Source organism: Natronococcus pandeyae (assembly GCF_008122205.1).
Classification (GTDB): domain Archaea; phylum Halobacteriota; class Halobacteria; order Halobacteriales; family Natrialbaceae; genus Natronococcus; species Natronococcus pandeyae.
In genome coordinates, this window is sequence record NZ_PHNJ01000006.1 from 1 (window position 1) to 55854 (window position 55854).

The following is a 55854-nucleotide window of genomic DNA, read 5'->3' on the forward strand; positions in this document are numbered from 1 at the left end:
TACACCTCCGGATGCCCGAAGAACCAGAACAGGTGGGCCCACAGCAGGCCCGAGCCCTGGTCCGTCGCGAAGTACTGCGTCAAAAGGATCCGATCGGAGATCTGCAACAGGAGTGCGGCCAGCAACGCGGCGAACGCAAAGAGCATCATCCAGACCGTCAGCAGCCACGACCAGGTGAACATCGGCATGTTCCACAGGCCGAGCCCCTCCGCTCGCGAGCGGTGAATCGTCGTAATAAAGTTCACCGTCCCGAGCGTGATCGACAGCACGAACAGTATCAGTCCGAGGACTGCTCCGTTGCCGCCGGTAGTCGCCTCCAGTGCGGGCGTATACATCGGCACGTTCAGCGGGGCATACATCGTCCATCCGCCGGCGAAAGAACTCCCCTGGAAGTACGAAATAATAAACAAAACGCCAGAGAACAGGTAGAACCAGTAGCTCAGGGCGTTCAGCCGGGGGAACGCGAGATCCTTCGCCCCGATCTGGAGGGGAACGAAGTAGTTCGCGAACCCGGCCGCGAACGGCGAGAGGAACCAGAACACCATCAGGAGGCCGTGCGTGGACACCGCCTGGTTGAACTGGTTGTTCGTGAGCAGCCCCGTTCCGCCGCTCTCCCACAGGTGAGCGCGAAACACCAGCGCTACGACGCCACCCAGAACGAGGAAGAACAGTGCTGTTACCAGGTAGAGGATCCCGATATCCTTGTGGTTAGTCGTCACCAGCCAGCGCTTGAGGCTCGTCTGCGGCGGAAGATCACTCATCGGGTCTCACCCCCCAGAACGGCCACGTCGTTCGACGTGGCGACCCACCCTCCGACCGACGCTCGAGTGCTTGCGCTCCGACGACCGGGCTGTGACGAGGCGCCAGTCGAGGAAATCGAAACGAGGACCATGAGCAAGGGAACGCTCTCGACCGTTGCCCGTATGAAGCTATCCACTTGCGATTGCAGGCTGGGGGAGCTATACAGCCCTCTCACCGTCTGGTTCGGAATTTTGCAGTGGTGTCGGGCACTGTTCCCCGCTAGTTCGACGGTGACCGAAATGCCCTGACCGTGTGATACTCGAGCGACGTGGCGTCGCACTCGAGTTCGATCCATCCACGCTCGGCGAAGATGCGACCCCAGTCGCGGACGTACAGCGGGACGCCGTCGACGTACCGCGTTTCGCGGATGGTCGATCCTGGGTGGTGCAGGTCCGCAGACGAGTCGCCGTCGTCCACACTCGTCTCTGCAGGCGATGCGCTGCCACCCTCGCTTCCAGCGTCGGTCTCCGCCGTGACGAGAAGGGTCTCCGTCAGGCGGATCAGTTCGTCGAACACCCACTCTGCGTCGGGGTGGAGGTGCTGTAACGTCTCGACCGAGTAGACGACGTCGAACCGATCGTCGGTGACGTCGCGGACGACGTCCTCGAGAGGAGCACGATAGAACGTCCCGGCCTCCGCGAGGTCGGGGTAGGTGCGCTCCATCACGTCGAAGGCCTCGTCGTTGATATCGACGCCGTACAGGTTCTCGTAGCCGTGCTCCTGGAGGTGTGCCAGGTGACGGCCGGAACTACAGCCGAGTTCTAACACGTCGGCGTCGGGACTGACGACGCGATCCAGCGTTTCCCGAATCAGTTCGCTCGTCTCGTTCGGCCCGTAGTAGGCGTAGTACGCCGGCGAGTACGCGCCCGTTCGCGTCGCCCACCGGTCGTGTACTTCGTTCCCGTCCATGGTCGTCGGAATCCACCGATTCGTGCCGCCGCTCGGAGGACCGATCGGGACGTCGGAGGCCACCTCCCGCGCGCTACAGTCGCGTGAGGTTCTTCGCTCGGGGCCCCTTGTCCGCCTGCTCGATCTCGAACTCTACCTCCTGGCCCTCCTCGAGGTCCTCGCCGCCGACGTCCTCCATGTGGAAGAAGACGTCGTCGTCGGTTTCCTCGGTCTCGATGAAGCCGTAGCCGCCTGTGTCGTTGAAGAACGCAACCGTTCCGGTTGGCATCAACGGTATTCCAGCACTTGGGCATATATATCCGTGGGTAGCGAGTGCCGTGGTACTATTCCCCTAGCGGTTTCGACTCCAACCGCCACTCGAGTCGCGTCTGAGGGACCGTTTTACGTCCCCGCCGACGAATAGTGAACGTATGTCACGGGAACGAATCGCCCACGGGGAAGGCGCTATCTACGAGTTCAGTCCCGATCTCGAGGCGGCCACGAGCGTCGAGTCCGGAGCCGAACTGACGATCGAGACGAGAGACAGCCTGGACGGCACGATCCGGACGGAATCGGACGTGCTCGACTCCATCCCCTCGGAGGTCAACGCCGCGACGGGACCGATCGCGGTCGAGGGAGCCCAGCCGGGCGACGTGTTGCGGGTCGAGATCGAAGCGATCCGTCTCGCCGAAGCGCAGGGGCGTGTGATCACTATCGGGGGGTTCGGACTGCTCGACGGCGACGACGTGATCGAAGCGCCACGGACCCGACTGACGCCGGTCGAGGACGGAACGATCGCCTTCGGGGATCTCGACGTTCCCATCGAACCCGTCATCGGTACGATCGGTGTCGCACCCGAATCGGGGTCGTATACGACACTCGTTCCCCACGATCACGGCGGGAACCTCGACACGACGGACATGACCGCCGGCACCGTCGCGTACTTCCCGGTCTTTCAGGAAGGGGCACTGCTCGCGATGGGTGATTGCAAGGCTGCGATGGCCGACGGCGAGATGTGTGGGACGGGTGCAGAGATCGCCACCGAGATCGACGTCACGCTCGAGGTGGTCTCTGATCCCGAGACAGAACTCGAGCGGCCGCTGCTCGAGACAGCCGACGCCTGGAAGACCGTCGCCAGCGCGGAGACCCTCGAGGAGGCTTGCGAACTGGCGAACCGGGACGCGATCGAACTCCTGGCGGCCGAGCACGGGTTCGACCGGACCGACGCCTACATGTTCTCGAGTCTGGTCGGCGGCCTCGAGATCAGTCAGGTCGTCGACCCGCTCGTGACGGTCCGGAACGCGGTTCCGAAGGCGTACCTCACCTCGCCGTTCTGAACGAGGTCGGAACACGGTTCCGGACGTTTTACAGGGTGTGCGTAAACGAGTCGAGTAGCTCTTCGGGTCGTCGAGGGACGTCGAAATCTCGCCTCAGGACGACGATGTCGTCCGCAGGAGCGTACGTTATTACGCCGTGATCGGCGAGTCGCGGAAGATGGTTGTGAACCAGCGAGACCTCGATTCGACGGATCACCGTTCGATCGACGTCGTCGATCGAAGCGTCCCGATTCCGCGTCGCGATGTCGCGGACCAGTTCGTCGACGGTGGTCGGTTCGCCCGGCTCGAGACGTGAGAGTAGATACCGCCGGTCGGGAGCCGAGAGAAGCCGATACGCCGTCTCCGAACTCAGTGAAGGGGCTCTCGTATCGGACATGCGGCCGAACTTAGAAGTCGATCGTTTCAACCGTGATGCCTAACGAGTGTGGTGATTACCGGTCCGGTCAGCGCAGCGGACTGTGCTACCAGCCCACCGATCCGCTCGATGCTCGTCACAGCGGACCGATGACGGACGTCATCTCCGCGCTTTGGCGTGACTGTAGACGAACTCTCGCACCAGTTTCCCCGCGAGCGCCGCGGCCTGGCCGTCGTCTCTGTCGTTGACCTCGACGACGTCGAAGCCAGTGACGGCGGGTGCGAGCGTCCGGACGACGTCGCGCATCTCGCGGGGCTCGAGACCGAACGGTTCCGTCGTTCCGGTCCCCGGTGCGTAGGCGGGATCGGCGCCGTCGATGTCGACGCTACAGTAGACGTCGCGCTCGAGGAGCGCTTCGTCTGGCTCCCAGTCGGCAACGTCCTCGGGTGAGACGACAGTCACGTCGTCGGCGGCGGCCCGCTCCCACTCCTCCTCGCTGCCGGTCCGCGCGCCGAGGACGATCGCCTCCTCGACGGAGTCGACCTCCTCGAGGATGCGTCGCGTCACGCAGGCGTGTGAGAGCGAGTTCCCGTCGTACTCGTCGCGGAGGTCGAGGTGGGCGTCGAGCGTCAGGACGACCTCCGGTTCGACGGCGCGTGCGCCGGCGAGCGAGACGGTGTGCTCGCCACCCAGTAGCAGGGGGACGGCGTCGTCCCAGACGACGTCGCGAAGGGTCCCCTCGAGCCACTCGAGGTACTCCTCGACGTCGTCCCAGGCCCGGACGTCGCCGTGGTCGACGACCCCGAGTGCCGAAAAGTGCTGGTCCGTCCGGTGGTCGTAATCGTCGAACGTCTCGGCAAAATGGCGGATGCGCCGGGGGCCGAAGCGGGTTCCCGGCTGAAAGGTCGTCGAGGCGTCCAGGGGCGCACCGACGACCACGAAGTTCGCGCCTTCACGGTCGGGCGTTCGCCCTCCCGTGTCGGTGCTGCCGTCGCGGTCGGACTGTGCCGCCGCGTCGGTCCACTCGCGTTCGTCCGTCGCCCCGGGAAACATTAGATAATCTTTCGCTGGTCTTCCATCTCGAGGAACTCGATGTTCTCGTCGGGCGAGACGTCCTTGTCCTCGGGAACGCGCATCGTGATCGTCTCGTACGTTTCCAGGTCCATGACCTGCATGTCGTTTCCGTCGACGGAGACGATCTGTCCCTGCTTGCGCTCGATGATCGGGACCCAGATCTTCGCGTCGACCGGCTGCGAGAGCGAGCGCTTCTTGTCGTCGAAGACACCGCGAGCCTCGATCCGGGCCTTGGCGCTGCCGTGTTTGCCCGGCTTCGCCGTCGAGTAGGAGTCGATCTTACATGCCGTTTCTTCGATGAGTACGTAGCTGCCTTCCTGGAGGTCGCGAACCTCTTGCTGCTGTTTCGCCATGTCCCGGGGTAATCAACCGATCGGCATAAACCGTTTGGAATGGACGCTCTTCCGGGTGGAGTCCGCTACCATGCCTCGATCGTCGTCCGGTGAGGCGAACGAGTTCCGTGGGGCGTTCAGAAAGCCCGCGGGACGTTCAGAAAGTTCCTCGGTGGTCGGGGACGAACGGGTCGACGATGCGAACCGGTCTCCTCGTCGCGCTGGCCGTCGTCACCCTCGCCGGCATCGTGCTTCTCGTCCACTACGGGCTCTCCTCATCGAATCGACACCCGCTGATGGACGAACTCGACGAGCGACTCGCGGAGGCGCTGGCGCCCGGAACGGGATCGCACCTCGAGCGGCCGCCGACGGTCCGTCGACTCGCAGTCTCCACGGAACGTGGCGGTGAACCGGTCTTCGTCCCGGTCGTCCGGGTTGAGTTCGGTACGACCGACGCCCCGGGAATGCGGATCGTCTTCGAGTACGTTGCGGACGTCCTCGAGGCGATCCATCCCGTCCTCGAGGCGCGTGGCGAACGCGTCGCACACTACGACGTGGAGTTTCGCTTCGGCCCCGACGGCCTGCTCGTCGACGGCGAGTGTCGCCGCGTCTCGGTGCCGACGGAACTGGCCGACGAGTTGCTCGAGAACGACCGCTATCGAGCGTTCGACCTCTGGCAAGACGTCAAACGCGGCGACGGCGACGAGACGGCGACGACGCTGTGGGGAGTGTGTCGGTCCGGATCGCGGTTCGACACCGGACGTCGATCGGGCGCCGATTCTCCGGAACTCGAGTGATGTCGAGTCGGTCGCCGATTCGCTCGGTCTCGAACGATGTCGGGTGGGTGAATTAACAGAAAAGCTATTACGCGGCAGTTGGCACCGTTGATATCACTCATGCTTACCAGACGCGCTGTCCTCGCGACCGGCGGAAGCGCACTGCTCGCCGGCTGTAGCGCGTTCGAGACGATGTCTGGGACGACGGGATCCTGGCCACAGCAGGGATACGACGGCGCTCGGACCGGCTATCCAGCGAATCGGGAGGGGCCGGAGACGCCCCTGACGACCAGCTGGACCGCCGACTACCCTCGCTACGGCGGTACCCCGACGTCACCCGTTCTCGCCGACGGATCGGTCTACATCGCCTACACGGACGGTCCACCACCGATCGAGGACGGCGAACGGACCGTTTTCGTCGCCGCGTTCGACCACGAGACGGGAGATCAGCAGTGGAGGACGGGAGTGACGACGAGTCGGGAGAGCAGCGGTACGGAGTTCCACGCCGACTCGCTCGCCATCGCAGGCGACACGATACTGGTACAGACTGCGAACGGACTCCACGCGGTCGGAACCGGCGGCGATCGACGGTGGCGGTTCGACAACGTCGGCGACGGCCATCTCAGTATCAGGGCCATCAGTCCGAGTTTCGACGACGACGCCGTCTACGTCGGTCACTACAGACAATCGCGGGACGAGTACGAGTCGGTGTTCTACGCCGTCGACCGCGCAGACGGGACCGAACGCTGGCGCCACGAGTTCGAGGACTGGGAAAGCCGCAGCGTCTACTCCTCGGCCATCGTCGACGGCATCGTCTATCTCGCGGCGTACGACGACGGCGTCAAGGCACTCGACGCGGACGACGGCTCCGAGCGATGGCGTTCGGCGATCCCGGTCAACAGCACGCCGACCGTCGTGGATGGAACCGTCTTCGTCGGAACGGACCGGGACGACGAAAGCGGCGTCGTCGCACTCGAGGCCGACACCGGCGAGAGTCGCTGGTCTCGCGAGGACGCCGGGCAGTCGTGGGCGCCGCGCCACCTCGCGGCGACCCCTGACGCCATCTACTACCCCGAACACGACCGCCTCGTCGCTCGAGATACCGAGACGGGGGACCCGCTCTGGGCGGACGACGCCGGTCGCCCGGAGGCGGACGGGGAGTTCATCGGCGGCGGCACGCCGGCAGTCGTCGGTGATCGCATCTACGCGGGCGGGTCGGGCGTCTACGTGATCGATCGAGAGACCGGTGACGTCCTCGAGCGATACGAACTGACCGCCGGAACGGTCCGGAACTCGGTCGCAGTGACCGACGGCTGGCTGTACGCGAACACGAACGGTCGGACGCTGTACGGGCTCACCGACTGCGAAACGGAACTGTTCGGACGCTGTCTTCGGTAAGCGAACGCGCGCCCCGTTCCTTTATCTGAGCAACCACCTGTCGGAACTCAGAACGTAACAAAAAAGACTATAACTCGACGTATTGACACTTGTCCACTACTGATGCCCTCCAGACGCGCCGTCCTTGCGGCCTGTGGGACCGCAGCGCTCGCCGGCTGTTCGACGCTCCGAGACGAGCCGACAATAACCGGCTCGTGGCCCCAGCGGGGGTACGATCGGGGCAGAACCGGCTCCGTCGTCGGCCAGTTCGACGGTCCCGAACCGCCACTGACCGACGGCTGGACGCGATCGCTGCCCGACGGCCGCGGATCCGAAACGTCCCCGATTCTCGCGGACGGGACGCTCTACGTGGGGGATACGGACGGCCCCCCGCCCGGGACGGCGGGCGAGCGAACCGTCACGATCGACGCCCTGGATCCGGGAACGGGCGAGCACCGCTGGAGCGCGACCGCGACGACGACTCGAGAGGACCGCGGAACGTACTACCACGCGGACTCGCTGGCGTTCGCCCGAGAGGCGGAACTGGTGCTGATCCAGACCTCGAACGGACTCTGCGCGGTCGGTACCGACGGCACCGAGCGGTGGTGTTTCGACAACGTCGGTGACGGCCAGCTCAGCTATCAGCCGGTCGCGCCGGCCATCGACGACGACACCGCCTACGTCGGGCGGTATCGACAGCTCGCGACGCACGATATCGAACCGGTGTTCTACGCGGTCGCCCTCGCAGACGGCACCGAGCGCTGGCGCCACGAATTTTCGGAGTGGCGGGGTCGTCTCGTCTACTCGCCCGCGGTTGTCGACGACATCGTCTACCTCGCGGAGCCTCGGGAGGGAATCAAGGCGCTCGACGCGAGCGACGGCACCGAACTGTGGCGCGAGTCGGTCCCCGTCGACGGTGCGCCGACGGTCGCGAACGGGGCCGTCTACGTGACGACCGCCGACTACGACACGGAGGAACTCGGCGCGAGAGCGCTCGAGACCGACACCGGGGCCGTCCGCTGGTCGGTGACGGACGACCTCGAGGACGCGTGGGCACCGCGCCATCTCGCAGTAACCGACGAGACGGTCTACTACCCGACATTCAGGCGACTCGTCGCCCGAGACGCGGAAACAGGAGCGCGGCGCTGGGAGGAGATCGACGACCAGGCCCCGGTAGGGGTAGGCCGGATCGGGAGCGGAGCCCCGGCCGTGGTCGGCGACCGGATCTACGCCGCCGGCTCCGACGTGTTCGTGATCGACCGCTCCGACGGGTCGGTTCTCGGTCGGTACGAGACCGGCCGGGATACCAAGAGTTCCGTCGCCGTCGCGGACGGCTGGCTCTACGTGAACACGGGGTCGACGCTGTACGGACTGACGACCTGCGAGACCGAGGTGTTCGGACGCTGTCTCCGGCAGGGGTAGCTCAGCGCTCGAGCACTCGCTCGATTCGTTCCAGCCCCTCCTCGAGTTCCTCGGTCGGGAGCCCGAACCCGATCCGGAACCGGTCCGGGTGGCCGAAGAACTCGCCGGGCGCGAGGACGACGCCCTCCTCGAGGACCGCGCGGCAGAACTCTTTGCCCGTCTCGAAGCCGTCGGGAATCGTTACGAAGCCGTTGACGCCGACGGGGTCGTACCACTCGAGGCCATGTTTTTCGAAAAACGCCTGCACCCGGTCGTGGTGGTCGGCGACGAGATTGCGGTTCTCCGCGAGGATCTCGTCTTCCTGGGCCAGCGCCTGTTTCGCGACGTGCTGGCCGAAGATCGAGGGCGAGATCGTGGTGTAATCCTTCCAGTTCCAGGCCGTCTCGAGCAGGTCGGCGTCCCCGACGAGCCAGCCCAAGCGCAGCCCCGCGAGTCCGTAGGCTTTCGACAGGCTGGCGGTCGAGAGCCCGTGTGGCCCCAGGCTCGCAACCGGCGGGAGGGGATCTTCGGCCAGCAGGCGGTACACCTCGTCACAGAGCAGGTAGGCATCCTCGTCCGCCGCGAGGTCGTACAGGGCTTCGACCTTCTCGAGCGGGTGGTACCGCCCGGTCGGGTTGTTCGGGTTGTTGAGCACGATCAGCTCCGTCTCGGGCCGGATCGCGTCGGCGACCGCGTCGACCGAGAGCTTCCAGGAGGGTGGCTCGAGCGAGACGGTCGTGACCTCGCCGACGCTGTCGGGAACGGCCTGCAGCGCCTGGTAGGTCGGGGTGACGACGACTGCGTGCGCGTCCCGGTCCTGGAGCGTCGAGAGGAACGCCAGGAAGTTCGCCTCCTGGGTGCCGCAGGTGCACAGCACCTCGTCGGCCTCGCGATCGTACCGGTCCGCGAGCGTCGCGCGAAGGTCGGGATCGCCGTTCGTCGGGATCACGTAGCCGAGTTCGCCGGGATCCGTGTCGAAACGGTCCGTCGAGAGGCTCCGGACGCCGCTCTCTGCAAGCATGATGTCGGCCTCGTGTTCGTACTCGGCGAACCAGCGCTCGAGGCCGAAGGTGTCGATCTGCATGCGGACCCGTTAGCGGTAGGTCGTAATACCGGTTGTTCATCCGGAAATGAGGTGACAAATTCGATGGGGGATCGGGAACGACGGTCCGCTCCAGCCGATCCAAGAGGACCCGTATAGCGGATGGCTCCATACTTGCAGCAAGTGACGCCCTGTTGCCGGCTGCATTTCTGTCAGTGATTGCACATATTTCAGGAGATAACTATCTGACTTCTCACATAATAGCGTTCTCTGTGGGAGGCGACGCGAACTCATGACCTACGAACCCAAGCAGATCGACGGCATAACACGCAGAACAGTACTGAAAGCCAGTGGGGCCGGAGCAGGAATGCCCGGCGTGAGTGCTCCCGCAACCGGCAGCAAAGGAGATGGAAACGTTGCTACTGAGAAGAATGACGAGATGACCGATGACTCCGCCCGTGAACCTGAGGACGAGGTTGTTTCCCAGACCACGGATGTCGCCGGACAGGGAGAGGACGGTCCGGTCGTGGCCGAAGATGGGGCGACGATCTGGCGCACCTCCAACGAGATCCTGATAGACCTTTCGATGCCAACGCCAGAACCCGGCGAGTACACCTACCCGAGCGAACCCGCCGAACGGGAAGGCGAGTGGTGGACCGACGAGGTCGGAGAAATTGAAGCGTTCACGCTGTGGGCGTTCATTTTTAACAATCCAGAAGACTGCGAAAACGGCTGTGACAGTGGCGATCTCGGCGAGCCAGCGGGCGGCGGCGTCTTCGGCGTCTCGGGAGCCGTCTCTGACGGCGGTGACCTCACGTTGAATGGATTCGTCTCGACGGATACCAGGCTGTACGAGGAGGACGGCGAACCGATGGGGGTGCCACTCGAACGGCCACGTGAAGCGGAGGTCCATCTGGCAGTGGCTCCCCATGGCGCGTTCGATCCCGACATGATGCCCGAGATCCTCCAAACTCCGGCGGCAACGGTGGACGAATGGTGGGTCGCGCTGTTCGATCCACCCGCCTGAGATTTCTTTCGTGTTCTCACGACGGAGTATACGTCGCTATTCTGCTGACCCCTCCTTCCATAGTCAGCAGCCAGATTATATCATATTTTGTATGTATCGATGACTGCTTGTTCAGTCCGATACGGCTCACCGCTGCGAGGAGCCGTCAGGACCACCGGAAGCCGAGCGGGGCGGCCGGCGGCTCGAGCGGACTCTCGGGCAACTCCCCCGCGATTTCGGGCTCGTTGTACGCCCCTGGCGCCACGTCGTTCGGCGAATCGGGGTAGTAAAGTGATGCGAGGGCCTGGAGCTGTCCCCGACCGACACCGAGTTCGAACTGGCCGCCGCCGTACAGCCGGATGCCGCGCTCCCGACAGTAGAAAATCGTCTCGAGCAGCGACTCGAGCGAGCCGAAGCGTGACGGTTTGATGTTCAGCCACTTCGGCTCCCACGGCAGCGCCTCGACGTCAGCCAGCCCGTGGATCGGGGCGTCCCAGGAGACCCGGTCACGGAGGTCGGGATCGTCGAACAGCACCTCGGTCTCCGCCTCGAGCGCGGGATCCTCGATCACGGCGTCGGGAAAGCCCTCGAGCACCAGTTTGTACAGTTCGGGATCGGCTTCGACGTCGACCTCGGTACCGTGATACTGGCCTTTCAGATCGAGGATGCGAACCGCGTCGGTCGCCGCGAGCGCCTCGACCAGCCGGGCGTCCCACTCGGGGGTCGGATCGAGCTTGAACTCGAGTTCGGGGACGGCCTCGAGCAGGTCGTCGACGCGGTCGGTCGAGGGGTCGTCGCCGAGGCGGGTGCTGGCGACGAAGCGGACGGGTTCGTACCGCTCGCCGAGCGCCGAGGCCAGGTCGGTCCCGGCCTGCCGGAGCGCGAGGTCGAGCGCCGCGCTCTCGAGCCCCCACCGCCGGTAGTTGCGGAAGACCTCGCGGTCGGGTGCGCCGGCAGGAAAGAGGTCGGCGTCCTCGAGCCGGCTCGAGAAGGAGTCGATCGTGTACTCGCCGGTCAGGTTGGGCAGCCCGCTCTCTGCGAGCGCGTCGTGTTCGTCGGTCTCATAGGTGACGTCCTCGCCTCGTCCCACGCGGCCGTCGGGACCCTCGAGCGCGAACTCGGTGGTAACGCGGGTAAAGTCGCTCGAGGTGTCGCGCTCGAGGCGAGTCGTCGAAATCGACTCGGCCGTCAGCGGCAGGTCGGCGATCCGATCATACTCCATACCCGACTCATCGAGGGCCAGCGAAATGAACGTTCGAGTCGCCGAACCCTGCCGACCTCCCGTTCTTGGGAATGTAATCGGTTTACACCAAATATCGCCTGAATAGTCGACCGAGACGGAACTCCCGAAGATGATCGAAGGATGTTGGACGATTTACCGTTAATCTATAATTCCGGAATTTGTCTAAAAATTAGTTATTTATCTATACAGTTCGTACACCCAACAAGATGGGCACAGGGGGTGGAGGAGAGCGGTGTCGTCCGGAGCAGTCGACCATCTGGCTCGATCCGGGCGAGCTCTCGACAGCGGACGAATTGGCGACGAAGAACGGAGACGAAGGTTCGCCCCTCCAGAACGACCGCATCGACGTAGAGTTCGAGTGGTTCCAGCTCTGTCACGCCTGCGGTGAGCGGAAGTGGTTTCGCGCGATGATCTGTGACGACTGCCGAAGGCGACACGGGATTTCCCGGTGGTAGCTGACCCGGACGACCGGTCGAGCGCTACTCCTCGCGCCGGCGCTGGCGGAGGTTCTGTCGGGTGAACTGCGGCTTCGCCTGCAGCGAGCGCGGCTCGCGGAACGAGCGGTAGAGTTGCACCAGAACGACTGCCGAGAACACCGCGGCGACGACCGACGCCTCGGGAGCCTCGAGGGCGTACAGCACGCCCATCGAGAACAGCGACATCGTCAGCAACATGCCGTAGACCAGTCGCCGTGCGAGCTGGTCGAAGACACCCTCCGAGTCCTCGACGCCGATGCGGACGTAGAGGTTGTCCCGCTCGAGTCGATCCAGCGTGCGCTCGGTCTTCGGCGCGATCCGGGTCAGCGACTCCCCGGAGCGGCGGATCTGGTCGCCCGTCTCCGCTACATACTGCCGGATGGACTCCTCGCGGTAGCCCTGCTCGGTCAGGTAGTCGGTCGCGGTCGCGATGAAGTCGAAGTCCTCGTCCAGCGTGACGCAGACGCCCTCGACGACGGTCGCGACCCGCAGGACGAGTGCGAGATTCTTCGGCAGCCGGAACGGGAACTCGTAGATCGAGTCCTCGATCTGGCCGACGATCTGCTGGACGCGGTACTGTTCGATGTCCTGACCGCGGGCGTCCTGGATCGCCAGCTCCATCACCTCGGCCATCACCGCCCGGTCGGCCTCGGGACTCAGCGTGCCGATCTCGATGAGCGCGTCCAGAATCGCGTCGATGTCCTGGTTGGCGACCGCGATGTAGAACTCGACGATCTTCCCCTGGACGAACTCGTCGACCCGGCCCGACATGCCGAAGTCGTAGAAGATGATCGCGCCGTCGTCGGTCACGGCGAGGTTTCCGGGGTGGGGATCCGCGTGAAAGACCCCGTCGTCGACGATCATCTGGAGGTACGACCGCTGGAGGTTCTCCGCGACCCGACTCCGGTCGATCCCCTTGCGGTCGAGCGCGGCGACGTCGTTGATCTTCGTTCCGGGAATGTACTCCATCGTGAGCACGCGAGGGCCCGAGTGGCTCTCGACGACGGACGGAATCACGAATCGGTCGTCGTCCGCGAAGTTCTCGCGGATCTCGGTCAGCATGGCCGCCTCGCGCACGTAGTCCATCTCCTCGCGGATCGTCTTCGCGAACTCGTCGGCGAGGTTCTCGAGCGAGAACGACCGGGATTCGTCGACGAAGTACAGCAGGATCGGCAGCGACCACCGGACGACCCGCAGGTCGGCCTCGACCAGGTCCTCGATGTTCGGGCGGCGGATCTTCACGGCGACGGGCTGTCCGTCGACCCGGGCGCGGTACACCTGTCCGAGGCTCGCCCCGCTGATCGCGTCGGTATCGAACTCGTCGAAGTGGTCCTCGACCGGCCCGAGTTCGTCCTCGAGCACCGTTTTCGCCTCGGGCCAGGCGGCCGGCGGCACCTCGTCTTGCAGCGCCGCGAGTTCGTCGATGTACTCCGGCGGTAACACGTCGGGTCGCGTCGACAGGAGTTGGCCGAGTTTGATGAACGTCGGTCCGAGCGTCAGCAACGACTCGAGCAGGGCCCCGGCGCGGTGGCGCCGGGTCGCCGGATCGACCTGTCGTGGTCGACCGAACAGCAGGTATCGGCGTCGGTCACGCGCGTAGGCCAGCAACAGCGGGAGAAACTGCCACGCGACGACGAAGAACCGCCGATACGCGCGGAGGGATACCAGTCTCGGTCACCTCGTGTTATCCGGATCGACGACATCGATCGTCGTTTCGCCGTTGCCCGACCGTTTGGGGAGGGTCAACTCGAGGACGCCGCGTTCGACCGACGCCTCCGCATCGTCCTCGACCGCGTCGTCGGGGAGCGGCAGATCGACGTCGAGGAGGAGCGGTCTGTTCTCCTCGATGTATCGGTACTCGTCCTCGGCGTCCTTCTGTCGGCGCGCGTCGATGACGATGCGTCCGTCCGCGACCGTAACGTCGGTCGAGTCGGCCGTGACGCCCGGGACGTCGAGGACGAGGAGGTACGCGTCCTCGCTCTCGAGCAGATCGAAGAAGACGTCCTCGGAGAGGTCCTGCAACGCGTCGCGGAGCGCTGACATGGCCGTGGGTTCGAACGCGGGTACGAAAAACCCCGCGGTAGCGGCCGATCCCGGAGCGATTACAACGACCGTCCCGACGGCGTCCCGTACCCTTTTGAGTCCCGCCGACCCGAGTCAGGGTATGGAAGGAGCCGACCGCGAGCGCAAGGACGCGGGGTTCAAGGTACGGACGCCCGTCGACGAGGCGCGCCGGATTCTCGAGACGGCCGTCCTCGACGACGAAGCGAGCGATCCACGGACGGGTAGCGAAACGGTAGCGCTCGAGCGCGCCGACGGGCGGGTCCTCGCGGCACCCGTCACGGCCGCTCGAAACGTGCCCCACTACCAGCGGGCAGCGATGGACGGCTACGCCGTCCGGGCCGCGGACACCTTCGGTGCGAGCGACCGCTCTCCCGAAGTGCTCCGCATCGGTGATCGGGACGACGCCGTCGGCCCCGACACGGCCGTCCGGGTCCACACGGGAAGCGCGCTCCCCGACGGCGCCGACGCCGTCGTGATGATCGAACACGTCGAGGAACTCGGGGACCTCGGCGAACTCGAGGTCGGGGACGCGGTGGCGGAGGGCGAGAACGTCGCCCCCGTCGGCGAGGACGTCGAGGAGGGCCAGCAGCTCTACGACGCGGGTCACCGCCTTCGCCCCTCCGATCTCGGCCTGCTGCGGTCGGTCGGCTACGCGCGCCTCGAGGTCGCCCAGCGGCCGACCGTCGGCGTGGTCCCGACCGGCGAGGAACTCGTCGAGGGCGATCCCGACCCCGGCGAGGTCATCGAGACCAACGGGCTCACCGTCTCCCGGATGGTCGACCGCTGGGGCGGGAGATCGACCTACCGCGACGTCGTCACTGACGACGCCGAGTCGCTGCGGGTCGCCATCCAGCGCGACCTCACGAAGGACGTCGTCGTCACGACCGGGGGCTCCTCCGTGGGCGAACGCGACCTGCTACCCGAAGTGATCGACGACCTCGGCGAAGTGCTCGTCCACGGCGTCGGGCTCAAACCCGGCCACCCGGTCTGTCTCGGCGTCGTCGAAGACACGCCCGTCCTCGCGCTGCCGGGCTACCCCGTCGCCTGTATCGTCAACGCCGTCCAGTTCCTCCGACCGACCCTGCGCTGGCTCGAGGGAACGACACCAGATCCCCATCCGACCACGCCGGCCGTCCTCGAGCGCAAGATTCCGAGCGAACCCGGCACGCGAACGTTCGCGCGGGTGCAACTCGAGGAGCGCGACCCGGACGAGGACGGACCCGACTTCGCAGCGATTCCGACGCGGGCCAGCGGCTCCGGCGTGCTCTCGAGCGTCGCGCTGGCCGACGGCTGGGTCGTCGTCGACGACGAGCGCGAGGGGATCCCCGAAGACGAGACGGTCGCCGTCGAGAACTGGGAAGCCCACCCCTGACGCCGATCGGGCGTCCCGATCTGCGATTCGCCGCTATCGTTCCCACTCCGGTTCCCGCTCGCGTGACTCTGCGTCGCTCGAGCGTGCCGGAGACGGGACGTCTCCGCTCGGAGAGTCGCTGGTAAACGCGTCCTCGAGGACGCCTTCGACCCCGACGAGGCGATCGAGCCGTCGTTCGAACTCGTCGTCGTCGATCTCCCCCGCGGCGTAGCGTCGTTTGAGTTCCTCGATTGCGTCGTCCTCCTGCTCGGCCGTTATCGACGTCGTTTCCGCGGGCTCTTCGAACACCAGGTCGGCGATCTCTTCGCCCCAGAACAGGAACAGCGGCACCAGCAGGAGAAACCCGACGACTGCGATCGCCCCGGAGAGCGCCTCGAGGCCGACGATACCGGCGAGGCTCACGAGTACGACCGTGACAACTCCGATCAGGAGCCAGAGTTCCTCGGCGACGAACTCCCGTGCGTCGAACCCCATACATCACTCTTGGTAGCGAAACCCAAAGTAGCTCCGCTGTCAGCGCCCGTTACTCGAGACGGTCACGCCGCCACCGTTTCGCGTACCGGTAGGCGGTCGTCAGGACGAGCGCGTTCGTCGCGAGACTCGAGCACAGCAGGAACAGGTTTCGCCGTTCGGACCACTCGATCCGTTCGCTCTCCTCGGCGGCCAGGACGGCCACGAGCTGTGCGACGGCCGTCGCGGTCCAGCTGGCGAACGCGAGGGCCACCAACGGACGGCTGAATCGGGACATAGGCTGGATTCGTCTCGGTCGGACAAGTCAGTTCCACTTACCGTAGCGCGAGTCGAACCGCGTCCGCGAGCGCGTTCACGCGGGCTACGTGCTCGTAGGAGCCGTCGCGAACGCCGTTCGTGACGTACGAGAACGCGACGTCCGCCTCGGGGTCGGCCCAGCCGACGCTGCTTCCCAGGCCTGCGTGACCGAAGACGCGCTCGGGACTGAGCGTGCCGTAGGGCGCGACCGTCGTTCCGCCCTTCCAGAACCCGAGCGCGAACCGCGCCTCCCGCGAGAGCGTGCCGTCGGACTCCGTCTCGGCCTGAACGGCCGTCATCTCGTCGACGGTTTCTTCGGAGAGAATCCGAGCGCCCTCGAGTTCGCCGCCGTTCGCCAGACAGGCGTAAAAGCGGGCCATGTCTCGAGCGGTGCCGATCCCGTTCGCGGCGGGGATCACGGCCCGGTGGATCGCTTCGGTGTTGAACGGCGCCGCGACGACGGTGTGGTCGCCCAGCCCCTCGCCGGGGTCGCGACAGCGGTCGAACTCGTCGAAGGCGACGAGCGTGGCGACGTCGTCCCGTTCGTGCTCGCGGAGGCCGATTCCGGTATCGGCCATGCCGAGCGGGTCGAAGACGCGCTCGGCGGCGACCTCGTCGATCCGCGCCCCGGACACCCGGCGGACGAGTTCGCCGACGAGCCAGCCGAACGTGAGCGCGTGGTAGGCCGGCTGTTCGCCCGGCGGGGAGACCGGCTCCATCTCCTCGAGGTGGTCGACGACGGTGGTCCAGTCGGTCCAGAGATCGGGTCGGTCGTCGATCTCCCCCCGCGGGAGACCGGCCGTGTGGCTGAGCACCTGCCGGACGGTGATCTCAGCCTTCGTCGTTCCGTCGTCGGCGAACCCGGGCCAGTGGTCGACCACTCGGTCGTCGTAGGCGATTTTTCCGTCGTCCACGAGCGCGTGTAGCGCGACTGCCGCGTACGGTTTCGTACACGAAAACAGGAGGTGGCGCGTCGTCGGCGTCGTCTCCCTGCCGTCGGGACCGGTCGTCCCACCCGCGAGATCGATCACGCACTCGCCGTCGACGAAGACGGCCAGCTGGGCGCCGTGGTGCAAGCCGACCTCGAGATGGCGGTCGAAGAGCGCGGCGATTCGATCGCGATCTCCTTCGACAACGTGTGACATGTGTCATGCAACTGGTGGCGGTATTGTAATCGTTCCCCTCGAGATCAGCGACCGACGCCGATCGACCGACGTTTTTAGCCCCGGCCCGCCAACTGCCGATATGGACCGCAAGGAATTTCGCGATCTGGCGTCCCCCGAGGAGGCACGCGAGGCGATTCACTCGCTCTCACTCGAGGGCGGCGTCGACCGCGTCTCGCTGTCGGAGGCCCGCGGCCGGGTACTCGTCGCACGACTGGACGCCGAACTCGACGTTCCGGGGTTCGACCGGGCGAGCCTCGACGGCTACGCGCTTCGCGCACGGGACACGTTCGGCGCCGACGAGGCGGATCCCGCCACACTCGAGGTGACGGACGAGGTCCACGCCGGGGAGAAACCCGACGTGAACGTCGGCGAGGGTGAAGCGGTCGAGATCTCTACCGGCGCGGTGATGCCCTCGGGTGCGGACGCGATGGTTCCGGTCGAGCGGACGGATACGGCGGACGGCGACGTGCTGGTCCGCACCTCCGTCGCCCCCGGCGACAACGTCATGTTCGCCGGAGCAGATGTCGCCGCCGGCGAACGGGCGCTCGGCCCGGGAACGCGGATCACGCCCCGGGATATCGGCTTGCTCTCCGCGCTCGGGATCGACGACGTGCCGGTCAGGGCGAACCCGAAAGTCGGCATCGTCTCGACCGGCGACGAACTCGTTCGACCCGGCGAGGACGTCGATAGCGAGCGCGGCGAGATCTACGACGTCAACAGCTACACGATCGCCGCGGGTGTCGAGGACGCCGGCGGCGAGGCTGTGCTCTACCCCCACGCCGGCGACGAGCAGGCCGAGATGGAGCGCATCCTCCGGGAGGCAGCCGAGGAGTGCGACCTCGTGCTCTCCTCCGGATCGACCAGCGCGAGCGCGGTCGACGTCATCTACCGCGTCATCGAGGAACAGGGTGAACTGCTGCTCCACGGCGTCGGCGTCAAGCCGGGGAAGCCGATGCTCGTCGGTCGACTCGAGGACTCCGCCTACGTCGGCCTGCCGGGCTACCCGGTCTCCGCGATGATGGTCTTCCGCACGTTCGTCGCGCCCGCGATCCGGGAAGCGGCCGGCCTCCCCGAAACCGAGACCGCGACGGTCGGAGGCCGGATGGCCAGACAGGAGCGCTACGGCGAGGGTCGAATGCGACTCATGCCCGTGGGCGTCGTAACCGACGGCGACGGCGAGACGCTCGTCTACCCCGTCGACAAGGGCAGCGGTGCGACGACCAGCCTCGCCGAGGCCGACGGCGTCGTCGAGGTCGACGCCGAGACCGACTACCTCGAGACCGGCGAGTCCGTCACGGTCTCGCTGTTCTCCCCGGACGTCCGGCCACCGACGCTGCTCGGCGTCGGTGAGGACGACCCGACGCTGAACCGGCTGCTCGACGGCCTCGAGAACCCGCGCTACCTCTCGGTTGGCTCCCGGCCCGGTCTGCGACGCCTTCGGGAGGGCGTTCCAGACGTCGCCGTCGTCGCGGGACCGCTCGATCGGGATACTGACGCCGACGAACTCGGCGGCTGGGAACGCGAGTGGGGGCTGCTCACCCGCCCCGGCAACCCCGACCGGATCGAGGGGCTCGCCGACCTGGTCGACGACGACCTCCGGTTCGTCAACCGGACGACCGACTCCGGACTGCGCTCGAGTCTCGGAAACGCGGTCGTCGACCTCGCGGACGACCGCGGCGTCGAGCGCCGCGACATCGTCGATTCGATCGAGGGGTTCGATCTCGGCCTGCGCGCCCACGAGAGCCCCGCACGAAAGGTTATCGCGGACGAGGCCGACGCCGCGCTCGGTCTCCGAGAGACCGCCGACCGCCTCGACCTCGCGTTCGTCTCACTCGGCAGCCAGCCGGTACGTGTCTTCGCGAACCCGGACCGCCGGAAAAAGCGTGGTGTCCGCGAACTCGAGGCCGCACTCGAGGAGCGTCCGGACGCGAGTTAGCGAGAGAGACTGTCAGGAGCGCCTGAACAGCGGTTTTTACGCTACGTGGTGTACGAAACCCAATGTCGACCATAGCCGAGTTTCGGGTTCCGGCTGCAGACACGACACTCGCGGTGACGTTCGATCGTCTTCCCGACGCGACGATCGAACTCGAGTCGGCTGTCTCGCGGACGCAGCCCTGTCTCTGGGTTGCTGACGTCGATCAGACGGCCGTAGACGCGGCTTTCAGCGGTGATCCGTCCGTCGAGAGGTACGATCTGCTCGTCGAAGCGGGTGACCGACTGCTGTACGACGTGGCGTTTACCGACGAGACGGAGACGCTGTGTGACAAACTGGTCGTCGACGGCGGGTCTCTGCTCGAGGCCTGGGCCACGAACGGCTGGTGGCAGGCACGAGTGCGGTACCAGGACCGCGAAACGCTCTGTGACGTCCACGATCGGCTCGTCGAACAGGGAGTCAGCGTCGACCTTCGGCGGGTGACCGACGTCACGACGGCCGCTCCGTCGGATACACGACTCACGCCCGAACAGAAAGAAGCGCTCGAGGCCGCCCTCGAGCGGGGCTACTTCGAGATCCCGCGAGAGATCTCGATGGAGGAACTCGCCGCCGAACTCGGGATCTCTCACCAGGCGCTCTCCGAGCGGTTGCGCCGCGCCTACGAGACGCTCGTCAACGAGGAGATACAGCCGGTGGGTGAACAGTCGTGACCGAAAGCGGCGACGACCCACCTCCCGGCTTCGTTTCCGTTACCGCTCGTCCGTCGACTGCATACACGTCACGCTCGCGTCCCTGTTCACGGCCGTCACGACGATCTCCCCTTCCCTGTGGACCGTCACGTCGTGCTCGAAATACGAAAACGACAGCTGTAGATCCGATCTGTCGCTCGACGAACGGAAGAGCGCGTCGAGCGCGTCCGGATCGACGGAGTCGTACAGCGGCGGTAACTCGTCAGCGGGGACGTTGGCGAGTGCTGCAACGGTGGTGATGATCGCATGAGACGGTTCCTCCGACGGCTCGATTCGTGTCTGGTGATTCGAACACATAGTAGATCCATCGAAACGCGACGTAGCGCCACGCGGGGCCTCGACAGTAACTGTCTACACCTGAGACGGGATATATCTCCGCGCGGGATAGCCAACCCGGCCCGATCGGCGTGAGTTGACTATTCAACCCGGCTGGACGAATCGCGCTCGAGGACCGACTCGAACAGCGTCCGCTGAATGCGTCGCATGTGCTGGTAGAACCCTTGCGAAGAGATGTCGAGGGCCTCGGCGACCTCGTCTCCCGTACAGTGGCGCGGCGACTCGAAGTAGCCCGCGTGGTACGCCGTCCGCAGGACCTGTAGCTGGCGGTCGGTCAACCGCTCGCGAAACGCCGCTGCCGGTGAGCCGGGGACGGCCGGCTGTGACTGTTGCTCACGCCTGGCCAGAAGTTTCAGTTCGGGGTAGCGGTCAGCGATCAGGTCGGGAACGAGGCGTCCGTTCATCGGTTCCGGTTCGGAGACGACGAGCGTGGCGTCGGTCGGCGTCGCCGTGATCGACTCGAGTACCGCGCCGTGATTCGCCAGCGCGGCACCGACGAACGGCCGGCTGAACACGAGGTCGAGCAGGTAAGTGTCGGCGGTTTCGTGGACGACCTCACCCGACTCGATCGTCACCGAGTCATCGACGGCGTCCGAAACGCGGTCGCGGGACGCGCCGGTCACAGTCGCGGCGGCCAGCACGCGGTCGTCGGCTTTCACGACGAGGTCCTCGACCTCGAACGTCCGGTCGGCGTGGGCAGCCAGTTGCACGAACGGGAAGTTCGAGGCCGCGAGTTCGAGTTCGAGCGTTCGCCGCTCTCGGGCGCGGAACGCGGCTTCCTGTTCGACCATGGTGATCCGTTGCCCGACGAGGGTGCCCAGTTCGTCAAGGATCGCCGACACCGACTGGGTGAACACCGTCGGGCGCGTCGCGTACACCGTCAGGACGCCGTAGGAGAGATCGGCGTCGGCGATCGGCACGCTTGCAACAGATCGGAAACCGCGACCGACCGCCTCGCGACGCCACTCGTCGGTGTGGAGGTCGTCCGCGATTGCAGGGACGACGCAGGTCTCGCCCGAGCTGATGGCCGTCGTCGTGGGACCGGAAACGCCGGCTGCCAGAACGTCAGTCAGGTACTCCTGTCCCGATCCCGCCCAGCAGTGCGGGCTAACCGTCTCTGCGTCCGGGTCGACGTCTCCGATCCACGCGAACGCGAACGGATCGAGCGCCGTCACCGACTCGCAGAGTTGTGTCTCGACCTCGTCGCGGGTCGATCCGTCGACGACGGCCCGTAGAACCCGCTGGACGAGCGCGTTGACGGTTCGGAGTCGCTCGAGTTCCTCGCGTTTGGTCTCGAGTCGTTCGTCCTTGGTCGCTTCTGCGAACGCGACGTGAACCGCAGACGCGAGGATTCGCGTGACCCGCAACTGATCTCCGGTAAGTCCGTCGGGCCGTTCTGTCGCGACTGCCAGCACGCCCGCGTCGGTCACAGGAACGAACGTTAGCCGTCGCACGTCGGAGTCCGGAACGACGGAGCCGTCGACGTCTCGTTGCGTGCACTCGTGAGAGACGAAGGTTTCCCACGCTTGCCCGCAAAACTGCGTCAAATCACCGACGTCATCGGTAGCGTGGTGGTCGATCGCCGCGAGCACGAGCTCCTGTTTACCCGGCTCGTAGCGCCAGAACGCCGCCAGCGGAGCGTCAATTGCCCGTCGAGCCGCCCCGGCCGCGACCGACGGAATCTCGTCGGTCTCGACCTCGTGAAGCTGCTGGGTCGCCTCGGAGAGGGTCGTGATTCCGCGCTCCTGCTGCCGGTTCTCGCTGACCGCCGTGGCCTTCTCGTGGTGGGCCTCGAGTTTTGCACCGATTTCGTCTCGCGAGTCGGCGCTCCCGTCGTCGGGGTGGTAGTACGCGTTGGTTCCGAGAGCGTCCCGGTAGCCGAGCAACGGGTGGTGTCGAACGATCCCCTCCGTGACCGTCGGCGAGAGCTTCGTCCGGTCGTACTGACAGAGACCGACGAACGGCAGTCTGGGATAGAGTTCGTTGACGGTGTCTTCGTACGCGAGCAGCTCGTCCGGATCGACGCCTTGCTCGAGAAATCCAGTCGCCTCGGCCGTGAGACGAATCCCGTCGTACCGGTCCTCGTCGACGTTCGTGACGAGCGCCTCGATGTCGGCGAGTACCTCCTCGGCCTCGAAATCGTCCCCGGTTCGATAGATCTCGGTCAGATCGACCAGCGAGAGCGCGCCGGAGTCGCGAGCCTCGTCGACGTCGATTCCGCCGGCACGCATCGCCTCGACGATCCCTGCTTTCGAGTTCTGGGAGACGGCGTAGATGACTCGTTCGCCCCGATCGAGGCCGCGCTTGACGAACGGGACGGCGACGGCGAACTGCTCTGACTGCGTCTCGTACAGGAGCGCAAAGTGATCGTGGTGCTCGTCGTCCGCTTCGAGTTCCCGAAGTGAGAGCGTGGGAGAAGACGGAGCAGCCATCGTATACCGCACCTGCACACGCGGTCGTTTAAACGTTATACCCCGCAGTGTTGGAACGTGACGAAACGAGAGAACGGTCGCTCGCGGGAACGCACCCCATGGAATCGCCGGTAGGCTGGCAGAATCGAGCCGCTGGGCCGGTCAGTAGAGTTCGTCGAACGACTGGACGCGGTAATCTCCGAGGACGCACTGTCCGCGGCGCTCGTGACCGACCCGTTCGACGTGGATCGCGTCGAGGCCGGCGTTCCAGGCGGCACCGACGTCGTTCGCGCCGTCGCCGGCCAGCACGCCCTTGTGGCCGTTGTGAGCGACGCCGAGATCGCGCATGACGGACTCGACGGGAGCCGGATCGGGCTTCCACCCGGTCTCTTCGGTACAACAGAGTCGGACGTCGAACCAGTCGCGGATGTCGACGTTGTCGAGGACGGGTTCACAGAGGAATTCCTGGCAGTGCGTGACGAGTCCGACCGGAACGTCGAGATCGGCGACGAAGGCGGCATCATCGTGGAGATACGTTTGCTCGGCCCGGACCAGCGGATCTTCCTCGGCGTGAAACGCGTCCCAGAACGATCGGGGCTCGATACCCCACTCCAGGAGCTGTCGGTCACGGGAGCCGGTGAGGCCGTTCCAGAGGATGTCGGCCTCCTGGTCCGTGAACTCGCGGCCGATGCGATCGCCGACCCGGTCGAACACCTCCCGAGTGTACGACCACTCGACGTCCACGAGCGTCCCGTCGAGATCGAGCAGCCAGTAGTCGTACTCGGAGACCATTGGGACGTTGATCTACGGGACTCTCCAGTAAATGTGTATCGCTCGACTCGAGCGTTCGAGACTCTCAGCCGTCCGAGCGCTCGAGACGCGCCAGCAATCCGGGTTTCGGGACCCTCGGCCGTCGTCTCCGGACTTTGTTGGGCTCCCAGCGGAGCTCTACTCCGCGCTATCGACCACGTGAATACTCGAGCCGAGGTACTTCGAGAGCACTTCCGAGACGTCGTCGGCCTTGAACGGCTCGAGGTCCGCCGCAATTTCGTCTTTCAGCGCGTCGACGTACTCCTCGTCGGCGCGGAGTTCGCGGAACTCGACGGACTCGATCGCATTGAGCGGTTCGCCGAGCCAATCCGCGGCTAGCTGTCTGGCGTAGCGCTGGTCGCCGACCTCGCCGCGCCAGAGCGTGTTCCGAAAGAACAGCCACCCCTCGGTGCCCGGCTCGGGGGCGTCGCGAGAGACCGTGACGGTCGTCTCGGCCGAGCCCGGGTCGACGTGGACCGACTCCGTGGCGGGCGATAGACGGAGGGTGACGCGAAAGACGTACTCGGCGTCCATCGCTCAGTCGCTTCGCTCCGACTCGATCAGCTCCGCCATCTCGATGTCGTCATCGGTGATCCCGCCCGCCTCGTGGGAGGTCAGCCGAATCTCGACCTCCTCGTACCGGATAACGATCTCGGGGTGGTGGAACTGCGCCTCGGCGATCTCGCCGACCATCTGGGCGAAGTTGACGCCGCGGAGGTAGTCGTCGAACTCGTACGTTCGAACGATCTCGTCGCCCTCCTGCGTCCACTCGTCGGGAAGCTGTGCGTCGATCTCGTCGTCCGAAAGCAGGTCAGCCATGTGCAGCCGAACGGAACCCATCAAAATAACGATTGTGCCGTCTCGCTCGTAATCGGTCGAAAACCGGGAGACTGCGGAGCGGCGCTCAGTCGTCGTCCATCGCGCCGAGTCGGACGTTCGATCGGTCGGCGTCGCTCGCGTCGACGAACGACGGCGGTCGACGCGACCCCCCGCCGAAGTCGGGATCGAACAGCTGAAGCGCGGTGTTGATCGTGCTCCAGTCGTCCTCCGCCGCGGCCTCTCGCAGGCTCTTGGTCGGCGGCGCGAGCAGTTGGCTGACCAGCGAGTCCGCCATCGACTCGACGACCTCGCGCTGTGCCGGGTCATCGGCGTCGAGTTCGGCGAGCGCGCGCTCGAGTTCCCGCTCTTTGATCCGTTCGGCCGACTCGTACATCGCGGCGATCACCTCGTCCGCGCGGGCCCGCTTGTACTGGTCACAGAGCAGGTCGAACTCTCGATCGATCATCACTTCGACCTCGCGGGCGGCGTCGGCGCGCTGCTCGCGAGTCTCCGCGGTGATCGACTCGAGGTCGTCGAGGTCGTAGACGGTCACCGACGAGAGGTCGTCTGTTGCCGGCGCGACGTCTCGTGGCTGTCCGAGATCGACGATCACCCGCTCGTCGCCGTCCGTCTCGAGGTGGTGGGGCGCGAGTACGGGTTCCGCGCTGCCGGTGGCCGTAATCACGATGTCGGCGTCGTCGACGACGGTCGTGAGGGCCTCGAGCGGGACTGCGGTGGCGTCGGTTGCGACTTCCTCCACGAGGTGGTCGGCGTGTGCGACCGTCCGATTCGCGACGATCAGTTCGTCGACGCCCGCGTCCGCGAGACTACGGGCTGCCAGCCGCCCCATTTCGCCGGCGCCGACGACCAGACTGGTCGCCCCCTCGAGGCGGACGTCGTTTCTCACGAGTCTGGTCGCGGCGGAGCCGAGCGAGACGACCCCCTCGTTGATCCCGGTCTCGGTGCGTGCGCGTTCGCCGACGTGGATCGCCTTCGTCACGGCGGCCTCGAGCATGGGGCCGATGCCGCCGGCCTCGCGGGCGTCCTCGTAGGCCGTTCGGACCTGGCCGATGATCTGGTCCTCGCCGAGGATAACCGACTCGAGTCCCGTTGCGACGCGAAGCAGGTGGCGAAGGCTCTCGTCGTGGTCGGTCACGACGAGCGCATCGTCGTCGGTCGACGCGAAGAACTCCTCGAGCGCGGCCCGGCCGATGGCGGCGTCGGTGGCGACGGTGTAGGCCTCGACCCGGTTGCACGTCGAGAGAACGTACGCTTCATCGACGTCCGGAATCGTACACAGCTCCGCGACGCCAGCGCGCTGGCTCTCGGGGCTCGCGGCGGCGAGATCGTCGACACTACCGCTTTCGTGCGTTACCCGCGCAGCCGTGATGACCCCCGTCGACGTCACGACTGATCACCCTCCGCCGATAGTTGCTCGCCAAGCACGTCCTCAATCACTTGGGATGGCTTGGATGCACCCGTACGTAAAGCTGTCCAAACGTCGGAAGAATTGACGACATCGGTGACGATCTCGCGTCGCCGCGCTGGCGCCACGTCCCGTGCTTTGAGCTCCGTCCGGAGCGCTGCACACACCTGCGCCATTTCTCCGGCACCCAAAAGCGTTTGATCGAGTTCCTGGCGGAGGTACTTGCTCAGCGCGGGTGCCGTTCCGCCGGTCGCGACCGAGACGACGACGGGATCCTCGCGGACGGTCGCGGGAACGACCACGCTGCCGGGGTCGCGCTCACCCGAGCGGTCCGCGCGATTGACCAGGATCCCTCGCTCCCGGGCGGCTTCCACGACGGCCTCGTTGATCGCGCGGTCGTTCGTCGCGGCGACGACCAGCGCGGGCGCGACTCGTTCGACCCACGCTGGGACTGCCGCTGGCCCGGGGGCGGTCCGTACCAGTTCGGCACCGCCGAACGACTCGTCGGCGAAGTCGGGACTCACCACGATCACCTCGGCCTCGCGGGCGAACCGGCGGGCCTTCCGCGCACCCACCGGTCCGCCGCCGAAGACGAGCACCCTTGCGTCCGTGAAATCGTGGAGAAGTGGAATCATTCTGCGGGCGGATTGCGGGATTCGGTGTTCGCGTCCGCGCGTTCCTCGAGTCGGATCCCGGTCTTCTTCAGGATCTGTGTCGAGAACAGCGAGTCCCAGTCGTCGTCCGCGACGTCCCAGTACTCGCTCATCGTCTCGCGGACCTGCTCGATGCGTCGCTGACTCTCGGCCTCGCTGCGGCCGTGGGTCATCGCGAAGAAGTTGTACGGCCAGACGCCCTCGTGGCGCGGGCGCTCGTAGCAGTGGGTGACGAACGAGAGCGAGGCGACCTCGGGACCGACCTCGCTCACGACCTCGTCGGGGACGTTCCAGACGGTCATCCCGTTCTCCGTGTAGCCGAGCGCATAGTGGTTCGGCACGACGCCGATCCGGCGGATCTTCCCCTCGCGTTCGAACCGTTTGATCGTCTCGAGCACCCACTCGCGGTCCTGATCGATCGCGTCGGCGACGTCGGCGTACGGGGTCGCGGTCAGCGGCAGTCCGCCCTGGATCTCGAGGACGAGATCGCGCTCGGCCGGCGACAGCGTCGTCGCGTCGGTCGGTTCGACGTCGGGTCCCCGGTCGGTGCAGTCGACGCCGGCGGCCGCCGCGTCGCCGTCCCCGTCGAGTGGCCCGTCGACGTAGAACTTCGCTTCGACGCGGAACTCCTGCAGTTTGGGCAGATTGTAGGTCTCCTGGCCGGTTTCGGCCTCGATTTCGGCGAGCACCTCGTCGACCCGACTCTCGTCGGCCACGGAGACGACGAACCAGACGTTCAGGTACGGGTGTTCGCGCTCGTAGTTGTGCGCGACCTCCCGGCGGTCGTTGACGGCCTCGACGACCTCGTCGAACCGGTCCTCGGGGGCGTGCATCGCGACGAGCGTCGCCGCGCCGCCGATCTCCTGGGCGTTCACGAGCGGGCCGAATCGTGAGAGGACGCCCCGCTCGTCCAGGTCGCGGATCGTCTCGAGCAACTCCGTCTCGGTGATCTCGATTCCGTCGTCACGCATGGCAGCGGCGGCGACCTCGAAGGGGTCGTCCGCGACGGGAAAGCCGCCCTGAAAGGCGTTGACGACCGCCCGTTCGCGGTCCGTGAGATCGGCGTCAGTGGTCATACGAGATACTCACGGCTGTCGATGCATAAGCGAACCGGGCCGCCGGAGCGATCGAGGTGATCGAAGCAGCCGAAACCGTTCGTCTATCGATTCGAAAGCCGATCGTCGTCCGCCCCGTCAGCTCTCCCACCAGTTTGGATCGGTGACCGTCCGCTCTTCGGCACTGTTTTACTGTCGGTCGGAATAGGCCGCTATCTCACGTGGCACACACCGAATCACGAGGGTACCAGTACCGACCGTCCCGCTCGTCGAACCAGCCGTTCGGTAATCGATCGCGTTCCGACCGCCGGGACAGGACGGCCCTCTCACGATGAGCGGCCCGCTGCTCGTCGCGCTGACCGGAATCGACGGCGCCGGAAAGACGACGCAGGCGAAGCGACTCGCAAATCGGTTCCGTGACGAGGGCTACGCCACCAGCTACGAACACCTCACGAGTTCCCACTTCGGGGTGACGAGCGCGATCAAAGACCGCTGTGCAGGACCGCTGCTCGAGTTCGAATCGTCGATCGTGGGCTCGAACCGGACGACCGACGACTCGTCGGTCGGGCTGGCGGGACCGCTCGGCCTGTTGACGCTCGTCCGCGGGATCTGGCGAAGCTACCTCAACGTCGTCCGAAACCGCGACGCGGACGTGGTCTTTCTCGACCGGTTCCTCTACGACGACCTCGTGCGTGCGGCGTGGAGCTACGGTTACAGTCTCGACAGGACGGTCCCGCTCGTTTCGATCGTCCCGCGGCCCGATTTCGTCTGTTACCTGGATCTCAAACCCGAACTCGCCTGGGAGCGCGAGTTCGACGGCACGACCAGCCCCGAGGAACACCGCTGGAAGAAGGAGTGGTACGACCGCGTCGTCTCGCGGCTCGACGACCGTGCCGACATCGTCACGATCGATACGGCGAGTCACGACGTCGACGCGGTCGAACGGCGACTCTACGCGACGGTACGAGACCGTCTGTAACTGCGGTTGGCGACTGAAGCGTCAGTCGCCCTCGACGCCGGTAACCTCGTGGCCTAGCTCCTGGATATCCTCGAGAATCGCCTCGTGGTCGGCGCTCGCCTCGTAGTAGATGACGATGTCGAAGCTCCCCTCTCGGAGCAGTTGCTGGCACTCCCAGACGAACTCCTCGCCGTCGAGGGTGAGCCCCTGGTGCTGGTTCGAGGAGAAGTCGGTGTCGTCGTTCCCCGAGTAGACGTAGCAGTCAGTCGGATCGTGGCCGGCGTGTTCGGCGATGATGTCGCCGACGTCGATCGTCGCCTGCATCATCTGGACGTCCTCGCTGCCGTCGTAGTCGGTGTGGACGATCGCGCCGTTGAGTTCGACGTCGCCGGGCTCGAGCAGCGCTTTCGTCCGCTGGTAGAGATCCTGGTCGAGTGTGTCCGTCATTACTCGAGACGAGAGCGTCCGGCCTGATAGCGGTCACGATTGCGCTCGGGGACGGGTGTGGGAACGCCTATCAGTGTCGATGAGACACACGTAAGACACATACTTCTCGCCACCGTCACGTCGAGTGATGAACCGGTGGCTCCGTCAACGCGTCGACGCGGTGTACGAGCAGTTACTCTCGCGAGAGATCGCCGGTGCGCCGACCCACGTCGCCGTAATTCAGGACGGAAACCGGCGCTACGCCCGAAAGCAGGGCGACGACGCGACCGAGGGCCACCAGGCCGGTGCGGAGACGACCGAGCGCGTCCTCGAGTGGTGCCAGGAGATCGGGGTCGAGGAGCTCACGCTCTACGCGTTCTCGACGGAGAACTTCAACCGTCCCCCGGAGGAGCGCGAGGCGCTGTACGACCTGCTCTGTGAGAAGCTCCGCGAGTTCGCCGACGCCGAGCGCGTCCACGAGAACGAGGTACACATCCGTGCACTCGGTGCCGTCGACCGTCTCCCAGAGCGCGTCCAGGACGTCGTCACCTACGCCGAGGAACGAACCTGCGAGTACGACCAGTTCGTTCTCAACGTCGCGCTGGCCTACGGCGGTCGCTCGGAGCTGCTCGAGGCCGCCCGGGGCGTCGCGACGGACGTCGAGTCGGGCGACGTCGACCCCGAAGAGATCGACGTCGAGACGATCGAGCGCCGACTCTACGACGAGCCGGTTCGTGACGTCGACCTGATCATCCGGACCGGCGGCGACGAACGAACGTCGAACTTCCTGCCGTGGCACGCCAACGGCAACGAGGCCGCGGTCTTCTTCTGTACGCCCTACTGGCCCGAGTTCTCGAAGCCCGACTTCCTTCGCGGCATCCGCACCTACGAGCACCGCCAGGAGTCCTGGCGACGGACGCGCGCTCGTCGAGCGCGCGCCCTGCTCGGGGCGATGAGCGACCACGAACTCGTCGAAGCCCGTTCGATCGTCGACCGCTTTCGCGACTCGCTGCCGACCGCCGAGCAGCCCGACGAGGAGGAGCTAGACGCGACCGACTCGAGCGGCCCAGCCGCCGACTGAGCCAGAACTCGAAACCTACAATCGGGACGAGTTCGAACGACGGGTATGAACCGACGCCAGCTCGTCGCCGGTAGTATCGTGACGAGCGCTGGCCTCGCACTGTTTCTCGTTCTTGGACTGACCGGCGCTCTCCGACACCCGCGGGCGGCGGCCAACCACACGCAGCCGGTGGAGTTTCTCGCGATCGGGAGCGGTCTTCTCCTGCTCACCGTCGGCGTTTTCGTGATGTTTTTCGCGTACGTCGAACTGCCGGAGCAGAATACCTGACGTCCGAATGCGAGTGAGTGTGCGGTCGTACTGACCTGTTCGGCTATTCTAAGGGGTTCTCGAGATCGCTCCCGAGCTACCGGCCGAACCGTCGCGACCGGTTGCAGTACTCCCGCACCGCCCGCAGAAAGTCTCGCTTTCGGAAATCTCGCCAGTTGACGTCGGTGAAGTACAGCTCCGAGTAGACCGACTGCCAGATCATGAAATCCGAGAGCCGTTCCGCGCCCGTCTTGATCACCAGATCCGGTTCCGAGGGGAAGACGAGGTGCTCCTCGACGCGTTCGTCGTCGATCTCGCTGGGCTCGAGGTCGCCCGCGTCGACGCTCTCTGCGAGCGTCCGGACCGCGCTCGTGAACTCGTGTTTGCCGCCGAGACCGATCCCGATCTGGATCGGCGCGTCCGCCTGCGACCGATCGTCGGGGGTCCGAACCGCGACCTGCTGTGGCACGTCGACGCTCTCGAGTTCGCGTCGCAGGGCGGGTACCGCAGCGGCGTCGAGAACGCTCACGTAGACGGTCACCCGGGAGGCGTACTCGAAGGCCCACTCGAAGAAGTCGGTGAGCGTCTGGTAGGCCCCGCGCTCTAAGAGGTCGCGCTCGGTGATCACGAGCGCGACGTGGTCGGGGCTGTCGGCCTCGTGGCGACGGATGCGAAGGGAGAGATACCGTTCGTACAGACCCACAGCGTCTCGTTTCCAGTCCGGTGACATACCGGTTACGGGTTCGGTCGGCGGCAGTTGACAATCCCCAACATACCGTCAGCGAGCCTGAACGGGGGGAAAACCGGACTCGAGACGGTTCACGAAGCTTCAAGTAATCCCCACAGAAAGGACCGGATATCGTGACAGAACCCGTCCGGCGAGCCGGCGTGTTCGCGCTGTTGTGTACGCTCTCGCTCGCCGTTCCGCTCTTCGGTCCGCGGGTCGCGGCCGCACTCGCTGCGGTCGTCCTGCTGGGGGCGTTCGCCGTTACCGACGGGCCCATCTTCGACCTCCTCGCGTACCCCGGCGACTACGAGGACGGGCGACTCTACGGACTCATCACGTTCGTCCTGGCCGGGGTCGCCCTCGGCCTCCTCGCCACGGAGTCGTCGATGCCGACGGCGGTGTTCGTCGGGACCGTCTTTCTCATCGGATACGGGAACGTCGTCGAGCAACTCGCTCGCACGCGAACGGAGCGCGACGTCGTCCACGCGACGGTCTTCTGTCTGGTCGCGACCGCGGCGGCGGCCGCCGGACAAGCCGCTTCGCTCGGACTCTCGGGCGTTCCGATCGAGCCCGCCGTCCCGCAGATCCTGTTTCTCGCAGCGAGTGGCGCACTGCTGGCCGCACTCCTGCGTGACGTCCTGTTGCTCTACGACGATCCCGTCGTGATGCTCTCGGTTGGATTCCTCCTGTGGCTGCTCGCCGAGCTCGATCCCGCGCTCGGAACGCTCGAGATCGCCGTCGCGCTGACGGTCACCGTCGCGCTTGGCTACGTCTCCTACGCGCTCGAGACGGCGTCGATCGCCGGGATGCTCACCGGCGTCCTGCTGGGGCTGCTGACGATCGTGCTCGGCGGCTACGGCTGGTTCGTCGTACTCATCTCCTTTTTCGCCATCGGCGGTCTCTCGACGAAGTTCCGCTACGACCAGAAGGAGGATCTCGGCGTCGCCGAGGACAATAACGGCGCCCGCGGGACCGGGAACGTCCTCGGTAACGCCGCCGTCGGCCTCGTCGCCGTACTCGGCTACGCCGCCAGTTCGGCCACCCTCTTCCCCGTCGAACCCGCGCTCTTTCTGTTCGCGTTCGCCGGCTCCGTCGCCACCGCGATGAGCGACACGCTCTCGAGCGAGATCGGCAGCGTCTTCGAGACGCCGCGGCTGATCACCACGCTCGAGCCGGTCGAGCCCGGCACGGACGGCGGCGTCACCTGGCAGGGGGAGGTCGCCGGCTTCGTCGGCGCCGGGATCGTCGCCGTGATCTCCTACGGACTCTTCCCCGAGGTCGGTCTGGCCGGGGCGGTGATCATCGTCGCCGCCGGCTTCATCGGGATGACCGTCGACAGTCTCCTCGGTGCGACGCTCGAGGGATCGCTCCTGGGGAACCAGGGCGTGAACTTCCTGGCGACGCTATCTGGGGCACTCGTCTGTGCACTGCTCGTTCTCTCGCTGGCAATGTTCAGCTGAGTGCAGAAATACCGCGTCCGGCGGTGTCAGTCGTCCGAGACCGGTGCGATCGATTCCGACTGAGAGCGTTCGGCCTGCTCGCGGGTTCGAGCGTCGCGGTCTTCGACGGACTGCGCCGAGCGGAACTGGTCGAAGCCCGTCGCGTTGGTGACGGCGAACATCATGAGTATCCACGCGCCGAGCAGCACGAGCGCGACGGAGGCGGATGGTGACATCGTCGATCGGTCTCAGCACCGACCGATTATCAACTCCTCGGACGAGCACGCGTTCGGGTGCGATACGCAAACACAGCTGCCGCTCGTGGTGTGTTCGTCACTCACTCGAGAACCGGTCGTTACCTGGGCGGCATTTCGGCAATCTCGTCGATCGAGTGGATCTGAACGCTCGTCGGCCGCTTCGTGAACTGGCCGAGCGAGTGCGCCACGATCCGTTCGACGCCGCGATCCGCCGCGAAGTCGAGCAGCGATTGCTCGAGAATCTCGTCGAGGACGACCGTCGTCGGTGTCGTCTCGAGCGACTCGAGAGCGTCGTAGGCGGCACTCGCCGGCGCCTCCCCGATCACGTCGGCGTTCTCGTCGAGAAACCGGACCTGATCGGTCTCCCCTCTGATGACCGCCGTCGCGTGTCCGTAGATCGTCTCGGGATCGCCTGCTACGGTGTCGGCCGCCGACTCGGCGCCGCTATCGTCCGCGTGAGATGCGTCGGCATCCGTAGGTAGATCCGGTTCGCTCGCCGACGCTAACTGCGCGTCCGTAGGCTGGGACGAACTCGCGTCGGATGCAGGCGTCCGTCCGCGGCTCTCGTTTCCGTCGGATCCGTCTGGGGGCTCCTCGTCGATCGTCGTCGGCGACGTCGTCGGCGGTGCCGGCGTCGCGCTGCCGTCGGTCGCGGCGATCGCTTCACGGGGCTCGTTCAGCCCCGAGACGGTGTCGTAGGGAACCTTGTTCCGGAGCGCGGCGAACAGCTGGTGGTGATCGAGTTCCTCGACCGACTCCCCCGATGGAGCGAAGGCCACGTAGTCGATGTCGCCGACCTGGGAGAGTTCCTCGAAGATCAGGTCGCCGCCGCGGTCGCCGTCGAGAAACACGGTGACGGTGCGGTGACGAGTGAGTTCGGTGACGGCGTCGGGAACGTTGGTCCCCTCGACTGCGATACCGTTCTTGACGCCGTACTTGAGCAGCGTCAGCACGTCGGACCGCCCCTCGACGATGATGATCGCGTCGCTATCGGTGACACGGGGTCCGGCAGGAAGGCCCTCGTACTCGGTGATGTCCTCGACGCGGACGTGCTGGCGCACCTCCGCGAGGATCTCCTCGGAGGTCATCACGCTGTCGTCGAAGCCCGTCCGGAGGAGTTCCTTCGCCCGGTCGACGACTTCTTTGCGTTTGGCCGCGCGGACGTCCTCGATCTGGGTGACCTCGAGGGAGGCACGACAGGGACCGACTCGAGTGATCGTCTCGAGCGACGCCGCGAGCGTCGCCGTTTCGACCTTGTCGAGGCTGGTGGCGATGGTGAGATGGCCGTGTGACTGGCCCTTCGTGCTGGCTATTTCGACGTCGATGCGGCCGACCTTCTGTGACTGACGGAGATCGCGGAGATCGAGTTCGTCGCCGAGTAAGCCTTCGGTCTGGCCGAAGATGGCGCCGACGACGTCGCTCCGCTCGACAACCCCGTCAGCGGTTACGTCAGCGTGGATGTGGTATTTCGAGGTGTCTTCCATTTGAGATCTACCCCCTGGAAAGGGGTGCAGTGACGCGAAACGCGTCCAGAGACTTACCTAGAGTGAGGATCGTGAAAGGCAAATAGCTGTTGACCTGTAGAGCGGCGATCGGCGGTCAGTACGCCGGTCGGTACCAGTACCAGTAGAGCGTGACGGCGAGGAGGACGACCAGTCCGCCGAAGAAAAAGAGCAGCCCCGGTGGGATCGTCCCGAAGACCGCATCAGCGGCCTCGGCACCGCCGTCGGCGACGGTTTCGGTTCCTTCGGTACCGCCGTCGTCCGTCACTGCAGTATCGTCGGCCTCGTCGTACTCGTCCGGTTCGGTTTCGGCGTCGGCGTCGGTCTGGTCGGCACTATCCGCTTCGGCGTCGTCGGTTTCGTCGGCGCCGTCCTCGCCGTCTTCCTCGTCGCTGTCGGCGATCGCGAACTCGTCGTCGGCCGCTTCCTCTTCGGCTTCCGCATCCTCTTCGGCTTCCGCGTCTTCCGAGGGGCCGTCGTCCGCAGTCTCGTCGCCAGGTTCCTCCCGCTCTTCGGCGTCCTGACCGCCGCCCGCATCGTCACCGGCCGGTACATCACCTGCATCGCTCTCGTCTGCGCTATCTTCGCCGCCCATCGGCACGAAACCGTCCGACCCCGCTCCGAACCATCGAGTAACGGCGTGCTGGACCAGCAGACTCCCGCCTGCCAGCGCACCGATCCCGCCGATGAGCCGCGAGAGCGCCGTCCGCAACTGCGAGGCCCGAGACTCGTCGCTCGTGACGATCAACGGGCCGTCCGTCGTCGCGTAGACGCTCATCTCGTTGCCACGCGAGGAGTACCACGTGTCGACGATCTCGACGAGACCCGCGTCCTCCAGGTTCTCGAGGTGGTATCGAACGTTCTGTATCGAGGAGTCGATCGCGTCGGCGACGTCGCTCGGCGTTCCGGGTTCGTCGTCGAGTCGCGCGTAGATCCGGCGGGCCGTCGTCGACGAGAGGGCACCGAACACCGCGTCGGCGTCCTCGCCTTCGAGGTCGACGACACGCGGTTGCCCCTCCCCGGTCGACGGCTCCGAGCGGAAGGGGAACAGGCGAGCCATATCGGGTTCGACTCTCATTCTTTCGCCGACACATATACTCCTTTTCCTCCCTGAAAGAGCGATTTTACCTAACCAAAACCGCGGGACGTGGCGGAGGAGCACTATTGATGGAAAAATTCGTTCAATGGCCGGGATCGAACAGTAACAGTTACCCACCCCGAGACAAACCATCGACCATGCCGCGTCTGGAACTGTGGGGGTGGCTCGCAGTCGCTATTGGACTCTGTGCGCTCGCGATACCGTGGTTCCTCTGGAACGATGCGACGCTCGTCGCGGGAATCCCGCTGTGGCTCTGGTGGCACGTCGGCTGGATGGTGCTCGCCTCGATCGTCTTCTGGCTGTTTGCCCAGCGGGCGTGGGGGCTCGGCATCGAGTCTACCGGCGCCGACTCGAGCGACGAGCGACGACCGCCGCGAGGGCGCGACTCCGGGGCAGAAACCGGAGGTGAGACTCGGTGACCGTCACGATACAACTCACCATCATCGTCGGCTACCTCCTGCTCGCGCTCGCGATCGGACTGGTTGCCTACCGACTCACCGACCGGACGGCCGAAGACTTCTACCTCGCGAGTCGCACCGTCGGGACGATCGTTTTGCTGTTTACGACCTTTGCGACCCTGCTATCGGCGTTTACGTTCTTCGCCGGGCCGAACGTCGCCTACTACGAGGGGCCGGAGTGGATCCTCGTCATGGGACTGATGGACGGGATCATCTTCGCGATCCTCTGGTACGTCATCGGCTACAAGCAGTGGCTGCTCGGCCAGCGCTACGAGTACGTCACCCTCGGCGAGATGCTCGGTGACCGGTTTGCTTCGAAGCGGCTTCGCGGACTGGTCGCCGGCGTGAGCCTGCTCTGGCTGTTCCCGTACGTCATGCTCCAGCAGGTCGGCGCCGGCACCGCGTTGCAGGCGCTGACCGAGGGTGCCGTCCCCTACGCGGTCGGCGCGGGACTGATTACGGCGTTCATGATCCTCTACGTGGTCGTCGCCGGCTTCCGGGGGATCGCCTGGACCGATACCCTCCAGGGAGCGTTCATGCTCGTCACTACCTGGATCGCGATGATCTGGGTGCTCGCCGTCGTCGGCGGCCCCGGCGCCGCTTCGGCGGCACTCGAGGCCGAGGCGGCCCACCACCTGGCGCTCGGCAGCGACCACTACACGCCCCAGTGGATGCTCTCGACGGCGATCGTGATCGGCTTCGGCGTCGCGATGTTCCCGCAGGTGAACCAGCGCTTCTTCGCCGCGGGCTCGCGGACGGTTCTCAAGCGCTCGTTCGCGCTGTGGCCGATCCTCTGCGTGTTGCTGTTCGTCCCGTCGTTCATGCTCGGCGCGTGGGCCCGGGGCCTCGACGTGGCGATTCCGGAAGGCGAAAACGTCCTCCCGGTCATCTTGGCCGAGTTCACACCCGTCTGGTTCGCCGCGCTGGTCATCGCGGGCGCGATGGCCGCGATGATGTCCTCCTCGGACTCGATGCTCCTGTCGGGTTCGTCGTACTTCACGCGGGATCTCTACCGACCGTTCGTCGAGGCGAGCCTCTCGGACCGGCGCGAAGACCTGCTCGCCCGCGTCGGGGTCGTCGTCTTCGCGACGGCCTCGTTCCTCGCCAGCCTCGTGAATCCCGCGACACTGTTCGAACTCGGCGACGCGGCCTTCAGCGGCTTCGCCCAGCTCGCCCTCCCAGTGATGATCGCACTCTACTGGCGAAAGACGACCAGAACGGGGATCACGGCCGGGATCCTGGTCAGTCAGCTGTTTTACCTCTCGAGTCTCTTCCTCGCTGTCGTTCCCAGCACCTACATGGGCTGGACGGCCGGACTCGTCGGGATGGGGGTCGGCCTCGTCGTCACTGTCGGGGTCTCCCTCGTGACGACGCCGGCGGCCGACGAGCGGCGGGCGATCTACTTCGACGGACTCGGTGCGGACTGACCGCCGGATTCCCCTCGACTGCAGGGAGCGACAAGCGACACACCGAAACGACCGGGTCGCATATGCCAGGGCGATGACGACCGATCTGCCGGAGTCACTCGCCGAAAGGTGGCAGCCGCTCGGAACCCGAACCGGAGAGGCCTCGGTTCTCGTGGCCACGATCACGACCGAGACGACGCTGTACGAGCCGACCGATTCGAGAGCACCGTCCGAACTCGGGCCCAGCAGAATCCCGGTTCGGTCGCTGTTCGCCGTCGACGTGGGGATCTCGCCGTCGCTGTCGACGATCGGTGTCTCGCCCGAATCGACGTTCTCGAAGGCTGCACCGAAGGCGAAATCACAGTTCGTCGACACCCTCACGGACGAAGGATTGGTCGTCGACGGGACGCGGGAGACGCTCGACTTCGAGGGACCCAACGGAAACGCTGGAAAGTGGTACGTCCTCGAGGCGGCCTACCCCGTCGATCCCGACGTGACGGCCAACGGAACGGACCGGGTGGCGACCGAGGCACACGTCGCCGTCTGGCCGACCGAGACGAGTTACGGGATGGCCGGCGGCGTCCTGCCGCTCGAGACGGTCGACGCGGAGGCGAGCGCGCTCGAGGTGAACCCGGATCGCGACCGCGAGACGATTTCGGAACTGGTCCGAACGATCGAAATCGACTCTCAGGCCGAGTAACCGGCTAACAACGTAAACCCAGGGTCGGTCACTGCAGCCCCCGGTGTCGGCCCGACTATTATTCGGGTGCATACGTTATAGAAAGAGCACAGTACTCGCCACGTTTATGCGTCTCTGTGACACGGTTGTGCCATGGACGAGGACCGACAGCCCACCGAGGCCGGTTCTCTCGTCGACAGCGATGGCGTACCCGATCACGTCTGGACGGTTCTCGATCGACTTCCCGATGGCGTCTACGTACTCGACGCCGACCTGCAACACGCCGTCGTCAACGAACGCGCCAGCGAACTCATCGGAACCGACCGAACGGAAGGCGACGCGATACAGGAGACGCTTCAGTCGCTGTTCGGGCACGCGCACGAACGCGCACTCGAGCACCAGGAACTGATGGCCACCGACGCCTACCATCCACCTACAGACTCCTGGCTCGAAGCGCGCATTTTTCCCTCGCAGACGGGCCTGACGGGATACGTCCAGGACGTTACCGAACGGAAAGAACGCGAACGTCAGTTCGAGCGCCAGCGCGAGCGGATGGACGCGTTGAACGACGTCTATACCGTCATGCAGGTAATCAACGGCGCGATCGCCACCGGGTCGACACGGGACGAACTCGAACGACTCACCTGCGAAACGCTCGCCGATGCGCCAGCCTACGAGTTCGCGTTCGTCGCCGCAATCGACTCGAAGACGGCGGATGTAACTCGTCGGGCCGAAGCGGGCATCGAGGGATACGTCGAGAGCATCCCGCTTTCGACCGATCCGGACGATCCGGCGGGTCGTGGTCCGGCAGGGCGCGCGATACGGACCCAGCAGCTACAGGTGTCGAACAACGTCCTTTCCGACCCCGATTTCGAACCCTGGCACGAGGACGCCTACGAGCGCGGCTACCGGTCAGCCGCTGCAATTCCGATCGTCCACGACGGTGGACTGTACGGCGTTCTCGGTGTCACGAGCGCACGTCGACACGCGTACACAGCCGAGGTACGGGAGGCGATCGGACAGCTCGGAGAGATCCTCGGTCACGCGATCGCCGCCCTCGAGCGCAAGCGCGCGCTGATGGGAGACGAACTGATCGAACTCGAGTACGAGATCCAGAACGCGGTCGAACTGTTCGACGGGCCGCCGATGGCCGAGGGGTACGTCTCCTTCGAGCGTGTCGTCCAGGTCGACGAGGAGTTGTTCCTCGAGTACGGCATCACGGCGGCCGAGACGTTTCCGAACGTGGAGGAACTGACCGAGTGTATCCCCCACTGGGACGACGTCTCGATACTCGACGAGTCGGCCGGGGAGATCACGTTCGAACTCACGATCACGTCGCCGCCGATGTTCTCGGTCGTCGCCGCACACGGCGGCTACGTCGAGTCGGCTGCCATCGACGGCGGCGACTACACGATGACGATTCACCTGCCGAAGAGAACGGACGTCCGCGCCGTGACCGAGGCGATCCAGTCCGTCTATTCGAAGACAACGAACGTCGCTCGCCGACAGGTGAGACCCTCCAACGAGTCGATCGCACAGATTCAGGACCACCTGGCCAGGGAACTGACCGAACGCCAACGTACCGTTCTGGAAACGGCCTACTACGCCGGCTTCTTCCAGTGGCCCCGAAACAGTTCGGGTGAGGACATCGCAGCGACGCTCGATATTTCGCCGCCGACGTTCCACGAGCACCTCCGGTCGGCCCAGCAGAAGATCGTCGCGGCAGTCTTCAACGAGCCGGATACGACGCGCGGGGATTCCGGCGGGGCTGAGTGACCGCTGTCGGTGCGACCTCCCGGGATTCATTACGACGCCGACGAAGTATCGCGTATGCAAACCCACATCGTCCCGGTCGGCTTCGACTACGACCGGCTGATCGCGCCGCTGGTGCGCGATCAGATCGACGTCGACCGCGTCATCTTGCTCGAGGGGGCCGTCGGCAGCGAGGCCAACGTCGAGTACTCGAGACACCTCTCGGAGAAACTCGAGACGGACTTCCAGAACCTGCTCGGGGCCGAGACCGACCGGTTCGTCCTCGAGGACGTCTACGACTACGACGACGCGTTCGAGCAGGCGTACGGACTCATCACGGCCGAACTCGACCGCGGCAACGACGTCTGGGTCAACGTCGCCGCGATGCCCCGAACCGTCAGCTTCGCGTTCGCGACGGCGGCCCACTCCCTGATGGTCGAACGCGAGGACGACCGCGAGGCGATCCACACCTACTACACCGCCCCGGAGAAGTATCTCGAGACCGAACTCGCCGAGGAGCTTCGGGAGGGGATCGATCTGCTCGAGGACCTCCAGTCCGAGTCGATCGACGACGACCGAATCGCAGACCGACTCGAGAGCGCTCGCTCCCTGCTCGCGGAGTTCGACGAGCGCGGCACGACGATCGGGGCGAAAGAGATCGACGGCCAGCACGTCGTCGAACTCCCCGTCGCCTCCTTCTCGAACGTCAAACCGTTCGAGGAGCTGATCCTCTACAAACTCGGCGAGGACGGCGAGTTCGACTCCGTCTCGGAACTCGCGGAGTCGCTGGCCCGCGAACTGAACGAGGAGTACACCGACAGCTTCCGCTCGAAGGTCATCTACAACGTCGACCGGCTCGGCCCCGGCGGGAAAGGATACATCGAGCGAGAGGAGCACGGAAAGTCCTACCGGACGCGGCTCTCCCGGATCGGAGAGCTCTGGGTGCGGGCACACTCCAACAACGGTTTGGAACGATAGAGCCGTGGGACCGGCGCATTCCGAAGGGCCAGCGCGTCCCGACGTTCGTGGCAGCGTCGTTCGGCCAGGACCGGGTCGGTGGTCGACCCCTCCGACTACACTGAATCGCTACTCGGCCCCATCCGCAGTTTCCGAGACCGTGACGAGGAGTCTCCGTAAACGGCCCCAGCCGTCTACTCTGTAGACTGAGAGTCACTGTCATCGGGTTCAGAACACCTCAAGTATGAGGATGACGAACGTACGACACACCCCGATTCAACGATGACTGCAATCGATATCAACTGCGACATGGGCGAGAGCTTCGGAAACTGGACGATGGGACGCGATATCGAGGTGATGCCGTACATCACCTCCGCGAACATCGCCGGCGGCTACCACGCGGGCGACCCGCACGTCCTGCGGGAAACCGTCGAACTCGCTGCAGAACACGACGTGGGAATCGGCATCCACCCCGGTCTCCCGGACAAGATGGGGTTCGGTCGCCGGACGATGGACGCCACCCCCGAGGAGGTTCGCGACTACGTCGTCTACCAGCTGGGCGCGCTGATGGCGTTTGCGAGCCGGCACGACGCGTCCGTTCAGCACGTCAAACCCCACGGCGCGATGTACTCGATGCTCTCCGAGAGCCCGGCGCACTGCCGCGCCGTCATGGAAGGCGTCCTCGAGGTCGACCCCGACCTCGTCTATCTGGCGACCGACATGAACATCTACGAGATCGCCCAGGAGTACGACGAACTGGACGCCGTCTTCGAAGGCTACGTCGACCTCGACTACAACGCCGACCGAACGCTCATCGTCGAGAAATCGGTCGAGCCGAAAGATCCCGACCTGGTCGCGGATCGAGTCGTCTCCATCGCGACGCGCGGCGAGGTCGAGGCCGTCGACGGGACGACGATCGACGTCCCCGCGTCGTCCATCTGTATTCACGGTGACGGCCCGAACTCGGTCGAGTTGCTCGAGACGATCCACGAGCGACTCGAGGCCGAAGGAATCGACCTGGCTCGCCTCGACGAACTGGTCTGAGCGGATCCGTCGTCGCTCCGTTCGATCAGGAGTCGTCCAGCCCGTCGAACTGCTGGTCGAGGTATTTCGTCGTGTGGTCGCTCTCGACGAACACCTCGTCGTCGAGCACCGCGAGATGGAACGGAATCGTCGTCGAGATCCCGTCGATTTCGGTCTCCTCGAGCGCGCGCTTGCTGCGTTCGAGAACCTCCGTCCGGTCGTTCGCGGTAACGATGAACTTTCCGACGAGCGAGTCGTAGAACGGACTTATCCTGTCCGCTTCATTGACACCGTCGTCGACGCGAATTCCCATTCCCGTGGGCGGACGGTACGTCTCGAGGGTGCCGGGTGTCGGGTTGAACTCCTCGTAGGGGTTCTCGGCGTTGATGCGAAACTCCATTGCGGCCCCTCGCGGTTCGACGTCGGACTGTTCGAACGACAGTTCCTCGCCCGCGGCGACCCGGAACTGCTCCTTGACGATGTCGATGCCCGTGACCGCCTCGGTGACCGTGTGCTCGACCTGGATTCGGGCGTTCACCTCGAGGAAGTAGAAGTCGCCGTCCTCGTAGAGGAACTCCACGGTCCCGGCGCTGCTGTAGCCGGCTTCGGCGACACCCGCTCGAGCGGCCTCGCAGAGCTCTTCTCGAGTCTCCTCGTCGAGGGCCGGAGAGGGCGTCTCCTCGATGAGCTTCTGCTGGCGACGCTGGACGGAGCAGTCGCGTTCGTAGAGATGACGCACGGTCCCGTGCGTGTCGCCGATAACCTGGACCTCGATGTGTCGCGGGTTCTCGAGGAAGCGCTCGACGTAGACGGCGTCGTTGTCGAAGTACGCCTCCCCCTCGCGTTTGGCGTTCCGGAAGGCCTCGTCGGCCTCCTCGGGTCCGCTGACGACTTTCAGCCCGCGCCCGCCACCGCCGCCGTCCGCCTTGATCGCGACCGGGTAGCCGTGGTCGTCGGCGAACGCTTTCACCTGCTCCGGATCGTCGACTGGTTCGTCGGTTCCGGGAACGATCGGGACGCCAGCCTCGTCCATGATGGCACGCGCCTTGGTCTTCTCGCCGAAGTCGGCCATCGCGTCCGACGGCGGACCGACCCAGATGAATTCGGACTCCTCCACGCGGCGAGCGAACGACTCGTTCTCCGCGAGGAATCCGTAGCCCGGATGGATCGCATCGGCGTCGGTTTCGGTCGCCGCTTCCAGGAGTGACTCCTGATCGAGATAGCTCTTTCCGGCGACTGAGGACCCCACGTGGTACGCCTCGTCGGCACGGCGGACGTGTTTGGCCGTCTCGTCGGCGTCGCTGTAGACGGCGACCGTCTCCATTCCGAGTTCGGTTGCTGCCTGTGCCACACGGACCGCGATTTCGCCCCGGTTCGCAACGAGTACTTTGTTGATCATCTATTGGACTACAACGAATTCTGAATTTCTTCGAGGCGATCGTCTCGCTCGCGGCGGATCTCGAGCGCCTCCTCGACGTCGACGGCGTTGAAGTCGACGGTGCTGTGCGTTCGACACTGAGCGAGCGCGTCGCGGTCGGGGCTCACGACGGTCCCGACGGTCACGTATCCGCCGCCCGTCACGGCGTCTCGCATCAGAATAATCGGCTGTCCGGCCATCTGGATGGAGCCGACGGGATAGCCGAGGTCCACGACGTTGGTGACGTCCGGTCCGGCACCGAACGGCTGTTCGCGCTCTTCGAACATGTCGGCGATGTCGGGCCCCTCGAACCGGTACCCGATCCGGTCGGCCTCGTCGGAGACCTTCCAGTCGGCGTCGAGGAACCGTTCTCGCCCCTCGTCGGTGAGGCGATAGTCACAGAGCCCCATCACGACGTTAATTTCAGTCGCCGAGTAATCTGGTCGATTCTCCTCGGCGATCGAGCGACCGATCATCGCGTCGGCGTTCGCCGGCGACTCACCGATCGGCAGTTCGTCGCCTTCCTCGAGCGATCGACCCTCGTGGCCGCCGATCCCGATCAAGGTGTACGTCGCACGACTCCCCATCACCGGCTCGATATCGACGCCGCCGGCAACTGCGAGATACGACCGTGTGCCCTCCGTCGCGAAATCGAAGGTGAGCGTGTCACCGGCCTCGGCCTGGACGGCGGTCCACGTCGGAACCGGTTCGTCCTCGAGCGAGGGACCCATGTCCGCACCGGTGACGGCAAAGACGACGTCCTCCTCGAACTCGACGTCTGCGCCCATGTAAGTCATCTCGAGGGTTGCGTCGGACTCGTCGTTTCCGACCAGCCAGTTTCCGACCTTGTGGGCGAACTGGTCCATTGCGCCAGAGGGCGGCATCCCGATGTGGTAGTGGCCGTACCGGCCGGTGTCCTGGACGGTCGTGACGAGTCCGCCGTCGAGAACGCGCATTAGTCGAGCACCTCCAGAAGCTGCTCGTTGTAGCCGCGTGGATCCTCGAAGAACGCCTGCGGCTCGAAGTCGACCCGGTCGTAGTTGTACTCGTACGTTCCGTTCTCGACTTCCTCACGGATCGAGTCGTACTCCTCGCGGTCGATCTGGCGAAAGTTGAGGATGTCTCCCGGGTTGGGAAGCACCATCGACTCTTCGAAGCCCGACAGCTCCTGATCGACGTCTAATACCTCGACGGGCGTTCGACCATAGAGCTGGTAGCCGCCAGCCCCAGGAACGGGGTAGATCGCGGTGAACGCGCCGCCGAATCCGATCGCCCGACTCGGCGTCGCCGTCCGCGGCTGTTCGTACTTCGGCACCTCGATCTGTTCGTCGCGAGGAACCATCTGGAAACAGAACGGCAGTCCGGGGACGAAGCCGATCATCGTCACCATATGCGGCGCGCCGGCGTGGTGGTCGACGAACGCCTCGACGGAATCGAAGCCGTTGATCTCGGCGGAGTACTCGAGGTCCGTCGAGTCCGGATCCTGGTGGCGCTCTCGAAAGTCCATCACCGTCTCGTGGGTCCACGGATCGTCGTAGAAGACCGGGATGTCGAACACTCGCGCTTCCCACTGGTACTCCGAGACGTCGATCTCGTCTTCGAGCGATTTCAGTTCGTCGATCAGTTCGTCCGGGTGAAGCACGCTCGGATCGAACTGGATCAGGTAAGAGGCGTTCGACGGGGCGACCTCGACGAGCCCCTCGAGACTGTTCTGTCGGATCTCCTGCGTGATCGCCTGTGCCTTGAAGTTCGCGTCGAAACTCATCGCTTCGTCGAGTTCGACGAACACCCAGTCGTCCCCGCCGTACTCGTACCGTGGAGACGGCAGCTCCTGTCTCGTTATCGTTCGATCACTCATCCTACCGAGTGAGAGAACGGTTACCATTGTATAGATACCGACTAGATTACGGCAGCAGAACCATTCTTATAATTATATACATTCGTAAACGAACCCGCCATACGCAGTTTACGAGATCCCTGTTGGGGTGTAGCTTTGTCAAAGTCTATATACACGGGGCCGTTATTGACTCCTAAGATTTCGTAGATGACGACAGAACACATCCAGTCACCGATGCCCGGAGTCTTTTACACGCGTCCGGATCCGGACGAAGAGACGTTCGTCGACGAGGGCGAGGAGGTCGCCGAGGGCGACGTCGTCGGGTTAGTCGGCGTCATGAAGAACTTCCACGACGTTACGGCTCCAGCGGACGGAACGATTACCGAAGTCGTCGCGGAAAACGAACAGGAAGTCGACGCCGGTGACGACCTGCTGGTTTTCGAACCCAACTGACGCCGACCCGGATCGTCGGCCGAACTTGTCGCCGGCGTGACGCGCTTTTGATCGCTCGCTATAGTACCAACTGAAACGGTTTACACACCGATCGCACGATGGGAGCGCGGGTCGGAGTGAGCGCGGTTCGGAGTGAGCGCGGTTCGGAACGAGCGCGGTTCGGAACGAGCGCGGTTCGGAACGAGCGCGGTTCGGAACGAACGAAGTGAGTGAGAACCGCGCAACGCGAACGGGGAGGAACGACCCGTGAGCGAACGAAGTGAGTGAGAACCGCGCAACGCGAACGGGGAGGAACGACCCGTGAGCGACGCAATCGAGACCCGCGGACAGTGCGATCGGGTGTGCACTGACGTTCAGTGGCTACTATAGTCGACGTCCAACACCTCGCCTAGCACCCGTTCGGTGTCGACCGTGAGGAGGTGAGCACGATACTCAGCAGACGCCTGGACGTCCGAGACGAACGCCTCGTCGGGAAGCGTCGTGCCGGCCTGGGCTGCCGCCGCAGTGATCGCCTCCTCGGTAACCGCTGCGCCCTCGAGTTCGTCCTCCACTCCCGGCAGTCTCGTGGGAGTGGTCGTCGCACCGGTAACGGCGACTCGAGCCTCCTGGACCGTCTCGCCGTCGGTCCGAAGCCAGACGCCGACGCCGACCATCGCGTACCCCGAGAGCGGGTTTCTCCGTTTGTAGTAGCCGCTCACGGCATCGTCGGCCGTCGGTATCCGGATGCCAGTAACGATCTCGTCGCTGGAAACCGCAGTCTCGAACGGCCCCTCGAAGAGGTCGGTCGCGTCGATCGTCCGCTCACCGCCGGCAGAGCGCGCCACGAGCGAGCCATCGAGGGCGAGCAGCGCAGCCGGCGGATCCGAGCGCGCATCGCCGTGGGCGAGATTGCCACCGATCGTGCCGCCGTTTCGGACCTGCGGATCGCCTAACTCCGCCGCAGCGTCGGCGAGCGCGGTCGCACGCTGACGGACGATCTCGGAGTTAGCAATGTCGGTGTGGGTGGCGAGTGCGCCGATCGAGACTCCGTCGCCGCCGCTGTCACCGCTACTGCCGTCCGTCTCTTCGATCGCGGCGAGCCCGCTCAACTGGCTGATGTCGACGAGCGCCGGGGGCGATTCCTCCCCCGTCTTCATCCGCGGAAGCAGGCCGTGTGCTCCGGCGACCAGTTCGGCGCCGTCGTGGTCGCCGAGCAGTGCGAGCGCGTCGTCGACGCTGTCGGCCCGGTAGTAGTCGAAATCGTTCGTGTACATCAGCGATCACCCTCCGTGGCCCGCCAGACCGACTCCGGCGTGATCGGCATGTCGAGGTGATCGACGTCGAACGGCTCGAGCGCGTCCACGACGGCGGAGACCATGGTCGGTGTCGCCGCGATAGTCGCCGACTCGCCGACGCCTTTCACCCCGATGGGGTTGTGCGGGCTCGGCGTCACCGTACTGTCCGTCTCGAACTCCGGCAACTGCGTCGAGTGGGGGACGGCGTACTCGTCCATCCGACGGGTCTCGAGGTGACCCTCGTCGTCGTAGGCCGCGCCCTCGTAGAGTGCGGCCCCGATCCCCTGTGCGATCCCGCCGTGGACCTGCCCCTCGACGATCATCGGGTTGATGATCTCGCCGCAGTCGTCGACCGCCACGTAGCGTTCGATCTCGATCTCACCCGTCTCGGGTTCGACCTCGACGACGGCGACGTGCGTGCCGAAGGGGTAGGTGAAGTTCTCCGGGTCGTAGAAGTTCGTCTCCTCGAGCCCGGGATCCATCCCCTCGGGCAGGTCGTGGCCGAGGTAGGCCTCGTGAGCGATCGTCTGGATGTGCAGCGATCGATCCGGCGCGCCGGTAACGTGGAACTCGCCGTCCTCGAACTCGAGGTCGTCGACGGGCGTCTCGAGCTGGTGGGCGGCGATCCGACGGGCCTTCTCCCGGACCTCGCGAGCGCCGCGGGCGATGGAGCCGCCGCCGACCGACGCGCTCCGGCTGCCGTAGGTCCCCATCCCCTGGGGAATCCGGTCGGTGTCACCCTCGACGACGTCGATATCGTCCACGGAGAGTCCGAGCTCCTCGGCGGCGATCTGGGCGTACGTCGTTCGGTGACCCTGTCCCTGATCGGCCGTTCCCGCGAGGATCGTCACCGATCCCGTCGAGTCGAAGCGAACGATCGAACTCTCCCAGCCGCCGGCCTGGGCGCCGAGATCGCCCGCGAGCCCGGACGGCGAGAGGCCGGCCGATTCGACGAAGTTGGCGACGCCGATTCCGAGATATCGCCCCTCCTCTCGAAGTTCGTCCTGGCGCTCGCGCAGTTCGTCGTAGTCGACGTGCTCGAGTGCCACGTCCATCGCGCGTTCGTACTCGCCGCTGTCGTAGACGAGCGCCGCCGCCGTTTCGAAGGGGAACTCGTCGGGCTGGATGAGATTCCGCCGTCGCAGTTCGGCCGGATCCATCTCGAGTTCCCGCGCGCCGACGTCGACGAGTCGCTCGATCACGTAGATCCCCTCGGCCCGACCCGCACCGCGGTAGGCGTCGACGGGCGTCGTGTTCGTGAACGCGCCGACGACGCGACAGTGGATCGCCGGGATCGCGTACTGGCCGGAGAGAATGGTGGCGTACAGATACGACGGCGTCGCGGTGCCGAACTGCGAGAGCTGTGCGCCCAGTCCGGCGTGGGTCTCGACCCGAACGCCGCGGATCGTCCCATCGTCGTCGAGGGCGATCTCGCCGGTCGTCACGTGGTCCCGGCCGTGACAGTCCGTCAAATAGCTCTCCGACCGGGTCGCCTGCCACTTCACCGGCCGACCGAGTTGCATCGAACACCAGGCCGTCACGGCCTCGTCCGGATAGTGGTAGATCTTGCTGCCGAAGCCGCCGCCGACCTCGGGAGCGATCACCTGGATCCTGTTCTCCGGGAGCCCCAGCGTGCCCGCCGAGAGCAGCATTCGGTGGAGGTGCGGGTTCTGACTCGTCATCCAGAGGCGCAGCTTTTCGGTCGTCTCCTCCCAGTCGGCGAGAGCCGCTCGCGGCTCCATCGCGTTCGGAATGATACGCGGCTGTCGGAGGTCGACGCTCGTGACCCGGTCGGCGTCGGCGAACGCCTCGTCGGTGGCGTCCGAATCGCCGAGTTCGAAGTCGAAGGCCACGTTGTCCTCGGCTTCGTCGTGCACCGGCGGGACGTCGCGTTCGACGGCCTCGACCGGATCGGTGACGTGCTCGAGCGGCTCGTACTCGACCGAGATTCGCTCGAGGGCGTCGTGGGCCGCGTGCGGGGTCTCCGCGACGACGGCGGCGACGGCGGTTCCCTCGTGGCGCACCTTGTCCGTGGCGAGCATGCGATACTGTGGCTGGACGAGACCGGGGAGATCCCACGCGGTCGGGATCGTGTTCGGAACGCCGCTTTCGACGACGTCCTCGCCGGTGAACACCGCGACCACGCCGTCCATGGCTTCCGCGGCGCTGGTGTCTACGCTCTCGAGGCGCGCGTGGGCGTGATCGGACCGGCGAATCGCCAGATGAGTCGTTCCGGGGAGGGAGATGTCGTCGGTGTACTGCCCGTCACCCGTCAGCAGTGGCACGTCCTCGCCGCGTTCGATCGCGGCGCCGAAGGCGCCACTGCTGCCGTCGTCGTTGGAATCCGCCCCATCCGCGTCACTCATCGGTGCTCACCCAACTGGTCGGCCGTGGCCTCGATCGCGTCGACGATATTCTGGTAGCCGGTACACCGACAGAGGTTGCCCTCGATCGCCTCCCGGATCTCCTCGCGCGACGGGTCGTCGTTCTCCCGCAGGAACGTCTCGGCAGTCACGAGCATCCCCGGCGTACAGTAGCCACACTGGAGCCCGTGATGTTCCTGAAAACGCTCCTGGAGGGCCGAAAGATCGCCGTTTTCGCCGAGTCCTTCGACCGTCTCGATCTCCGAGCCGTCCGCCTGGACGGCCAGACGAGTACAGGACTTGATCGCCTCGCCGTTTACCCTGACAGTACAGGCACCACACCGTCCCGTCTCGCAGCCGACGTTCGCGCCGGTGTAGCCGAGTTCGTCTCGAAGCGCCGTCACGAGCAACGTCCGCGGTTCGACGGACAGCTCGTGTTGTTCTCCGTTAACAGTTACCGATATATCGTGTTCTGACATTCATTAACCTCTGCGTGTTCGTCTCACCTTTTCGTGGGAACTGCTCGCAATCACCACGTTACGGATCCACATCTCATGGTCGACTCATCGAAATAAATAGGTTCGTAACCGCGATTACGGACTGTCCCTTACCAGTAGATAGTAACACGGCTTTGTTGTTCAGATCTGGACGTGAAATTTGTATCCAGTGTCGGTGGACGACGTCTCAGTTTGGGCCGGCCACCCCTCGCTGCGGTGGCGCGCGCTGTCGACCGGCCGAACGTAGCGAGGTGCGAGCCTGCGAGCACCTCGGAAAGCGAACGGTGACCGAAGGGAACCGTGAGCACCAGTGAGGACGGTCGACAACAGTGTGCGAGGGGCGAACGAGCGGAGCGCGGCGCATAGCGCCGCGGACGGGCGAACGGCCAGCGGCCGTGAGCCCGCCAGCGAGTGAGTCGGCTGGGGAGGATGTGGCCATCCCGTGTGTTCGTGCGAGCAGGAGTTGCTCCCGGAGCGAGCACCGCGAAAGCCCATGGCCCCTTTCAGCCCCGCCCGGCGGTGGTTGGGGAGGGCTGCAGACTCACCGCCGGACGTTCTACGCGCGTGTGTACGTTCGACCGACACAGATTCAGTACCAAGACCAAATACAGAAGCGATATCCCAACTATTGTTACAGTAACGCGAGCGAGCGTTCCCCGTCCACGACCAGTCCTGTCCGGTCTGATCTCCCGACCAGGCGTTTCGGACTATCGACCCCCGTGTTCGAGCGAAGGTTTACCCGCTGGAGCGCATCGGAACGACACAGAGTCCCAATGGGCGCGAGAATCACTGATCGTCGATGGATGCCAGCGCGGCGATGGCTGCCTAGCGGTGAGCAATGACTGAACCGACTGCGAGCCCGTTCGCGTCGTTTACCGAGTCGGATCTCAGACGACTCTTCGACCGGCAGGAGTACGTCGTCGAGGACGACATCGTCGTTCCGGTACTGCTCGCCCTTCGACTCGGGAGGCCGCTGCTCGTCGAGGGCGAACCCGGCAGCGGGAAGACGGAGTTAGGAACGGTGCTGGCGGACGGTCTCGAGACCGAACTCGTTCGATTGCAGTGTTACGAGGGGCTGGCCGCCGAGAACACGCTCTACGAGTGGAACTACACGAAACAGTTGCTCTCGGTGCAGGCCGGCGAGCGCGGCGTCACCGACGACAGTTCGGTGTTCGACGAGGAGTACCTGCTCGAGCGACCCCTGCTCCGGGCGCTGTCGGGTGATCGTGAGCAACCCGCCGTCCTCCTCATCGACGAAGTAGACCGCGCTGACCGGGAGTTCGAGGCACTGTTGCTCGAGTTTCTCTCGGAGTTTCAGGTCACGGTGCCGGAACTGGGAACGATCGAGGCGTCGGTTCCGCCGATCGTCCTCATTACGTCGAACCGAACGCGGGGGCTGAGCGACGCGCTCAAGCGACGTTGCCTGTACCTCCATCTGGAACCGCCGTCGTTCGAGAAGGAACGGGAAATCGTCCAGCGGAAGGCGCCGGAACTGGACGGCGAGACGGCCGCGGAGATCTGTGGTGTCGTCCAGCGACTGCGCGAAGAGCCCCTGTTGAAACAGCCGGGAATCGCGGAGACGCTCGACTGGTCTCGTGCACTTCTCGAGCTTCGATTCGGAACCGGGGCCGAGGAGAGTGACGCCGACGAGAGCGACGCCGACGAGACGGAACCCGACACCGATACCGCGCTCTCGCCCCGGCTAATCGACCGAACGCTGTCGTGTCTGCTGAAGGAGGCCGAAGACGTGTCGCGGATCGACGACGACCTGCTCGAGGACCTCGCCCGGGCGGCCCGCGACGCTCGCGAACGGACGGAGGGACAGTGACTGGAGGCACGGAGTCAGCGGCGCTCGAGGCCGTCCGCGACCACGTTCTCAGCGAGGTCGTGACGTTCGCCGACGCGCTCCGCGCCGAGGGCGCAACGGTCCCACCGACGGCGACCGTGACGGCCGCCCGCGCCGTCGCGGCGCTCCCCGAGTCCGACGAGACGAGAGTCCGCGCCGCGCTTCGGACGACGCTCGTCTCTCAGCGGGCGGATATCGACGCGTTCGAACGGCTCTTTCCAGTTTTTTGGGAAAATCTCACGGGAAGCGGGACCGACGAGTCGTCCGCGGCCTCCGACGGCACGACCCAGCCCTTCGCGGTGCCACAGGCCGGTGAATCGAACCGGGACGGGAGAGACCGCGACGAGACCGGGGAGTCGATCGACCGAACGGAACGCGCGCAGTCGGTCGTCCCGGAATCGAACGCGCCCGCAGACGGGGACGACGAATCGGATACTGAACGGGACGACGGTCACGTGTTTCGCGCGCTGTCGACCCGAACTGGTCGCTCGGAACGCCTCGTCGTCGACGATATCGCGATACCTGGTGCAGACGTTCGCGAGCCCCTCGAGCGGATCGGCCGGGCTCTGGGTCGGAAACGGGGGCGACGTCTCAGCGACGACCCAGCAGGGTCCAAACTGAACGTTCGCCGGACCCTCCGACGGAGTTTCGGAACCGGTGGAACCGTACTCGAGGTCGATCGACGGAGCTACGATCAAACGGCGGTGAACGCCATCGTTCTCGTCGACGTGAGCCGGTCGGTTCTCGACAGCATCGATCGCGGGTTCTTGCTGGGCGTCCTTCGGCAGATGCGCGCCGACTGGCGATCCGTCCGCGTGTTCTTCTTCGATACCAGCCTGCGAGAGGTCACGGCGCAGTTCGACGAACCGTCCTCCGACCGTGCGATCGCAGCCCTCGAGCGAGCCGAAACCGAGTGGGGTGGCGGCACTCGGATCGGACACGCGCTTTCGACACTTCGGACCGACTACGCGGACGCCGTCGACCGAGAGACCGCCGTGCTCGTCATCAGCGACGGCCTCGAGGTCGGCGAACTCGATCGTCTCGAACGGGGGATGGTCTGGCTCTCGAGGCGAGCGGATTCCGTTCTCTGGCTCAACCCCCTGGCGGTCGACGCCGAGTACGAACCGACGTGTCGCGGAATGGCGGTCGCGTCCCCGTACGTCGACGGACTGTTCGGGTTTGCTCGCCCGGCGGACCTCGAGGAAATCGCCAGACAGCTCTCTCTTCGTGGCGTTCACGGTCGGATCGGCTACGTGTACGACGGTCGTGGCGATTCGGCGCGGCGTCCACGAGGGAGAGGGTGGGCGCGCTCGGACACGGCGTCCGAGGGAGACGAGCGGTAGCGCGACGACTGCCGTCACGGGATGTCCGTCGAGAGCAGCTCAGTCGTCCAGCGAGGACTCCCGAAGCTCGCCGCGGCGAATCTGTCCGGTCACGGCTCGCGGGAGCGAGTCGCGGAACTCGACCGCTTCCGGCGTTGCACGGTCCGGGAGCCGGTCGGCCGCGTGCGTTCGGAGTTCCTCGGCGAGCTCGTCGCTCGGTTCGGCATTTTCGCACACGACGAACGCCTCGACCACCTGCTCGAGGTCGGGATCCGGCGTCGGGGCGACGGCGACCTCCGCGACAGCGTCGTGGTCCGCGACGGCTCGTTCGACGGCGTACGGCCCGATCCGGGAGCCGCCACTGATGATCACGTCGTCGGCCCGCCCCTGGTACCAGACGTAGCCGTCCTCGTCGACCCGACCCAGATCGCCCGTCAGGTACCAGTCGCCGACGAACGTCTCCTCGGTCGCGTCGGGATCCTCCCAGTAGCCCAGGAAGAAACAGGGGAACTCGCCGCGGACGGCGATCTCGCCCGTCTCGCCGGCCTCGAGTTCGTCCCCAGTGTCGGGGTCGACGACCGCCGCCTCGACGCCGGGGAGCGGCTTGCCCATGCTCCCCGGGCGCGTCTCGATCGACGGGTAGGTGTTGACGATCATGTTCCCCGTCTCGGCCTGCCCGTAGCTGTCGTGAATCGGCGTTCCGAGGGTTTCCTCGCCCCACTCGATCAGCTCGGCGTCGAGGGGTTCGCCGGTGCTCACCGCGCGGTGGAGGTCGAGGTCCGCATCGGCGAGGAGATCGTCGTTCTTCCTGAGTTGGCGGTACAGCGCCGGGACGCTCGAGAGGACGGTGACCGGGAACTCGTCGAGTAATGCGGTCCAGGTGTCGGGATCGAACTCGCCTTCGTAGGCGAGGATGCTGTGCCCCCAGAACCAGACGCCGAGCGCGTTGACGGGCGCGGTGAGCCAGCCGCGGTCGCCCGTCGCCCAGTAGAGGTCGGTCTCGTGTTGCTGGAGGTCGGCCGCGTACAGTTGAGCGGCGGCCACGCCGACGATCCACCGGTGACCGTGGACGATCCCCTTCGCCGGCCCCGTCACGCCGCTGGTGTAGTACAGCAACGCGGGGTCCGACCCCTCGGTCCGGACGGTGTCGTACTCGAGGCTGGCCCGCTCCATTGCCTCGTAGTAGCTGACGTCGCCGCGCCGGACGCCGATCCCGTCGTCGCTGACGACGATTACGTGCTCGACCGACGGGACGTCCTCGAGCGCCGTCGCGACCGTCTCCCGGTTCTCGGGCGTCGTGATCACGACGCGGGCGCCGGCGTCCTCGAGTCTGTAGGCGACCTGTTCGGGGCCGAACTGCTGGTCGACGCCGCCGAAGACGCAGCCCGTCTTGAGCGTCCCGAGCATCGCGACGTACTGTTCGGGGACCCGGGGCATGTACGCGAAGACGCGATCACCTCGCTCGACGCCCAGCGCCTCGAGCAGGTTCGCGAACTGGTTGGACCACTGGGCGAGTTCCCAGAACGTGATTCGCTCGCGCTCGCCGTCGGCGCCGACGAAGTACAGCGCGACGGTACCGCGCTCGGTTCGGTAGCGGTCGCAGACCTCGTGGGCAACGTTGATTTCGTCGGGAGCGTCCCAGTCGGCGTCGGCGTAGATGCTGTCCCACTCGAAGACCTCGGAGAGGCCCTCGTAGTCCGCGAGGTTCGGTGCCGTTCCCATGTGGGACGTGCACACGGCAACGCCCATAACTCATCGGACGGCACGAGCGGCCTCGACGGATCCGGACCGACGGTAATCCGGCGCCGTCAGATCGATTCGGCGGTCTGCAGCGCGTTGATCCGTCCTGCGCCGAAGTCGGGGTGACTGTCGCCGTCGGCGAGTTCCGCGCCGCGTTTGATCGCGCGTTCGACCTGCTCGGGATTGGACTCCGGCTCGAGTTCCCTGACCAGACACGCCAGTCCGGCCACCTGCGGCGACGCCATCGACGTCCCCGAGAGGAATGCGTAGGGCGGCTCGAACTCGTAATCGAGCGGTATCGCCGAGTAGACGTTAGCGCCGGGCGCCCCGACGTCGATCGTGTTCGTCCCGTAGTTCGAGAAGGAGGCACGCTCGTCGTCTTCCGTCGTCGCACTGACGCCGAGCGTTCCCGTCAGGCTGCTCCACTGGTGGAATTTCCCGCCGTGCTGGAGGTTCGTGTCCTCGTTTCCGGCGGCGACGACGACGCTGGTACCGCGGCGAACGACGCTCCGGATGACTCGCTCCTGGGCGACGCGGTACGCATCGCGGCTCGCGTGGGCGTTGTCCTGTGGCGGTCGCGGGCCCCTGCCGATGCTCATGTTGACGGCGTCGGCGCCGATCTCGGCGGCGTAATCGAGCGCCCTGAACACGTCGCTCGTGTTCGACTGGCTGACGTCGGGCCCGTAGATGCGCAGCGAAACGAGTTCGGCCTCGGGTGCGACGCCGTACAACCCGTTGTCGCCGCTTCCCGCGGCGATTCCGGCGACGTGGGTGCCGTGGAGGTGAACGTCGTCGCCGTCCTCGCCGACCTCGCCGTCCAGGTACATCCGACTCAGGTCCGTGTTGAGATTCGGCGCGAGATCCGGATGGGCGTAGTCGATCCCGGTGTCGATGACGGCCAGACGCGTGTCGGCTCCCGTCGCGTGATCGTGGGCCTCGAACGCGTCGATCAGCTCCTTGTCCCACTGCTGGCCGGTGACGTCGTCGCTCTCGACCGAGGTCGCGCCGTCGGCCGGCTCCTCGTAATCGATTACGTAATCGACCGTCGCGGCCTGGACGCCGGAAACACCCCGGATCGCGTCGGTTTCGCCGGCCGGCCCGGTGACGACGAAGACGTTCGCGTCCTCGAGCGCGGCGTCGACGACGAACCCCTCGCGCTCGAGGCGCCGACCAACGTTGCCCTCGGCCCCGGTGACGAGATACCGCTGCGTTTCTCGTGCGGTTGCTGTGTTCGCCACTGAAAGGCCGAGTCCCGTCGCTGCGACGCCCGTGAGGAACGATCTCCTGGTGTCGGTCATGGTTCCTCTAATCACTCTCCACGATAGTACAATAACAATTTATTATTATTTCAACAATTGAGAACAGCCTGTAGAAGCCGGGCCGCCTGCGGCCGAGTCAGTTCGTCCGCTCGAGGAGCCGTTCGCG

At 65.5% G+C, this 55854-nt stretch carries 57 protein-coding genes (1 of these 57 only partly in view); 22 read left to right on the forward strand and 35 right to left on the reverse strand.

Features of this window, described 5'->3' with window-relative positions; genetic code table 11:
• From CV102_RS12450 to CV102_RS12460, 3 genes are all read right to left on the reverse strand, one after another.
• On the reverse strand, positions 1 to 761 hold a 761-nt coding region (locus tag CV102_RS12450; protein WP_187432956.1), incomplete at its 3' end, for a cytochrome c oxidase subunit I.
• 259 nt (positions 762 to 1020) lie between these two features.
• Positions 1021 to 1710 carry a class I SAM-dependent methyltransferase gene (locus tag CV102_RS12455; RefSeq protein ID WP_148858340.1) on the reverse strand — a complete coding sequence of 230 codons (690 nt, stop codon included), beginning with the start codon at positions 1708 to 1710 and terminating at the stop codon, positions 1021 to 1023.
• Between the two features lie 73 nt (positions 1711 to 1783).
• Complete coding sequence (locus CV102_RS12460) at positions 1784 to 1978, reverse strand: cold-shock protein (RefSeq protein ID WP_148858341.1); 195 nt, start codon at positions 1976 to 1978, stop codon at positions 1784 to 1786.
• A 142-nt stretch (positions 1979 to 2120) separates the two neighbouring features.
• On the opposite strand from CV102_RS12460, the gene CV102_RS12465 reads away from it, so the two are divergent.
• Complete coding sequence (locus tag CV102_RS12465) at positions 2121 to 3026, forward strand: acetamidase/formamidase family protein (RefSeq protein ID WP_148858342.1); 906 nt, start codon at positions 2121 to 2123, stop codon at positions 3024 to 3026.
• 28 nt (positions 3027 to 3054) lie between these two features.
• Here CV102_RS12465 and CV102_RS12470 read toward each other — a convergent pair whose 3' ends face one another.
• From CV102_RS12470 to CV102_RS12480, 3 genes are all read right to left on the reverse strand, one after another.
• Positions 3055 to 3402, reverse strand: coding sequence for a DUF7344 domain-containing protein (locus CV102_RS12470; RefSeq protein ID WP_187432957.1), 348 nt, complete (start codon positions 3400 to 3402; stop codon positions 3055 to 3057).
• Positions 3403 to 3540: 138 nt separating this feature from the next.
• Entirely contained in the window at positions 3541 to 4434 is an 894-nt protein-coding gene (gene speB, locus CV102_RS12475; protein ID WP_148858343.1) for an agmatinase, read from the reverse strand.
• Positions 4434 to 4808: a translation initiation factor IF-5A gene (locus tag CV102_RS12480; RefSeq protein WP_148858344.1), complete on the reverse strand. Its 375-nt coding sequence runs from the start codon at positions 4806 to 4808 to the stop codon at positions 4434 to 4436. Before CV102_RS12480 ends, speB begins: the two co-directional genes overlap by 1 nt.
• A 176-nt stretch (positions 4809 to 4984) precedes the next feature.
• Here CV102_RS12480 and CV102_RS12485 point away from each other — a divergent pair, with 176 nt between their 5' ends.
• The 3 genes from CV102_RS12485 to CV102_RS12495 all read left to right on the forward strand — a co-directional run bounded on the left by CV102_RS12485 (position 4985) and on the right by CV102_RS12495 (position 8362).
• The gene (locus CV102_RS12485) at positions 4985 to 5584 is read left to right on the forward strand and encodes a hypothetical protein (protein ID WP_148858345.1); all 600 of its coding nucleotides are present in this window, start codon (positions 4985 to 4987) and stop codon (positions 5582 to 5584) included.
• Positions 5585 to 5683: 99 nt separating this feature from the next.
• The gene (locus CV102_RS12490) at positions 5684 to 6961 is read left to right on the forward strand and encodes an outer membrane protein assembly factor BamB family protein (protein WP_148858346.1); all 1278 of its coding nucleotides are present in this window, start codon (positions 5684 to 5686) and stop codon (positions 6959 to 6961) included.
• Between the two features lie 102 nt (positions 6962 to 7063).
• Positions 7064 to 8362: an outer membrane protein assembly factor BamB family protein gene (locus CV102_RS12495; RefSeq protein ID WP_148858347.1), complete on the forward strand. Its 1299-nt coding sequence runs from the start codon at positions 7064 to 7066 to the stop codon at positions 8360 to 8362.
• Position 8363: 1 nt separating this feature from the next.
• Here the strand turns inward: CV102_RS12495 and CV102_RS12500 are convergent, their stop codons facing one another.
• A complete protein-coding gene (locus CV102_RS12500) occupies positions 8364 to 9425 on the reverse strand; it encodes an aminotransferase class I/II-fold pyridoxal phosphate-dependent enzyme (protein WP_148858348.1) in 1062 nt (353 codons plus the stop codon).
• Between the two features lie 397 nt (positions 9426 to 9822).
• Here CV102_RS12500 and CV102_RS12505 point away from each other — a divergent pair, with 397 nt between their 5' ends.
• The gene (locus CV102_RS12505) at positions 9823 to 10410 is read left to right on the forward strand and encodes a hypothetical protein (RefSeq protein WP_148858349.1); all 588 of its coding nucleotides are present in this window, start codon (positions 9823 to 9825) and stop codon (positions 10408 to 10410) included.
• Between the two features lie 145 nt (positions 10411 to 10555).
• Here the strand turns inward: CV102_RS12505 and CV102_RS12510 are convergent, their stop codons facing one another.
• Positions 10556 to 11611: a hypothetical protein gene (locus CV102_RS12510; protein WP_148858350.1), complete on the reverse strand. Its 1056-nt coding sequence runs from the start codon at positions 11609 to 11611 to the stop codon at positions 10556 to 10558.
• Positions 11612 to 11838: 227 nt separating this feature from the next.
• Here CV102_RS12510 and CV102_RS12515 point away from each other — a divergent pair, with 227 nt between their 5' ends.
• The gene (locus CV102_RS12515) at positions 11839 to 12087 is read left to right on the forward strand and encodes a hypothetical protein (RefSeq protein WP_148858351.1); all 249 of its coding nucleotides are present in this window, start codon (positions 11839 to 11841) and stop codon (positions 12085 to 12087) included.
• 24 nt (positions 12088 to 12111) lie between these two features.
• Here CV102_RS12515 and CV102_RS12520 read toward each other — a convergent pair whose 3' ends face one another.
• Together CV102_RS12520 and CV102_RS12525 are read right to left on the reverse strand one after the other, a co-directional pair.
• Positions 12112 to 13716 carry an ABC1 kinase family protein gene (locus CV102_RS12520; protein WP_148858352.1) on the reverse strand — a complete coding sequence of 535 codons (1605 nt, stop codon included), beginning with the start codon at positions 13714 to 13716 and terminating at the stop codon, positions 12112 to 12114.
• Between the two features lie 66 nt (positions 13717 to 13782).
• A complete protein-coding gene (locus CV102_RS12525) occupies positions 13783 to 14151 on the reverse strand; it encodes an Hsp20/alpha crystallin family protein (protein ID WP_148858353.1) in 369 nt (122 codons plus the stop codon).
• A gap of 121 nt (positions 14152 to 14272) precedes the next feature.
• Between CV102_RS12525 and CV102_RS12530 the strand changes: the two genes are divergently transcribed.
• Entirely contained in the window at positions 14273 to 15544 is a 1272-nt protein-coding gene (locus CV102_RS12530; RefSeq protein ID WP_148858354.1) for a molybdopterin molybdotransferase MoeA, read from the forward strand.
• A 33-nt stretch (positions 15545 to 15577) separates the two neighbouring features.
• Here the strand turns inward: CV102_RS12530 and CV102_RS12535 are convergent, their stop codons facing one another.
• The 3 genes from CV102_RS12535 to CV102_RS12545 are packed head-to-tail and all read right to left on the reverse strand — an operon-like array spanning position 15578 to position 17457.
• Complete coding sequence (locus CV102_RS12535) at positions 15578 to 16018, reverse strand: SHOCT domain-containing protein (RefSeq protein ID WP_148858355.1); 441 nt, start codon at positions 16016 to 16018, stop codon at positions 15578 to 15580.
• A 49-nt stretch (positions 16019 to 16067) separates the two neighbouring features.
• The gene (locus tag CV102_RS12540; protein ID WP_148858356.1) at positions 16068 to 16292 is read right to left on the reverse strand and encodes a hypothetical protein; all 225 of its coding nucleotides are present in this window, start codon (positions 16290 to 16292) and stop codon (positions 16068 to 16070) included.
• 37 nt (positions 16293 to 16329) lie between these two features.
• Positions 16330 to 17457, reverse strand: coding sequence for a serine hydrolase domain-containing protein (locus CV102_RS12545; protein WP_148858357.1), 1128 nt, complete (start codon positions 17455 to 17457; stop codon positions 16330 to 16332).
• A 100-nt stretch (positions 17458 to 17557) separates the two neighbouring features.
• Here CV102_RS12545 and CV102_RS12550 point away from each other — a divergent pair, with 100 nt between their 5' ends.
• Both CV102_RS12550 and CV102_RS12555 read left to right on the forward strand, forming a co-directional pair.
• Positions 17558 to 19414, forward strand: coding sequence for a molybdopterin biosynthesis protein (locus tag CV102_RS12550; RefSeq protein WP_148858358.1), 1857 nt, complete (start codon positions 17558 to 17560; stop codon positions 19412 to 19414).
• A 62-nt stretch (positions 19415 to 19476) separates the two neighbouring features.
• Positions 19477 to 20121, forward strand: a complete 645-nt coding sequence (locus CV102_RS12555) for a helix-turn-helix domain-containing protein (protein WP_148858359.1) — start codon at positions 19477 to 19479, stop codon at positions 20119 to 20121.
• A gap of 39 nt (positions 20122 to 20160) precedes the next feature.
• Here the strand turns inward: CV102_RS12555 and CV102_RS12560 are convergent, their stop codons facing one another.
• The 8 genes from CV102_RS12560 to ahbB all read right to left on the reverse strand — a co-directional run bounded on the left by CV102_RS12560 (position 20161) and on the right by ahbB (position 27691).
• Entirely contained in the window at positions 20161 to 20457 is a 297-nt protein-coding gene (locus CV102_RS12560) for a HalOD1 output domain-containing protein (protein WP_148858360.1), read from the reverse strand.
• A 119-nt stretch (positions 20458 to 20576) separates the two neighbouring features.
• Positions 20577 to 22928: an MEDS domain-containing protein gene (locus tag CV102_RS12565; protein WP_148858361.1), complete on the reverse strand. Its 2352-nt coding sequence runs from the start codon at positions 22926 to 22928 to the stop codon at positions 20577 to 20579.
• Positions 22929 to 23069: 141 nt separating this feature from the next.
• Positions 23070 to 23699, reverse strand: a complete 630-nt coding sequence (locus tag CV102_RS12570) for an HAD family hydrolase (RefSeq protein ID WP_148858362.1) — start codon at positions 23697 to 23699, stop codon at positions 23070 to 23072.
• 156 nt (positions 23700 to 23855) lie between these two features.
• Complete coding sequence (gene lwrS / locus CV102_RS12575; RefSeq protein ID WP_148858363.1) at positions 23856 to 24251, reverse strand: LWR-salt protein; 396 nt, start codon at positions 24249 to 24251, stop codon at positions 23856 to 23858.
• A gap of 3 nt (positions 24252 to 24254) precedes the next feature.
• Positions 24255 to 24536, reverse strand: coding sequence for a 4a-hydroxytetrahydrobiopterin dehydratase (locus CV102_RS12580; protein WP_148858364.1), 282 nt, complete (start codon positions 24534 to 24536; stop codon positions 24255 to 24257).
• Positions 24537 to 24621: 85 nt separating this feature from the next.
• Positions 24622 to 25944 carry a glutamyl-tRNA reductase gene (gene hemA / locus CV102_RS12585; protein WP_148858365.1) on the reverse strand — a complete coding sequence of 441 codons (1323 nt, stop codon included), beginning with the start codon at positions 25942 to 25944 and terminating at the stop codon, positions 24622 to 24624.
• Complete coding sequence (locus tag CV102_RS12590) at positions 25941 to 26597, reverse strand: precorrin-2 dehydrogenase/sirohydrochlorin ferrochelatase family protein (protein WP_148858366.1); 657 nt, start codon at positions 26595 to 26597, stop codon at positions 25941 to 25943. Before CV102_RS12590 ends, hemA begins: the two co-directional genes overlap by 4 nt.
• Positions 26594 to 27691: a siroheme decarboxylase subunit beta gene (gene ahbB / locus CV102_RS12595; protein ID WP_148858367.1), complete on the reverse strand. Its 1098-nt coding sequence runs from the start codon at positions 27689 to 27691 to the stop codon at positions 26594 to 26596. Before ahbB ends, CV102_RS12590 begins: the two co-directional genes overlap by 4 nt.
• Before the next feature lie 310 nt (positions 27692 to 28001).
• On the opposite strand from ahbB, the gene CV102_RS12600 reads away from it, so the two are divergent.
• Entirely contained in the window at positions 28002 to 28649 is a 648-nt protein-coding gene (locus CV102_RS12600) for a dTMP kinase (RefSeq protein WP_148858368.1), read from the forward strand.
• Positions 28650 to 28670: 21 nt separating this feature from the next.
• Here the strand turns inward: CV102_RS12600 and CV102_RS12605 are convergent, their stop codons facing one another.
• Complete coding sequence (locus CV102_RS12605; RefSeq protein ID WP_148858369.1) at positions 28671 to 29075, reverse strand: DUF5778 family protein; 405 nt, start codon at positions 29073 to 29075, stop codon at positions 28671 to 28673.
• 127 nt (positions 29076 to 29202) lie between these two features.
• On the opposite strand from CV102_RS12605, the gene uppS reads away from it, so the two are divergent.
• Both uppS and CV102_RS12615 read left to right on the forward strand, forming a co-directional pair.
• A complete protein-coding gene (uppS, locus tag CV102_RS12610; protein WP_148858370.1) occupies positions 29203 to 30135 on the forward strand; it encodes a polyprenyl diphosphate synthase in 933 nt (310 codons plus the stop codon).
• Positions 30136 to 30180: 45 nt separating this feature from the next.
• Positions 30181 to 30402 (forward strand): hypothetical protein, encoded by a 222-nt coding sequence (locus CV102_RS12615; protein WP_148858371.1) that lies wholly within the window; start codon positions 30181 to 30183, stop codon positions 30400 to 30402.
• 76 nt (positions 30403 to 30478) lie between these two features.
• Here CV102_RS12615 and CV102_RS12620 read toward each other — a convergent pair whose 3' ends face one another.
• The gene (locus CV102_RS12620) at positions 30479 to 31084 is read right to left on the reverse strand and encodes an undecaprenyl diphosphate synthase family protein (protein ID WP_148858372.1); all 606 of its coding nucleotides are present in this window, start codon (positions 31082 to 31084) and stop codon (positions 30479 to 30481) included.
• Positions 31085 to 31242: 158 nt separating this feature from the next.
• Here CV102_RS12620 and CV102_RS12625 point away from each other — a divergent pair, with 158 nt between their 5' ends.
• On the forward strand, positions 31243 to 32568 hold the full coding sequence (locus CV102_RS12625) for a DUF92 domain-containing protein (RefSeq protein WP_148858373.1): 1326 nt from the start codon (positions 31243 to 31245) through the stop codon (positions 32566 to 32568).
• Positions 32569 to 32594: 26 nt separating this feature from the next.
• Here CV102_RS12625 and CV102_RS12630 read toward each other — a convergent pair whose 3' ends face one another.
• The 3 genes from CV102_RS12630 to CV102_RS12640 form a co-directional block, all read right to left on the reverse strand.
• Positions 32595 to 32783, reverse strand: a complete 189-nt coding sequence (locus CV102_RS12630; RefSeq protein WP_148858374.1) for a hypothetical protein — start codon at positions 32781 to 32783, stop codon at positions 32595 to 32597.
• 119 nt (positions 32784 to 32902) lie between these two features.
• A complete protein-coding gene (gene dnaG / locus CV102_RS12635; protein WP_148858375.1) occupies positions 32903 to 34288 on the reverse strand; it encodes a DNA primase DnaG in 1386 nt (461 codons plus the stop codon).
• A 115-nt stretch (positions 34289 to 34403) separates the two neighbouring features.
• The gene (locus tag CV102_RS12640; protein ID WP_148858588.1) at positions 34404 to 35366 is read right to left on the reverse strand and encodes a helix-turn-helix domain-containing protein; all 963 of its coding nucleotides are present in this window, start codon (positions 35364 to 35366) and stop codon (positions 34404 to 34406) included.
• A 176-nt stretch (positions 35367 to 35542) separates the two neighbouring features.
• Here CV102_RS12640 and CV102_RS12645 point away from each other — a divergent pair, with 176 nt between their 5' ends.
• From CV102_RS12645 to CV102_RS12670, 6 genes are all read left to right on the forward strand, one after another.
• Positions 35543 to 35824 carry a DUF3311 domain-containing protein gene (locus tag CV102_RS12645; protein ID WP_148858376.1) on the forward strand — a complete coding sequence of 94 codons (282 nt, stop codon included), beginning with the start codon at positions 35543 to 35545 and terminating at the stop codon, positions 35822 to 35824.
• The gene (locus CV102_RS12650) at positions 35821 to 37290 is read left to right on the forward strand and encodes a sodium:solute symporter family protein (RefSeq protein WP_148858377.1); all 1470 of its coding nucleotides are present in this window, start codon (positions 35821 to 35823) and stop codon (positions 37288 to 37290) included. Before CV102_RS12645 ends, CV102_RS12650 begins: the two co-directional genes overlap by 4 nt.
• Positions 37291 to 37363: 73 nt before the next feature.
• Positions 37364 to 37969 (forward strand): hypothetical protein, encoded by a 606-nt coding sequence (locus tag CV102_RS12655; RefSeq protein WP_148858378.1) that lies wholly within the window; start codon positions 37364 to 37366, stop codon positions 37967 to 37969.
• A 132-nt stretch (positions 37970 to 38101) separates the two neighbouring features.
• Positions 38102 to 39724 (forward strand): bacterio-opsin activator domain-containing protein, encoded by a 1623-nt coding sequence (locus tag CV102_RS12660; protein ID WP_148858379.1) that lies wholly within the window; start codon positions 38102 to 38104, stop codon positions 39722 to 39724.
• A gap of 54 nt (positions 39725 to 39778) precedes the next feature.
• Positions 39779 to 40678, forward strand: coding sequence for an HFX_2341 family transcriptional regulator (locus CV102_RS12665; RefSeq protein ID WP_148858380.1), 900 nt, complete (start codon positions 39779 to 39781; stop codon positions 40676 to 40678).
• Between the two features lie 261 nt (positions 40679 to 40939).
• On the forward strand, positions 40940 to 41701 hold the full coding sequence (locus CV102_RS12670; protein WP_148858381.1) for a LamB/YcsF family protein: 762 nt from the start codon (positions 40940 to 40942) through the stop codon (positions 41699 to 41701).
• A gap of 25 nt (positions 41702 to 41726) precedes the next feature.
• Here the strand turns inward: CV102_RS12670 and CV102_RS12675 are convergent, their stop codons facing one another.
• From CV102_RS12675 to CV102_RS12685, 3 genes are read right to left on the reverse strand one after another with little or no spacing between them, the layout of a single operon-like run.
• Positions 41727 to 43079, reverse strand: a complete 1353-nt coding sequence (locus CV102_RS12675) for an acetyl-CoA carboxylase biotin carboxylase subunit (RefSeq protein ID WP_148858382.1) — start codon at positions 43077 to 43079, stop codon at positions 41727 to 41729.
• Positions 43080 to 43087: 8 nt separating this feature from the next.
• Positions 43088 to 44053, reverse strand: coding sequence for a 5-oxoprolinase subunit C family protein (locus CV102_RS12680; RefSeq protein WP_148858383.1), 966 nt, complete (start codon positions 44051 to 44053; stop codon positions 43088 to 43090).
• Positions 44053 to 44955 (reverse strand): 5-oxoprolinase subunit B family protein, encoded by a 903-nt coding sequence (locus tag CV102_RS12685; protein ID WP_148858384.1) that lies wholly within the window; start codon positions 44953 to 44955, stop codon positions 44053 to 44055. Before CV102_RS12685 ends, CV102_RS12680 begins: the two co-directional genes overlap by 1 nt.
• Before the next feature lie 186 nt (positions 44956 to 45141).
• Here CV102_RS12685 and CV102_RS12690 point away from each other — a divergent pair, with 186 nt between their 5' ends.
• Positions 45142 to 45387 carry an acetyl-CoA carboxylase gene (locus tag CV102_RS12690; protein WP_148858385.1) on the forward strand — a complete coding sequence of 82 codons (246 nt, stop codon included), beginning with the start codon at positions 45142 to 45144 and terminating at the stop codon, positions 45385 to 45387.
• A gap of 353 nt (positions 45388 to 45740) precedes the next feature.
• On the opposite strand, the gene CV102_RS12700 is transcribed toward CV102_RS12690, so the two are convergent.
• The 3 genes from CV102_RS12700 to CV102_RS12710 are packed head-to-tail and all read right to left on the reverse strand — an operon-like array spanning position 45741 to position 49503.
• Complete coding sequence (locus CV102_RS12700; protein ID WP_148858387.1) at positions 45741 to 46640, reverse strand: FAD binding domain-containing protein; 900 nt, start codon at positions 46638 to 46640, stop codon at positions 45741 to 45743.
• Positions 46640 to 49027, reverse strand: coding sequence for a xanthine dehydrogenase family protein molybdopterin-binding subunit (locus CV102_RS12705; RefSeq protein WP_148858388.1), 2388 nt, complete (start codon positions 49025 to 49027; stop codon positions 46640 to 46642). Before CV102_RS12705 ends, CV102_RS12700 begins: the two co-directional genes overlap by 1 nt.
• Positions 49024 to 49503: a (2Fe-2S)-binding protein gene (locus CV102_RS12710; protein ID WP_148858389.1), complete on the reverse strand. Its 480-nt coding sequence runs from the start codon at positions 49501 to 49503 to the stop codon at positions 49024 to 49026. The genes CV102_RS12705 and CV102_RS12710 overlap by 4 nt, the downstream gene beginning before the upstream one ends.
• A gap of 856 nt (positions 49504 to 50359) precedes the next feature.
• Between CV102_RS12710 and CV102_RS12715 the strand changes: the two genes are divergently transcribed.
• On the forward strand, positions 50360 to 51349 hold the full coding sequence (locus CV102_RS12715) for an AAA family ATPase (protein WP_148858390.1): 990 nt from the start codon (positions 50360 to 50362) through the stop codon (positions 51347 to 51349).
• Complete coding sequence (locus CV102_RS12720; RefSeq protein ID WP_187432958.1) at positions 51346 to 52710, forward strand: VWA domain-containing protein; 1365 nt, start codon at positions 51346 to 51348, stop codon at positions 52708 to 52710. The genes CV102_RS12715 and CV102_RS12720 overlap by 4 nt, the downstream gene beginning before the upstream one ends.
• 39 nt (positions 52711 to 52749) lie before the next feature.
• Here the strand turns inward: CV102_RS12720 and CV102_RS12725 are convergent, their stop codons facing one another.
• The 3 genes from CV102_RS12725 to CV102_RS12735 all read right to left on the reverse strand — a co-directional run.
• Positions 52750 to 54411, reverse strand: a complete 1662-nt coding sequence (locus tag CV102_RS12725) for an acyl-CoA synthetase (protein WP_148858392.1) — start codon at positions 54409 to 54411, stop codon at positions 52750 to 52752.
• A gap of 86 nt (positions 54412 to 54497) precedes the next feature.
• Positions 54498 to 55727 (reverse strand): S8 family peptidase, encoded by a 1230-nt coding sequence (locus CV102_RS12730; protein WP_148858393.1) that lies wholly within the window; start codon positions 55725 to 55727, stop codon positions 54498 to 54500.
• A 97-nt stretch (positions 55728 to 55824) separates the two neighbouring features.
• A protein-coding gene (locus tag CV102_RS12735; protein WP_148858394.1) for an efflux RND transporter permease subunit crosses the window boundary here: on the reverse strand, positions 55825 to 55854 show its 3' end. The gene runs 2622 nt beyond the window's last position; 30 of the gene's 2652 nt are visible here — the last part of the coding sequence; its start codon lies beyond the right edge, outside the window; the stop codon is at positions 55825 to 55827.

Coding starts and splice junctions, on each gene's coding strand:
- CV102_RS12455 (WP_148858340.1), bottom strand. CDS start 1,710: ATGGACGGGAACGAAGTACACGACCGGTGGGCGACGCGAACGGGCGCG.
- CV102_RS12460 (WP_148858341.1), bottom strand. CDS start 1,978: ATGCCAACCGGAACGGTTGCGTTCTTCAACGACACAGGCGGCTACGGC.
- CV102_RS12465 (WP_148858342.1), top strand. CDS start 2,121: ATGTCACGGGAACGAATCGCCCACGGGGAAGGCGCTATCTACGAGTTC.
- CV102_RS12470 (WP_187432957.1), bottom strand. CDS start 3,402: ATGTCCGATACGAGAGCCCCTTCACTGAGTTCGGAGACGGCGTATCGG.
- speB (WP_148858343.1), bottom strand. CDS start 4,434: ATGTTTCCCGGGGCGACGGACGAACGCGAGTGGACCGACGCGGCGGCA.
- CV102_RS12480 (WP_148858344.1), bottom strand. CDS start 4,808: ATGGCGAAACAGCAGCAAGAGGTTCGCGACCTCCAGGAAGGCAGCTAC.
- CV102_RS12485 (WP_148858345.1), top strand. CDS start 4,985: ATGCGAACCGGTCTCCTCGTCGCGCTGGCCGTCGTCACCCTCGCCGGC.
- CV102_RS12490 (WP_148858346.1), top strand. CDS start 5,684: ATGCTTACCAGACGCGCTGTCCTCGCGACCGGCGGAAGCGCACTGCTC.
- CV102_RS12495 (WP_148858347.1), top strand. CDS start 7,064: ATGCCCTCCAGACGCGCCGTCCTTGCGGCCTGTGGGACCGCAGCGCTC.
- CV102_RS12500 (WP_148858348.1), bottom strand. CDS start 9,425: ATGCAGATCGACACCTTCGGCCTCGAGCGCTGGTTCGCCGAGTACGAA.
- CV102_RS12505 (WP_148858349.1), top strand. CDS start 9,823: ATGACCGATGACTCCGCCCGTGAACCTGAGGACGAGGTTGTTTCCCAG.
- CV102_RS12510 (WP_148858350.1), bottom strand. CDS start 11,611: ATGGAGTATGATCGGATCGCCGACCTGCCGCTGACGGCCGAGTCGATT.
- CV102_RS12515 (WP_148858351.1), top strand. CDS start 11,839: ATGGGCACAGGGGGTGGAGGAGAGCGGTGTCGTCCGGAGCAGTCGACC.
- CV102_RS12525 (WP_148858353.1), bottom strand. CDS start 14,151: ATGTCAGCGCTCCGCGACGCGTTGCAGGACCTCTCCGAGGACGTCTTC.
- CV102_RS12530 (WP_148858354.1), top strand. CDS start 14,273: ATGGAAGGAGCCGACCGCGAGCGCAAGGACGCGGGGTTCAAGGTACGG.
- CV102_RS12535 (WP_148858355.1), bottom strand. CDS start 16,018: ATGGGGTTCGACGCACGGGAGTTCGTCGCCGAGGAACTCTGGCTCCTG.
- CV102_RS12540 (WP_148858356.1), bottom strand. CDS start 16,292: ATGTCCCGATTCAGCCGTCCGTTGGTGGCCCTCGCGTTCGCCAGCTGG.
- CV102_RS12545 (WP_148858357.1), bottom strand. CDS start 17,457: ATGTCACACGTTGTCGAAGGAGATCGCGATCGAATCGCCGCGCTCTTC.
- CV102_RS12550 (WP_148858358.1), top strand. CDS start 17,558: ATGGACCGCAAGGAATTTCGCGATCTGGCGTCCCCCGAGGAGGCACGC.
- CV102_RS12555 (WP_148858359.1), top strand. CDS start 19,477: ATGTCGACCATAGCCGAGTTTCGGGTTCCGGCTGCAGACACGACACTC.
- CV102_RS12560 (WP_148858360.1), bottom strand. CDS start 20,457: ATGTGTTCGAATCACCAGACACGAATCGAGCCGTCGGAGGAACCGTCT.
- CV102_RS12565 (WP_148858361.1), bottom strand. CDS start 22,928: ATGGCTGCTCCGTCTTCTCCCACGCTCTCACTTCGGGAACTCGAAGCG.
- CV102_RS12570 (WP_148858362.1), bottom strand. CDS start 23,699: ATGGTCTCCGAGTACGACTACTGGCTGCTCGATCTCGACGGGACGCTC.
- lwrS (WP_148858363.1), bottom strand. CDS start 24,251: ATGGACGCCGAGTACGTCTTTCGCGTCACCCTCCGTCTATCGCCCGCC.
- CV102_RS12580 (WP_148858364.1), bottom strand. CDS start 24,536: ATGGCTGACCTGCTTTCGGACGACGAGATCGACGCACAGCTTCCCGAC.
- CV102_RS12590 (WP_148858366.1), bottom strand. CDS start 26,597: ATGATTCCACTTCTCCACGATTTCACGGACGCAAGGGTGCTCGTCTTC.
- ahbB (WP_148858367.1), bottom strand. CDS start 27,691: ATGACCACTGACGCCGATCTCACGGACCGCGAACGGGCGGTCGTCAAC.
- CV102_RS12600 (WP_148858368.1), top strand. CDS start 28,002: ATGAGCGGCCCGCTGCTCGTCGCGCTGACCGGAATCGACGGCGCCGGA.
- CV102_RS12605 (WP_148858369.1), bottom strand. CDS start 29,075: ATGACGGACACACTCGACCAGGATCTCTACCAGCGGACGAAAGCGCTG.
- uppS (WP_148858370.1), top strand. CDS start 29,203: ATGAACCGGTGGCTCCGTCAACGCGTCGACGCGGTGTACGAGCAGTTA.
- CV102_RS12615 (WP_148858371.1), top strand. CDS start 30,181: ATGAACCGACGCCAGCTCGTCGCCGGTAGTATCGTGACGAGCGCTGGC.
- CV102_RS12630 (WP_148858374.1), bottom strand. CDS start 32,783: ATGTCACCATCCGCCTCCGTCGCGCTCGTGCTGCTCGGCGCGTGGATA.
- dnaG (WP_148858375.1), bottom strand. CDS start 34,288: ATGGAAGACACCTCGAAATACCACATCCACGCTGACGTAACCGCTGAC.
- CV102_RS12640 (WP_148858588.1), bottom strand. CDS start 35,366: ATGGCTCGCCTGTTCCCCTTCCGCTCGGAGCCGTCGACCGGGGAGGGG.
- CV102_RS12645 (WP_148858376.1), top strand. CDS start 35,543: ATGCCGCGTCTGGAACTGTGGGGGTGGCTCGCAGTCGCTATTGGACTC.
- CV102_RS12655 (WP_148858378.1), top strand. CDS start 37,364: ATGACGACCGATCTGCCGGAGTCACTCGCCGAAAGGTGGCAGCCGCTC.
- CV102_RS12660 (WP_148858379.1), top strand. CDS start 38,102: ATGGACGAGGACCGACAGCCCACCGAGGCCGGTTCTCTCGTCGACAGC.
- CV102_RS12665 (WP_148858380.1), top strand. CDS start 39,779: ATGCAAACCCACATCGTCCCGGTCGGCTTCGACTACGACCGGCTGATC.
- CV102_RS12670 (WP_148858381.1), top strand. CDS start 40,940: ATGACTGCAATCGATATCAACTGCGACATGGGCGAGAGCTTCGGAAAC.
- CV102_RS12675 (WP_148858382.1), bottom strand. CDS start 43,079: ATGATCAACAAAGTACTCGTTGCGAACCGGGGCGAAATCGCGGTCCGT.
- CV102_RS12680 (WP_148858383.1), bottom strand. CDS start 44,053: ATGCGCGTTCTCGACGGCGGACTCGTCACGACCGTCCAGGACACCGGC.
- CV102_RS12685 (WP_148858384.1), bottom strand. CDS start 44,955: ATGAGTGATCGAACGATAACGAGACAGGAGCTGCCGTCTCCACGGTAC.
- CV102_RS12690 (WP_148858385.1), top strand. CDS start 45,142: ATGACGACAGAACACATCCAGTCACCGATGCCCGGAGTCTTTTACACG.
- CV102_RS12700 (WP_148858387.1), bottom strand. CDS start 46,640: ATGTACACGAACGATTTCGACTACTACCGGGCCGACAGCGTCGACGAC.
- CV102_RS12705 (WP_148858388.1), bottom strand. CDS start 49,027: ATGAGTGACGCGGATGGGGCGGATTCCAACGACGACGGCAGCAGTGGC.
- CV102_RS12710 (WP_148858389.1), bottom strand. CDS start 49,503: ATGTCAGAACACGATATATCGGTAACTGTTAACGGAGAACAACACGAG.
- CV102_RS12715 (WP_148858390.1), top strand. CDS start 50,360: ATGACTGAACCGACTGCGAGCCCGTTCGCGTCGTTTACCGAGTCGGAT.
- CV102_RS12725 (WP_148858392.1), bottom strand. CDS start 54,411: ATGGGAACGGCACCGAACCTCGCGGACTACGAGGGCCTCTCCGAGGTC.
- CV102_RS12730 (WP_148858393.1), bottom strand. CDS start 55,727: ATGACCGACACCAGGAGATCGTTCCTCACGGGCGTCGCAGCGACGGGA.